Below are 57,272 nucleotides of genomic sequence, written 5' to 3'. Positions count from 1 at the left end.
CCGACTCTTCGACACCAAGGTCGAGGAGGAGGCCGAGGTGCCCGCACCGGGCCCCTGGCCCGGGGCGTACCCGGCCTGACCTGCGGGAACAAGAGGTCCCGCGATCTCTGTGACCAACGACACCCTGGTCTCGCCTGACGAGACAAGGGTGTCCACATGGTGGATTAAGCTGGACTGTGTCCAGATCGCCGTGACACGCTTCCGTCATGTCTGGAACTGGAATTGCCTTGGTGAGTCGGCGGCACGTCGACCTCGGCCGCATGTCCAGCGCCATCTGTCCGGTGCGCTGACGAGCCGCAGCGTCACCCGACACATCCTCTCGTTCTCCTCCCCGCGCAAAGCCGCGCATGCACGCCCATGCGCCCGTACACGCTGGTAAGAGCCGCTTTCCGCCTGTCCCGAAGGACGTAGAACCATGGCCGCCACCCCGCAGAACCCTGCTGCCGCAGCGCCCCGCCGCAAGGTGAGCCGTCACCGCGGTGAGGGTCAGTGGGCCGCGGGGCACCACACCCCGCTGAACGGCAACGAGCAGTTCAAGAAGGACGACGACGGTCTCAATGTGCGGACACGCATTGAGACGATCTACTCGAAGCGCGGCTTCGACTCGATCGACCCCAACGACCTGCGCGGCCGAATGCGCTGGTGGGGCCTGTACACCCAGCGCAAGCCCGGGATCGACGGCGGCAAGACCGCGATCCTGGAGCCGGAGGAGCTGGACGACAAGTACTTCATGCTGCGGGTGCGGATCGACGGCGGACGCCTCACCACCCAGCAGCTTCGCGTGATCGGCGAGATCTCCGAGGAGTTCGCGCGCGGCAGCGCGGACGTCACCGACCGGCAGAACATCCAGCTGCACTGGATCCGCATCGAGGACGTCCCGGAGATCTGGAACCGCCTGGAGGCGGTCGGTCTCTCCACCACGGAGGCCTGCGGCGACTGCCCGCGTGTCGTCATCGGCTCGCCGGTCGCCGGCATCGCCGAGGACGAGATCATCGACGGCTCCTGGGCGATCGAGGAGATCCACGAGCGGTACATCGGCAGCAAGGAGTTCTCCAACCTGCCCCGCAAGTTCAAGACGGCGATCTCCGGCTCCCCGCTCCTCGACGTGGTCCACGAGATCAACGACATCGCGTTCGTCGGTGTCGAGCACCCCGAGCACGGCCCCGGCTTCGACCTGTGGGTCGGCGGCGGGCTGTCCACCAACCCGAAGCTCGGCGTGCGGCTCGGCGCCTGGGTGCCGCTGGACGAAGTGCCCGAGGTGTGGGCCGGCGTGGTCGGCATCTTCCGGGACTGGGGCTACCGGCGGCTGCGCACGCGCGCCCGGCTGAAGTTCCTCGTCGCCGACTGGGGCCCGGAGAAGTTCCGCCAGGTCCTTGAGGACGACTACCTCAAGCGCAAGCTGGTCGACGGCCCCGCGCCCGCCGAGCCCTCGGGCCGCTGGCGCGACCACGTCGGCGTGCACCGCCAGAAGGACGGCCTGTTCTACGTCGGGTTCGCCCCGCGCGTCGGCCGTGTCGACGGCACCACGCTGACGAAGATCGCCGAGGTCGCGGAGGCCCACGGTTCGGGCCGGGTCCGGACCACCGTCGAGCAGAAGATGATCATCCTCGATGTCGAGGAGGCACAGGTCCAGCCGCTGGTCGAGGCCCTGGAGGCGCTGGACCTGACGGCGAAGCCCTCGTCCTTCCGGCGCGGCACCATGGCCTGCACCGGCATCGAGTACTGCAAGCTCGCCATCGTGGAGACCAAGGCGCGCGGCTCCCAGCTGATCGACGAACTAGAGCGCCGCATCCCGGACTTCGACGAGCCGCTCACCATCAACCTCAACGGCTGCCCGAACGCCTGCGCCCGGATCCAGGTGGCGGACATCGGTCTCAAGGGCCAGCTGGTCCTCAACGACAAGGGCGAGCAGGTCGAGGGCTACCAGGTGCACCTGGGCGGCGCCCTCGGTCTGGAGGCCGGGTTCGGCCGCAAGGTGCGCGGCCTGAAGGTCACCTCAGAGGAACTGCCGGACTACGTCGAGCGGGTCCTGAAGCGGTTCCAGGCCGAGCGCGAGGACGGCGAGCGCTTCGCCGCCTGGGCCTCGCGCGCCTCCGAGGAGGCACTGTCGTGAGCGAGCGGGCCGCCCCCTTCTACTGCCCCTACTGCGGCGACGAGGACCTGCGTCCGAGCGAAGCCCTGGAAGGCGCCCACGGCGCCTGGGAATGCGCGGCGTGCAACCGCGCATTCCAGTTGAAGTTCCTCGGGCTGCTCGCCCGGGGCCTTCGGCACACCGACGCAGGGGGAGATCAGATATGACCGCGATTCAGGAAGAACGCACGACCGACGATCTCAAGGCGCTCGCCGAGCGGGCGGGCCGTGATCTGGAGGACGCCTCCGCGCTGGAGATCCTCCAGTGGGCGGCCGACACCTTCGGCAAGCGTTTCTGCGTGACCTCGTCGATGGAGGACGCGGTGGTCGCCCACCTCGCCTCCCGCGCGAGGAAGGGCGTTGACGTCGTCTTCCTCGACACCGGCTACCACTTCGAGGAGACCATCGGCACCCGGGACGCGGTCGAGGCCGTGATGGACGTCAACGTCATCACGCTCACCCCGCGTCAGACCGTCGCCGAGCAGGACGCCGAGTTCGGCCCCAAGCTGCACGACCGCGACCCCGATCTCTGCTGCAGGATGCGCAAGGTCGAGCCCCTGGAACGGGGCCTGACGGACTACGTCGCCTGGGCGACCGGCCTGCGCCGCGACGAGTCCCCGACCCGGGCGAACACCCCGGTCGTCGGCTGGGACGAGAAGCGGCAGAAGGTCAAGGTCTCCCCCATCGCCCGCTGGACCCAGGACGACGTGGACGCGTACGTCCAGGAGCACGGCGTCCTCACCAACCCCCTGCTGATGGACGGCTACACGTCCGTCGGCTGCGCCCCCTGCACCCGCCGTGTCCTGGAGGGCGAGGACGCGCGCGCCGGCCGCTGGACCGGGCGTTCCAAGACCGAGTGCGGGCTGCACGGATGACGACATCTACCAAGGAGTTGCACGTGACGACCGGAGCCACCGTCTGGCTCACGGGTCTGCCGAGTGCCGGCAAGACCACCATCGCGTACGAGCTGGCCGGCCGGCTGCGCGAGGAGGGCCACCTCGTCGAGGTGCTCGACGGCGACGAGATCCGCGAGTTCATCTCGGCGGGTCTCGGCTTCAGCCGCGAGGACCGGCACACCAACGTGCAGCGCATCGGCTTCCTCGCCGAACTGCTCGCCCGCAACGGCGTCAAGACGCTGGTCCCGGTCATCGCGCCCTACGCCGACAGCCGTGACGCGGTGCGCAAGCGCCACCAGGAGAGCGGTGCCGCCTACCTGGAGATCCATGTGGCGACTCCGGTCGAGGTGTGCTCCGTACGCGATGTGAAGGGCCTGTACGCCAAGCAGGCCGCGGGCGAGCTGTCCGGGCTGACCGGGGTCGACGACCCCTACGAGGAGCCCGAGTCGCCCGATCTGCGGATCGAGTCGCAGAACCAGACCGTCCAGGAGTCCGCGGCCGCGGTCCACGCGCTGCTCACCGAGAGGGGACTGGCATGACGACGACCGTTGCCAAGGTGACGGGGGGCGACACGGACGCTCCGTACGCCCTGTCCCACCTGGACGCCCTCGAGTCCGAGGCCGTGCACATCTTCCGTGAGGTGGCGGGTGAGTTCGAGCGGCCGGTGATCCTTTTCTCCGGCGGCAAGGACTCCATCGTCATGCTGCACCTGGCGCTGAAGGCGTTCGCCCCCGCGGCGATCCCCTTCTCGCTGCTGCACGTGGACACCGGACACAACTTCCCCGAGGTCCTTGAGTACCGGGACCGTGTGGTCGCCGCCCATGGGCTGCGCCTCCATGTGGCCTCCGTCCAGGACTACATCGACCGCGGTGTGCTCAAGGAGCGTCCGGACGGCACTCGTAACCCGCTCCAGACGCTGCCGCTGACGGAGAAGATCCAGGCGGAGAAGTTCGACGCCGTCTTCGGCGGTGGCCGCCGGGACGAGGAGAAGGCCCGCGCAAAGGAGCGCGTGTTCTCGCTGCGCGACGAGTTCTCCCAGTGGGACCCGCGCCGCCAGCGCCCCGAGCTGTGGAACCTGTACAACGGCCGGCACGCTCCCGGTGAGCACGTCCGCGTCTTCCCGCTGTCCAACTGGACCGAGCTGGACGTGTGGCAGTACATCGCCCGCGAGAAGATCGAGCTGCCGGAGATCTACTTCGCCCACGAGCGTGAGGTCTTCTCGCGCAGCGGCATGTGGCTGACCGCCGGTGAGTGGGGCGGCCCCAAGGACGGCGAGACCGTCGAGAAGCGCCTGGTCCGGTACCGGACCGTCGGTGACATGTCCTGCACGGGTGCCGTCGACTCCGACGCCGACAGCATCGAGAAGGTCATCACCGAGATCGCCGCCTCCCGGCTCACCGAGCGGGGCGCCACCCGCGCCGACGACAAGATGTCCGAGGCCGCGATGGAAGACCGCAAGCGCGAGGGGTACTTCTAAGCATGAGCACCACCACGGAACTCACCGAGACGACCCTGCTGCGGTTCGCGACCGCCGGTTCGGTCGACGACGGCAAGTCGACCCTCGTCGGCCGGCTGCTGCACGACTCCAAGTCGATCCTCACGGATCAGCTGGAGGCAGTGGAGCGCGCGTCGGCCAGCCGGGGGGCCGAGGGCCCGGACCTCGCGCTGCTGACGGACGGTCTGCGCGCCGAGCGCGAGCAGGGCATCACCATCGACGTGGCCTACCGCTACTTCGCCACGCCCAGGCGCCGGTTCATCCTCGCCGACACCCCCGGCCATGTGCAGTACACCCGCAACATGGTGACGGGTGCCTCCACGGCCGAGCTCACGGTGATCCTCATCGACGCCCGCAACGGCGTCGTCGAGCAGACCCGCCGGCACGCGGCCCTCGCCGCGCTGCTGCGGGTGCCGCACGTGGTGCTGGCCGTGAACAAGATGGACCTCGTCGACTACGCCGAGCCCGTCTTCGCCGCGATCGCCGAGGAGTTCACGGCGTACGCCCTTGAGCTGGGCGTCCCCGAGGTCACCGCGATCCCGATCTCGGCGCTCGCGGGTGACAACGTGGTGGAGCCGTCCGCCCACATGGACTGGTACGGCGGCCCGACCGTCCTGGAGCACCTCGAGACGGTCCCGGTCACCCACGACCTGAGCCACTGCCACGCCCGCCTTCCCGTGCAGTACGTGATCCGGCCGCAGACCGCCGAGCACCCGGACTACCGGGGCTACGCCGGTCAGATCGCCGCCGGTTCCTTCCACGTCGGCGAGCAGATCACCGTGCTGCCCTCGGGCCGCTCCACGAAGATCGCCGGCATCGACCTGCTCGGTGAGCCGGTCGACGTGGCCTGGACGACTCAGTCGGTGACGATCCTCCTGGAGGACGACATCGACATCTCGCGCGGCGACCTGCTGGTGCCCAGCAAGGACGCCCCGCCGACCACCCAGGACATCGAGGCGACCGTCTGCCACGTGGCAGACGCCCCGCTGACCGTCGGCCACCGGGTGCTCCTCAAGCACGGCACCCGCACGGTCAAGGCGATCGTCAAGGACATCCCGTCCCGGCTCACGCTCGCCGACCTGTCCCTGCACCCGCACCCCGGTCAGCTCGTCGCCAACGACATCGGCCGCGTGAAGATCCGTACCGCGGAGCCGCTGCCCGTCGACTCCTACTCGGACTCGCGGCGCACCGGTTCGTTCATCCTCATCGACCCGAACGACGGCACCACGCTCACCGCGGGTATGGTCGGCGAGTCGTTCGCGTCCCCGGAACCCGTCAAGGACGAGTCCGAGGACGACGGGTGGGACTTCTGACATGACCCCCACCGACTACTGGTCCACGTTCGCGAAGGAGGGCGGCCGCGTAGGCAGCGGCGCGCTCGGCAGCGGGCAGGGCGGAGTGGCGCGATGTGTGCGCTGACGTACGCGCACCGCTTGCGCGCCCCGTCCCCCCACAGCCGTAGACGCAGACCTGCCGACCTCCCGGCCACGACCTGAGAGACCGTGACCGCCGGGCCTCCGAGAGGAACACCTCCCGTGCCTGCTACACCAGCTCTTCGCCGCACCCTCGCGGTCATCGCCGCGCTCCCGCTCCTCACCCTGGCCGCTTGCGGCTACGGCTCCGACTCCAAGGACACCGGCACCGCCAAGGTCGCCGCCGGGGCCAAGAAGATCGACGGGCTCGACTCCGTCAAGATCGGCTACTTCGGCAACCTGACCCACGGCACCGCGCTCGTCGGGGTGAACAAGGGCTTCTTCCAGAAGGAGCTCGGGGCCACCAAGGCCTCGTACGCGACCTTCAACGCCGGTCCTTCCGAGATCGAGGCGCTCAACTCCAAGTCGATCGACATCGGCTGGATCGGTCCCTCCCCGTCGATCAACGGCTACGTCAAGTCGGGCGGCAAGAGCCTGAAGATCATCGGTGGTTCGGCCTCCGGTGGTGTGAAGCTGGTCGTCAACCCGGACAAGATCAAGTCCCTGAAGGACGTCAAGGGCAAGAAGATCGCCACCCCGCAGCTCGGCAACACGCAGGACGTGGCGTTCCTCAACTGGATCGCCGAACAGGGCTGGAAGGTCGACGCGCAGAGCGGCAAGGGCGACGTCACCGTCGTCCGCACCGACAACAAGATCACGCCGGACGCCTACAAGGCCGGTTCCATCGACGGCGCCTGGGTGCCGGAGCCGACCGCGTCCAAGCTGGTCGCCGAGGGCGGCAAGGTGCTGCTCGACGAGTCGTCGCTGTGGCCGGACAAGAAGTTCGTGATCACGAACATCATCGTGCGCCAGGACTTCCTCAAGGAGCACCCGAAGGCGGTCGAGGCCGTCCTGAAGGCGTCGGTGGAGGCCAACAAGTGGATCAACGCCAACCCGGACGCGGCGAAGGCGGCGGCGAACAAGCAGCTTGAGGCGGACTCCGGCAAGGCGCTCAAGCCCGCGGTCCTGGACCCGGCCTGGAAGTCGATCCAGTTCACCAACGACCCGCTGGCCGCCACCCTCAACACCGAGGCGGAACACGCGGTCAAGGCCGGTCTGCTGAAGAAGCCCGACCTGAACGGGATCTACGACCTGACGATCCTCAACAAGGTCCTCAAGGCCGACGGCGAGTCCACGGTCGACGCCGCCGGTCTCGGCACCAGCTGACCCCGGTCCCCGAAGAGTTCCCAGGAGGTGACGACCATGGCCACGACCACGACGCTCGCCCAGGCCGACGAGTCCGTCGAGTACGCCGCACGCCTTGAGCACGTCTCGAAGTCGTTCGCGGGACCGGGCGGACAGCAGCTCGTCCTGGACGACGTCAGCATCGATGTCGCGCCGGGCGAGTTCGTCACCCTCCTGGGGGCCTCGGGCTGCGGCAAGTCCACGCTGCTCAACCTGGTGGCGGGTCTTGACCGGCCCAGCACGGGCGACATCATCACGGACGGCCGCCCCGCCCTGATGTTCCAGGAGCACGCCCTCTTCCCGTGGCTGACCGCGGGCAAGAACATCGAACTCGCCCTGAAACTCAGGGGAGTTCCCAAGCCCGACCGGCGCACCAAGGCCGAGGAACTGCTCGAACTGGTGCGGCTGAAGGGCGCGTACGGCAAGCGCGTGCACGAGCTGTCGGGCGGTATGCGCCAGCGGGTGGCACTGGCCCGCGCGCTCGCCCAGGAGAGCAATCTGCTGCTGATGGACGAGCCGTTCGCGGCTCTCGACGCCATCACGCGGGACGTGCTGCACGACGAGATCACCCGGATCTGGGCGGAGACCGGCGTGTCCGTCCTGTTCGTCACGCACAACGTGCGTGAGGCGGTACGGCTCGCGCAGCGCGTGATCCTGCTGTCCTCCCGCCCCGGCCGGATCGCGCGCGAGTGGACGGTCGACATCCCGCAGCCGCGCCGCATCGAGGACGCGCCCGTGGCCGAACTGGCCCGTGAGATCACCGAAGAACTGCGTGGGGAGATCCGCCGTCATGGCCAGCACTGACACGACACCGGCCCAGGACGCCGGGAGCGTAGAGGCGGGCCTCGACGCGCTGGAGACCCGGACCACCGGGCGCCCGACCCTCCGGCAGACCCTCGTCAACAAGATCCTGCCGCCGGTCATCGCGCTCGCGGTGGTCCTCGCGGTCTGGACGCTCCTCTACCCGATCGTCGACGACCCGTCGAAGCTGCCGTCGCCGGCGGCCGTCGGCTCCACGTTCAAGGAGGCCTGGCTCCAGGGCGATCTGCTCGGCTACATCTGGACCAGCGTCTCGCGCGGTCTGCTGGGCTTCTTCTTCGCCCTGCTGATCGGCACCCCGCTGGGCCTGATCGTGGCCCGGGTGAAGTTCGTCCGGGCTGCCATCGGCCCGATCCTGTCCGGCCTCCAGTCGCTGCCGTCGGTGGCGTGGGTGCCGCCGGCCGTGATCTGGCTGGGCCTGAACAACTCCATGATGTACGCGGTGATCCTGCTCGGCGCGGTCCCCTCCATCGCCAACGGCCTGGTGTCCGGCGTCGACCAGGTGCCGCCGCTGTTCCTGCGGGCCGGCCGCACGATGGGGGCGACGGGCGTCAAGGGCATCTGGCACGTCACGCTGCCGGCCGCGCTGCCCGGCTATGTGGCGGGTCTCAAGCAGGGCTGGGCGTTCTCCTGGCGCTCGCTGATGGCCGCGGAGATCATCGCCCAGTTCCCCGACCTGGGCGTGGGTCTCGGCCAGTTGCTGGAGAACGGCCGCACCAACAGCGACATGGCCATGGTGTTCGAGGCGATCCTGCTCATCCTGTTCGTCGGCATCGCGATCGACCTGCTGATCTTCAGCCCGCTGGAGCGGTGGGTGCTGCGCAGCCGCGGTCTGCTGGTGAAGGGCTGAGTCCCATGAAGCCGGTCCTCCTGGTCATCGCCCACGGCAGCCGCGACCCGCGGCACGCCGCGACGGTGCACGCTCTGGTACGCCGGGTGCGCTCGCTGCGCCCGGACGTACGGGTGGAGACGGGCTTCCTGGAGTTCAACCTCCCTTCCGTTCAGGGGGTGTTGGAGTCCCTGGCGGCGGAGGGTGTCCGAGACGTCGTAGCGCTGCCGCTGTTGCTGACGCGGGCGTTCCACGCGAAGTCGGACATCCCCGCGGTCCTCAGGGACGCACCGCCGCGGCTGCGGATCCGGCAGGCCGAGGTGCTCGGTCCGTCCCCGCTGCTGTTGTCGGCGCTCGAACGGCGGCTGTACGAGGCGGGGTTGACGCCCGCCGACAAGTCCTCGACCGGGGTCGTGCTGGCCTCGGCGGGGTCCACCGACCCGGAGGCGATCGCAGTGATCGCTGACATCGCGCGGGAGTGGCGGCACACCGGTTGGTGCGCCGTGCGGCCTGCGTTCGCCTCCGCGGCCCTGCCCCGCACCGAGGACGCGGTGCGCGAGCTCCGGGCGCTCGGCTGCGCCCGGGTCGCCGTGGCGCCGTACGTCCTTGCCCCGGGGTTCCTCCCCGACCGCATCGCGCGCGGTGCGGTCGAGGCGGACGTACTCGCCGACGTCCTTGGCCCCGCGCCGGAGGTGGCGCGGGTGCTGCTGCGGCGGTACGACGCGGCCTCGTCGGCGCGGGTGCTGCTGCCGGTGAGCGCCTGAGGCACCCCTGTGCGGCCATGGCGTCACGGCCACGCAGGCCGGCGCAGGCCGATGAGTGCCTGAGGCGTCCCCTACCCGCCTGTCGCGGCCCAGCCGCAGGCCGGTGAGCGCGTGAAGCGCCCCTGCGCGTCCACGGCGGCCACGGCCTCGTCGGCCCGCCGGACCAGCTCTGCCGGCGGCATCGAGCCGGCCTCCCGCCGCTCACGCGCGAAGGTGTTGGCGAGCCGCTGGAGGAGGTCGTTCAGCGGGGTCGGGACGCCGTGCAGGCGGCCGAGGAGGGCGATCTCGCCGTTGAGGTGGTCGGCCTCGATGGTGCCGGTGCCGCGGGTGAGGGACTGCCAGGAGGAACCGCCGCCGCGCGGGGCGTCCCCGAGCGGCAGCAGGGTGATCTTGTCGCCGCGCAGCGCGCGCTGTTCCTCGACGCTCGCGTAGGCGAGCCCGGCGGCGTCGAGGACGGCCATGCCCTCGGCCCGCACCCGGTCGACGAGCGCCAGGGCTTCCTCGCTCTCGACGGACCCGGAGACCGCCTCGACGGCGTTGGCGAGGTTGGACAGCAGTTTGGCGTACTGCCAGCGGGCGAGGTCCGGCACGACCGGTGCCTCGAACCTCGCCGTCTCCAGGTCGGCGGCGATCCGGCGGGCCGTCTCGTCCGTGCCGTGCGGATACACCCCCAGGTGCAGGATGCCGGTGAGCGGACTGCCCGCGGCGGAGACGGTGCCGGGTTCGACGAAGGTGGCCGGCAGCCAGACGCAGACGCCGTACACGTGCCGGAAGCGGCGCAGGGCCACGCGCTGCCCCTCCACGCCGTTCTGCGCGCACAGCAGGGGCAGCCGCTCGGCCGCCGTGCCGCCGCCCTCCACCGGGGCCGGGCCCCAGACGCTCAGGGCGCCTTCCGTGTCCTGGGTCTTCACGGCGAGGACGAGCACGTCGTCGGCGCGCAGGGCGCCGAGTCCGGCCGGTCCGTCCACCACCGGGAGCCGGTACGTGAACTCGCCGTCCGGCACTCTCAGCCGCAGTCCGCCGTCCCTGAGCGCCGCGTGGTGCGCGCCCCGCGCGACCAGGACGACCTCGTGTCCGGCTCCCGCGAGCCGCCCGCCGACGACCCCGCCGACCGCACCTGCCCCGATGATGACGTAGCGCATGGGAGGAGCCTCGCACACCGTCATCCGGTGAACGGCGTCGCCTGGTGGAAGTACAGCAGCCACCCGCTGGACGTGCGCCGCCACAGTGAACTGCGGTGTGCCCGGCTGCCGTTGCGCTCCGTGTCGAAGGTGAGGTGGACGAGGTCCGGCGCGAGCCGGACCCCCTTCATCCCGGACGCCGTGATCGGCCCGGCCTCCTGGTCCGTGACCCCGGCGAGGGCGGCGACGATCGACGCGCGGTCCCACTGCCGCCCGGACGCGCCGAACTCGTGGAACTCGGGGTGCAGCAGCGCGCCCACCAGCTCGGGCGAGGCCCGGACCTCGGGGTCGAGGAGCCGCAGCTCGCCCTGGACGGCGGCCTCCACGGCGGGGTCGTGGTCACTCACCGGTCATCTCCGCCAGCTTGACGACGGTGTTCCAGTTGCGGCTGGTGGCGATCACGCCCTTGTTCAGCCTCGGCCTGGACAGGTACTCGGCCAGCTTGGAGCGGCCGAGGCCGTTCGGGGCGTACAGGTACAGGGCGCGGTCGCCGAGACGGAACTCCTCGGGGAGGTGGGCGGCCTGGTCGATCTCCGCGAAGCGGTCCGCGTCGACGGGGGCGGAGAAGTAGGTGACGTGGAGCTGCTTGCCCTCCAGTTCGGCGGCCGGGAAGGGGCAGTCGTCGACGATCGCCTTCAGATAGGCGTGGTCGCGGACGATCACGTCGACCGGGAAGCCGAACCGCTTCTCGATCGCGGCCGTGAGCTCGGCGGCCAGGGACTGCTCGTCGCCGTGGTCGGCGGTGAACACGGCCTGGCCGCTCTGGAGGTAGCTGCGTACACCGTCGTGGCCGAGGCCTGCCATCAGCGTGCGCAGGTCGGCCATGGGGACCTTCCTGCTGCCGCCGACGTTGATCCCGCGCAGCAGCGCCGCGTATGTCGTGGTCATGCGCACACCCTAGGACGGTGCTCGCGCGGACCCCGATCACCGCCCCGCACAAGGGCCGTTAGATGTAAGGGTCACGATCCTCCGCAGTGCGGAGGGTGCGCGGTCCCTTGGGAGGAGCCGGTGGCGCCCGCACTTCACCGGACAGCACGACGAGACGGGTTTATCCAGCTCATACCTTCAATGTGAAAGGTGGCGGCAGGGGGCTGCCACCGCTCACAAGGGGGCAAGCCCGTCATGCGGAACGGAGACACAAGGGTGCGTGGCCTGGCCGCCCGGGCCGGCGGCTGGAGCGCACGGCACCGATGGGCTGCCGTCGGTATCTGGGTGCTGTTCGTCGTCCTGGCGATGGGCCTCGGTTCGGCAGCGGGCCGGGTCGACGTCAAGGAGAGCGACCAGCTCAAGGGGGAGACCCACATCGCCGCGAAGATCATCGAGGACGCCGGGATCGACGAGCCGGCCAGTGAGTCGGTGCTGATCCAGGCCAGGGACGCCGGTGGCAAGGCGACCGACGCCGACTTCAGGGCGGCCGTCTCCGCGGTCGTGAAGGCGGTCGAGGGCACCGGCAAGGCCACCGACGTGACCTCGCCGTACGAGACGAAGACGATCTCGAAGGACGGCCGCAGCGCGCTCGTGCAGTTCGACATGCGCGGCGAGACCGACACCGCAGGCGACCGGGTCGAGCCGGTACTGAAGGCCGTCGAGGGGGTGCAGAAGGAGCACGGGTCGCTGCGGATCGAGGAGATCGGCGGCGCCAGCATGGCGAAGACGTTCTCCGACGCGTTCGGCGACGACTTCGAGAAGGCCGAGCTCTCCGCCGTGCCGGTGGCCCTCGGCATCCTGCTGATCGCCTTCGGCGCGCTGGTCGCGGCCCTGCTGCCGGTGCTGCTGGCCGTGAGCGCCATCATGGCGACCATGGGGCTGATGGGCATCGTCAGCCATGTGATGCCGATGAGCGACACCGCCAACTCCGTGATGCTGCTGGTCGGTCTGGCCGTGGGCGTCGACTACTGCCTGTTCTATCTGCGCCGTGAGCGCGAGGAACGGCAGGCCGGGCGGGACTCGCAGACCGCCCTGCGGATCGCGGCCGCCACCAGTGGCCGCGCGATCATCGTCTCGGGTGTCACGGTGTGCGTGGCGATGGCGGGCATGCTGTTCACCGGGCTCGCCGAGTTCGAGGCGATGGGTCTGGCCTCGCTGATGGTCGTGGCGGTCGCCATGGTCGGTTCCGTGACCGTGCTGCCCGCGCTGCTCTCGCTGCTGGGCGAGCGGGTCGAGAAGGGCAAGATCCCCTTCCTGCACCCGGAGAGCCGGCTGCGCCGCAAGCGGGGCGGCAACCGGGAGAGCCGCTTCTGGACCGCCGTGCTGAAGGGCGTCCTCGCGAAGCCCCTCGTCGCGGTCGTGGTCGCGGCCGGCGCGCTGCTCGCCATCGCGGCGCCCGCGCTCGGCATGAAGACCCAGAACCTCACCCTGGACCAGGAGTTCGGCGACTCGCTGCCGATCGTGCAGACGTACAACCGGGTCAACGACGCCTTCCCCGGCGGCTCCGAGCCGGCCGAGGTGGTCGTCAAGGCTGCCGACATCAACGCGCCCGAAGTCACCTCCGCGCTGGCCGACTTCAAGGCGATGGCGATCTCCTCGGGCGCCTCGCGCGGCCCGGTCGAGATCAAGCTGCACGACGCGCAGAACCTCGCCTTCGTGTACGTCCCGCTGGTGGGCGGCTCCGACCTCGACAAGGCGGGCGCGAGCCTGGACAAGCTGCGCGACGAGGTGCGGCCTGCCACGCTCGGCAAGGTCGACGGCGTCGAGGCGCCGATCACCGGGCAGGTGGCCGGTTCCAAGGACTTCAACGACCAGTTGGCCGGAGCGGTCGTACCGGTGTTCGCGTTCGTCGTGGTCTTCGCCTTCGTGCTGATGCTGCTGTCGTTCCGCTCGCTGACGGTCGCGATCACCTCGATCGTGCTCAACCTGCTGTCGGTGGGTGCCGCCTACGGCATCCTCGTCGCGGTCTTCCAGCACGGCTGGGGCGCTTCGCTGGTGGGCGCGGAGGGCGTCGGCGCCATCATCACCTGGCTGCCGCTGTTCCTGTTCGTGATCCTGTTCGGCCTGTCGATGGACTACCACGTGTTCGTGGTCTCGCGGATCCGCGAGGCGCATCTGCGGGGCCGCAGCACCAAGGACGCGATCCAGCACGGCGTGGTCACCACGGCCGGTGTCGTCACCAGCGCCGCCGTCATCATGGTCGCGGTGTTCGCGATCTTCGGGACGCTGTCCTTGCAGTCCATGAAGCAGATGGGCGTGGGCCTCGCGGCCGCGGTGCTCATCGACGCGACGATCATCCGGGGCGTGCTGCTCCCGGCGGTCATGGCGCTGCTCGGCGAGCGCAACTGGTACCTGCCGAAGTGGCTGCACGGACTGCCGGACCTCACTCACGACGAGGCCGCGGACGCGGTGGCCGCGCCCGCGGCGCGGGACGACGAAGGTGAGCCGCTGAGGGTCTGAGCCCTCCGGGGCGAGGCTGAATCCCCTTGTACTGAGGGCCCGTTGGCGACCGGGGTGCCAACGGGCCCTCACTCATGCGCGCAGTTGCGCCTCGATGAGGTCGGCGGCCCTGCGCGTGCCGCCCTCCTGAGCCATCCCCGCCTGGACCTCCTTGAGCCTGCGGGCGGCCTCGGGGTCGTCGACGAGTGCGAGGGCGGCTTCTCGCAGCGCCTCGGCGGTGGCCTCCTCCGTGTCGATCCGGCGGGCGACCCCGAGGCCCTGGAGCATGTCGGCGTTGCCGAACTGGTCCACGGCCTGCGGTACGGCGATCATCGGTGTGGCGGTCGCCAGTCCCTCCTGGCTGCCGCCCGCGCCGGCGTGCGTGACGAACAGGTCGGCCTGCCTCAGGATCGCCAACTGCGGTACCCAGGGGCGCACTTCGACGTTCTCCGGTACGGCGCCCAGCTCGGCCGGGTCCACATGCTTGCCGATCTGGAGCACGAGATGCCAGCCCGGGAGGTCACCGAAGGCCCTGAGGCACTCCTGGTAGAAGTCGGGCCGCTTGGTGAAGGAGGAGCCGAGGGAGACGAGAGCCACCTTCCCGGCCCCGGCCGGCCGCCGCCACTCCCCCTGCGAGGCACGGTCCCCCTGGCAGGCGCCGACGAAGGTGTACACGCCCTCGTCGACCCGGTCGGCGTGCGGCTGGAGCACCCTGGGGATCAGGACCAGGGAGCGGTCGGGGCGGCCGACGAAGGAGTCGGGGTCCAGGTCGATCCCGTTCTCCCGCAGCCAGCCCTGGAAGCGGGCGTAGTAGGCCTGTCCCCGTTCGGTGCTCTTCGGCTCGGCCCACATCGGCTCGGCGACCTCCTCCTCGTAGCCCTGCCAGGCGACGAGGTTCGGCGAGAGCGAGATCGCGGGCACACCCCAGCGGTGGGCGAGGACACGGGCCGGGTAGGCGGTGATGTCGTGCAGGACGAGGTCCGGTGCGTCGCCGTCGTAGGCCTCGACCAGCTGCGGCAGCGCCTGCATCGCGTCGGCGAGGAAGAGCTCCACGTGGTCGAGCAGTTCGCTGCCCCAGGCCGCCGGGTCGTCGTCGGGACCGGGCAGCGTCGAGTTCCAGGGCTTCACCTCGGCCCCGGTCTCGGCGACCTTCTCGGCGAACAGGGGCGGAACGGCGTAGGTGACCCGGTGCCCGCGCGCCACGAGCTCGCGGATCACCTCAAGGCTGGGGTTCACGTGGCCGTGGGCGGCGATGGAGAACATGGCGATGTGTGAGGGGCTGGTCATGTCGGCGACCTTAGGCGAGACGATACGTATCGTGCAATGTCTTTTGGATCGCGCGAAGCACGAGGAGGGGCGCGGGAACTGCGCGACCCGCCACGACGGCGCGGCAGACAACGAACGACGTGTCGCTCACGGCACCAGCACCTCGCACAGCCGCACCCACGACTGCGGCGCGACCTCCCCCACCAGCACTCCCCGATCGAGCCCCGCGCGGCGAAACGCGAGGTCCACCCGCCGCCGAGGGCGGGCCCGGCACAGGGAGGCGTGCAACGACCCGCCGACCCCGGAGAACCCGAGCTCCACCAGGCGCCTCCAGCCCTGCTCGGCGGTGGCGGCGAGGAGCGGTGCGCAACGGCGCTCGATCCGGATGATCCCGGCCTCCACACGCGGCACGGGCGTGAAGCCGTACCGCCCGACCCGCCCCACCAGACGCCACTCGTACCGGGGCCAGCTCAGGACGGTCAGCAGGGTCCAGCTCCCGTAGTCCCCGTGCGCTTGCGGGCGTACTCCAGCTGCGTGAGAAGCGTCGCGTCGGTGAGGGCGGGGGCGCGCAGACACCAGTCGACGATCGCGGCCGTACGGGAGAAGGGCACATTCCCGGCGACCGAGAACGGCGTCCGGGGTGGGCGTGCGGCCAGGAAGTCCCCTGCGACGACCTGGACTTGGGGTACGGAACGAAAGCGGGCGTCGAGCGCCGGAACGAGGCGTTCGTCGATCTCGTAGGCGAGCAGCCGACGGCAGCGCGAGGCGAGCGGTGCGGTCAACGCGCCTTTGCCCGCGCCGACTTCGAGGACGAGCTCCGCCTTCGGGTGCGGCACGGCAAGCCTCGCGAGCCGAGCCGCTGCCTTGGGATCAGTGAGGAAGTTCTGCGAGAGCGCGCGGGAAACGCGTGAGGGGCGGGCCATGGCCTGCGGTCCTTGTCTTCCGGGAGCGGGAAAAGGGCAGACGAAGGCCCTGACCGGAAGACAGGAGAAGTGCGTACGGGATGAACCTGGCCGCGGGTGATCAGCGGCGGATGCGGCTCCCCGGGCCGGTCAGGGCTCCGGGGCCACGACGCATCCGTACGGAGTGCGTGAAGCCCCGGCCGAGACCGGTGAAGTGAATCGCGTTGTTCGCTGCCACGGACGGAACGCTAGGGCGGCCCCGCCGGCGGCGACAACCGGTTTTTTTCACCGCTGGTAGCGGGCCAGCACGAGGTTCCCGTCCCGCTCCAGCCGTTCCCGCAGCTCAGCGAGGCCGATGGCGCCGCTGTAGTACTCCTGGAAGGCGGGGGTGGCGACCTTGTCCTTCCACTCCGGGTAGCCCCGGACGGACTGCGCGGGCGCCGGGCTCAGCCGGGAGGCGAGAGCCGTACCCGTCGCCCAGCCGTCCTTGGTGGTGTGCAGAGCGGGATCCTTCAGCGCCTCGGTCCCGGTGGGCAGCATCCAGTCCCCGAGCGCCAGCCGGACCATGTTCTTCGGCCGGAGCAGGAAGTCGATGAACGCGGCGGCCTCCTTCTTGTGCGGGCAGTCCTCGGCGACGGACAGGGTCTGCGGGCTGACGCCCTGGGTGAGCCCGTCGGCGCCGGCCGGGGCGGGCAGCACCTGCCACGCGAAGCCCTTCGGCGCCTGCTGCGCGATCTGCTGACGGTAGGAGAACCCGAGCGGGACCATCGCGTACCTGCCGCCGAAAAAGCCGGGCAGGGTGTCGGAGCCGCCGCTGCCCAGCGTGGTCGGTGAGGCGCTGTGGTCGGTGTTCGCCTGGTCGTGGACGGTGCGGGGCACGGTCTCGTCGGCCTTCTCGAAGCGGATGGTGACCTTTCCGTCGGCGCCCCGGTGGAAGAGCTGCCCGCCCGCCGACAGCGACAGGTTGAGGGTCGCGGAGACGGGTTCCTTGAGCGGCCAGGCCACGCCGTACTTGCCGTCACCGCTGAGCTGCCGGGTGATGCGCCGGAACTCCGCCCAGCTCCACGGGTGTTCGGGGGTGGGGACGCGTACGCCGGACTCCTTCAGCCACTTCGCGTTGGCCACGAGGACCCGCGGCTCCTGGAGGAAGGGCACGCCGTAGACACCGTCGCCGAAGGTGGCGGTCCGCCAACTCCGTTGCGGGATGTCCGACTTCAGCCGCTCGGGCAGCAGGTCCCCGAGATCCGCGAGATAGCCGCCGTAGGCGAAATCCGCGAGGTCATCGGAGGCGTCGTGGATGATGTCGGGCGCCTCGCCGCCTTCGAAGGAGGTGAGCAACTGGTCGTGGACGCTGTCCCAACTCCCCTGCACGTACTCGACCTTGACGCCCGGGTGGGTCGCGTTCCACTCCTTCACGAGCTCCTGGTTGGCCGCCACGGACTCCTCCTGCCAGGCGAGCGACTGGAAGCGGAGGGTGATGCGGCCGTCCCCGGACGTGCCCGTGCCGGTGCACCCGGCCAGGAGCAGGAGGAGGACACCGGCGAACCATCGTGCGCGCATCAGCTCTTCACCGCCCCGGTCAACATGCCTCCCGTGATACGGCGTTGGATGATCGCGAAGATGACCAGCGAGGGCAGGGTGGCGAGGAAGGCGGCCGCCGCCAGCGGGCCGAGGTCGGCGACCCCCTCCGCGCCGATGAAGTGGGTGAGGACGACCGGCAGGGTCTGTTTGTCCGCGGTCTTCAGCAGCACCAGTGCGAAGAAGAACTCGTTCCACGCGGTGATGAACGCGAACAGTGCCGTCGCCACGATCCCGGGCGCGAGCAGCGGCGCCGTCACCGACACCAGGGTCCGCAGCCGCCCGGCCCCGTCCACGGCCGCCGCCTCCTCCAGTTCGGTCGGCACGGCACGGACGTAGCCGACGAGCATCCACAGCGCGAACGGCAGCGCCCACACGACGTACACCATGACCAGACCCGTCAGGGAGTTGATCAGCCGCAGGTTCTTCAGCACCAGGAACAGCGGGATGATCACCAGCACGAGCGGGAACGCCTGGCTGACCACCACCCAGCCCGTCGCGGCCTTCGCGAGCCGGGTGCGGTGGCGGGCCATGACGTAGGCCAGCGGGGTCGCGATCAGTACGGCGATCACGGCGGCGGCGAGCGCGGCGAGCAGGGAGTTCCCGGCGGCGCGCAGCAGGGGCTGTTCGTCGAAGGCCTGACGGAAGTTGTCGAGCGTGGGGTCCCGGGGGATCCAGGTGGGGTGCAGACTGCCCAGTTCCCGGGGGGACTTGAAGGCGGTGGAGACCAGCCAGAGGAAGGGGAAGGCGAGGAAGACGAGATAGGCGAGAAGGGCGGCGTACTGGCCGACGCGGCCGGAGGTGCTGGTCCTCATGCCGCCTCACCTCCCGTGCGGTCCTTGAGCCGGCCCACCAGGAACAGGGCCAGGAGGAGGGAGACCACCGCGACCATCACCAGACCCATCGCGGCCGCGTAGCCGAACTGGCCGTAGCGGAAGGCCTCTTCGTAGGCGAAGAGCATGGGGAGGCGGGTGCGGCCGCCGGGTCCTCCGCTGGTCAGCACGTACACCAGGGCGAACGAGTTGAAGTTCCAGATGAAGTTGAGCGCGGTGATCGCGAGGGCGACCGGTCTGAGAGCGGGCCAGGTGACCGTGCGGAATCTGCGCCAGGCACCCGCGCCGTCCATCGCGGCCGCCTCGTGGAGTTCGCGCGGGGTGTTCTGTAGGCCGGCGAGCAGGGTGACCGTCGTCTGGGGCATCCCGGCCCAGACGCCGACGACGATCACGGCGGGCAGGGCGGTGGACAGGCCACTGAGCCAGTCACGGCCGTCGCCGAGACCGAGGGTGCGCAGGGTCTCGTTGAGGACTCCGGCGTCCGGGTTGTAGACGAGCCGCCACATGACACCGACGACGACCTCGGGCATGGCCCAGGGGAGGATCGCGAGGGCACGGGCGAGCCAGCGCAGCTTGAGGTCCTGGTCGAGCAGCAGGGCCAGGCCGAGCGCCAGCAGGAACTGCGGCACGGTCACGCCGACCGCCCACCCCAGGCCGATCCGGAACGACTCCCAGAACAGGGTGTCGTGCAGCAGGTCCTGGAAGTTGAGGCCGCCGATCCACTGGGTGGCCCGGGTCCGGCCCGACTGGGCGTCGGTGAAGGCCAGCAGAATCCCGTACAGCAGGGGCCCCACGCTCAGGACCAGGATCGGGATCAGCGCGGGCAGCACCAGGAACCAGGCTCCGTGACCGGAAGGGCTCCGGTCCCCCTCGGCGCGCGGTGCGCCCCGTGCCGGCCGCTCCGTCGCGGTCACCAAGGTCACGTCATCGGCTCCTTCACGCGGCTCGTGACGATCCGGCCCTCCCGGCCTGGGCCTCCGTCATGGTCGTGAAGGGGGTATGCGCCGTCAAGGCAGCACGCACACCGGCCCACCTGTGGGAATGCGAGACTGGCCGGGCGATGGCGGGAACTCGACGCCGTGCGCGGAGGCACTGCACAGGCATGCGGGACATGTCAGGACCGGGAGGCCGGACGATGGACGAGGCACGGGCGCGGGACGTACTGGCCGCGGCGGGGCTGCCGGCGGGGACGGCGCGGCTGCTCGCCCTGGGCGAGAACGCCGTGTTCGCCGTCGGTGACCTGGTCGTCAAGGTGGGGCGTGACGCGGAGCTCCTCGACCGGGCGCGCCGGGAACTGGACATCGCCGGGTGGCTTGCGGAGGCGGGAGTGCCCGCGGTGCGGGCGGCCGAACCGAAGGCGCGGTCGGTCGAGGGACACCCGGTGACCCTGTGGCACCGGCTTCCCGAGGCCGTACGGCCCGCCGAGACGCGGGATTTGGCCGAACTCCTGCGGGTGGTGCACGCGCTGCCCGCGCCGCCCTTCGCCCTGCCTCCCCGTGAACTGCTGGGCGGTGTCGAGCGGTGGCTGCGGCTTGCGGGCGATGCGATCGACCCCGCTGACGCGGCGTACCTCCGTGAGCGGCGGGACGGTTTCGCGGCGGCCGCGGCAGCGGTGACGCCCCACCTGGAGCCGGGGCCGATCCACGGGGACGCGCTTCCCCGCAATGTCCATGTGGGTCCGGACGGGCCGGTTCTCGTCGATCTGGAGACGTTCTCCTCGGATCTGCGGGAACACGATCTGGTGGTCATGGCGCTGTCCCGGGACCGGTACGGGGTGCCCGCGGCGGCCTATGACTCCTTCACCGCCGCTTACGGATGGGACGTGCGGGAGTGGGAGGGCTGCTCGGTGCTTCGGGGGGCCCGGGAGACGGCCAGTTGTGCGTGGGTGGCCCAGCACGCGCCGTCGAATCCGAGGGCTCTCGCCGAGTTCGAGAGGCGGGTCGCGTCCTTGCGGGACGGCGATGAGACGGTGCGGTGGCATTCGTTCTGACCGGTGGCACCCCTAGGGAGTCGACTCGCCCCGAATCAGCACGGCCGCCGACCTCAGCTCCGTCAGAACCGTGCGGACCGCCCTTCTCGCCGTCCTCTCCGGGCGGTAAAGGGCGTCGATGTGGCGCCTCGCCTGTACGCCGCTCAAGGGTCTGAGCACCAGCGCAGGATGCCGGCGCGTCGTCCAGCGGGGCATCAATGCCAGGCCGCCGCCCGCCGCCACCGCCTCCGCCGCCACCGCGAACTCGTTGATGCGATGGGCCAGGTGGAGGCGGCGGCCCGCTGCCGCCCCGATGGCCTCGATGGTGGCCATGACCGGGAAGCCGTCGTGGACGGTGATCCAGGGCTCGTCGGCCACGTCCACCGGAGTCACCCGGCGTTTGGCCGCCAGCGGATGGCCGGCGGGCATGGCCACGTCCAGTGGCTCCCGCAGGAGCGTGGTGGCCGTCACCGTGGGCGGCCAGGCGGGGGCGTGGTCGAGGCGGTGGGCCAGGACGATGTCGTACGCGCGCGTCAGGCGCGGGAAGTCCTCTTGCGGCACGTCCTCGTCGGCCAGCCTCGGCACGGGGGCGCCGGGATCGGCGAGGGCGCGCAGCAGCAGGGGGAAGAAGGCCGCGCCCGCGCTGTGGAAGGCCGCCACCGAGACCTCGCCACTGGGCCGGTCCACGAACTCCTCGACCGTGTGCCGGGCGCGGGCCAGTGCCGTCTCCACCTCGATGGCCGCGCCCGCCAGTGCCTGACCGGCGTCCGTGAGCACCAGCCGTCGGCCGTCCCGTTCGGTCAGCGGCACCCTGACCGAGCGCTGCAACAGCCTGAGCTGCTGCGAGATCGCGGACGGGGTCACCAGCAGTGCCTCGGCCACCGCGGTGACGCTGCCCAGCTCGCCGAGTTCCCGCAGGATCCGCAGCTGTCGTTCGTCCACGCCCACAGTGTAGGAGTTCTAAAAGATCGTTGAAGAAGTTGGTTCTGGGCTGCAGAGATGGATGGGGGCAGGGTGGGCGCATGTCCGACGCCCGCCGTACCGACGTGGTACTCCTGCTGGTCGCGATCGTCTGGGGTTCGAGCTATCTCTCCGCCCAGACGGCGACGTCCGCCCTCCCTGTCCTGCTGGTGCTCCTCGTCCGCTACGCCCTGTCCGCGCTCGCCTGCCTGGGCGTCGTCGTCCTCCCCGGGCGCGGGCCGCGCCGGTGGACCCGCGAGGAGCTGCGGGCGGGGGTGCCCCTGGGCCTCACCCAGGCCGCCGTCCTGGCCGTCGAGACCTACGGCGTCGCCCACACCAGCGCCGCCAACGCGGGCCTCATCATCAGCCTGACCATCGTCCTCACGCCCCTCCTCGACCGAACCGGCCGGCGGGGCGGTCTGCCGCCCGTGTTCTACGCGGCCGCCGGTGTGTGCGTCCTGGCCGTCGGGCTCCTCATGGTGGGCAACGGCTTCCACGCGCCCCGCCTCGGAGACCTGCTGATGCTCGGCGCCGCGGTCGTACGGGCCGGCCATGTCGCCCTCGTCGGACGGCTCACCGCGGGCCGGGCGATACGGCCGCTGCACCTCACGACCGTGCAGACCCTCGTCGGCACGGTCCTGTTCCTCCCCCTGGCCGCGCACGAGCTTCCGGCCCTGGCCCACGCGGACCCGGCCACCTGGACACAACTGCTCTATCTCGCCCTGTTCTGCAGTGTGTTCGCCTTCCTCGCCCAGACCTGGGCGGTGCAGCGCACCTCGGCCAGCCGGGCCAGTCTGCTGCTCGGCACCGAGCCGATCTGGGCCGCGGCGGCGGGAGTCGCCCTGGGCGGCGAGCACTTCACCGCACTGACCGGGCTCGGCGCGGTCATGATGCTCGCCGGTACCTACTGGGGGCAGTCCGTGGAACGCGCCCATCGCACAACCACCCCGCCCCGCACCGCAGTTCATCCCACCGAAGAGGACACCCGATGGCCGGCGACGACACCTACGACCGGCTGATCTCCCTGCTCGACGCCTCCGCCGTCGACTACGAGCTGATCGACCACGCCCCGGAGGGCACCACGGACGCCGTGTGCGCGCTGCGCGGTCACCCCGCCTCCGAGGCGGCGAAGTGCATCGTGCTGCGGGTCAAGGTGGACCGCCGGACCACCCGGCATGTCCTCGCGGTCGTCCCCGGGGACCGGCGCGTGGACCTGGACGCGGTCCGGGCGCTGTTCGCCGCGCGCTATGTCGGGTTCAGCGATGCGGAGACCGCCGAGCGGCTGGCCCGCGCCATCCCCGGCACGGTGCTGCCGTTCAGCTTCGACCCCGAGCTGGAGGTCGTCGCCGATCCGGAGGTCGTGAAGCAGCCCCGGCTGTACTTCAACGCCGCCCGGCTGGACCGGTCGCTGTGCATGTCGGGGGCCGACAACGAGCGGTTGGCGAAGCCGCGGGTGGAGCCCGTCGCGAGTCCTCCGCTGTCGGATGCGCTGCCGGATGCGCTGCCGGATGCGCTGCCGGGGTGACGCCCTCTCACACGGTCTCGTCGGCCGGCTCGCGCAGCGGCCAGACGCCGTCGACCACGGCCGTCGCGTCGCCCTTGCGGCGCAGGAAGCTCTGGAAGTCCGCCGCCCATTCCGCGTACCACTCGATCTGGCGGTGGTGCAGCTCCGCCGGGCCGAGGGCCGCGACCTTCGGGTGGCGCACGGCTATCGCGCAGGCCAGCCGGGCCGCGGCGAGCGCGTCGGCACAGGCGTCGTGGGCGGTGTCGAGCGCGACGCCGTACTCCGTGCAGACCGCTTCGAGGTTGCGCTTGCCGCGGCGGTAGCGGTCCACCGAGCGGTCGATGGTGTACGGGTCGATGACCGGTGCGGGGTCGAGGCCGCCCAGGCGCTCCCGCAGGGACGGCAGGCCGTACCGGCGCAGTTCGGCGGAGAGGAGGCTCAGGTCGAAGGCGTTATCCACGCACGACCGTGTCTCACGTTCTCCGTCGTCGTTGATCGGCCAGGGGGTGCGATCAGATGGAGATCTTCTTCACCGACCCAGGAGCGCTGGAAGCGGCCGGGGTCACCGATGCGCAGATGACACTGGAAAGGCATGGGTTGCATGCCGGGGCGCCGTTCATCCTCAGCGATGACGGCAGCTACGACGTACATCTGAACCGCTTCCTGTGGTCCTTGCCGACCCTCGGGGTGAGGTCGGCGAACTCGTGGCGGGCGTACGCTCTCGATCTGCTGACGTGGGGACGGTTCCTCCACGAACATCGCGGCAAGACCGTCTGGCAAGCCGAGTGTGACGACGTGACGGCCTTCCACCGGGCCCGGCGGGTCTCTCCCGACCCGACACAGGTTGTCTCAGCCTCGACCTGGAACCGGGGCGTCGCCGCCTTGGACAAGTTCTACACATGGGCCGTGGACGAGGCCCTGATCGAGCGGACGCCGTTCAAGTACTACGAGAGCTCACGGCACACCGGCTCCGGACAGCAGGTGCGAGTCCGCAACAACCGTGCAGCAGAGAAGGCCGCCAAGCGCGGAAACGTGAAGTTCCTGTCTGTCGCCCGTTACGCGGCCTTCCGCGATGTCGGATTGCGCGGTCAACTGCCGGCTAACGCCGCCGATTTGTCCTTCCATGGCCGTAACTCGGAGCGGAACGTCGTCATGGCGGAGCTGCTGGTCACCACAGGCTTGCGTATCGAGGAGGCCGCGTCGCTCTGCTGGCCGGAACTCCCCACTCTGGACATCCAGAGGGGTATGAAGAGTGTGCCGTTCGACCTGGCGCCGCCGACCGCCAAACGGGACAAGGGACGCAGGGTCCTGCTGCCGAACCGTGTCCTCCGTGCGGTGGCCGACTACGTAGAGATCGAGCGTTCCCTGATGCTCGACCGCTGGCGCGCCCGAGGCTGCCCACTGCCGGCCGGTGCCGTGCTCGGAAGTCAAGCCGACCGGCGGGGTGTGCGGATGCCCTCGAAGAACGGCCGGCTCCGAAAAGTTCCCTGGTCACGTGTGCCGCCAGCGGTCCGCTCCCGGCTCTACCTCGTTGACGAGCAGGGCCATCCCGTCGGGCCGGCGTGCGTATGGCTGGGCCAGGAAGCTCGGCCTGTGTCCCTGTCGGCCTGGGAGTCCGTCTTCGTGCGGGCCTCGGAGAGATGCCGTACGTACGAGATCGATGTCGCCGCCACACCCCATGTGCTCAGGCACACCTTCGCCGTGCATCTACTGTCTGCGCTGATCCATGAACAGATCGGCTCGGTTGAGAGGCATGAGGTGGCCGACGGCGTGTACCGCCGGATCATTGGCGACCCGCTCGATCACTTGCGCCGCCTGCTGGGGCACTCCTCGATCACCACGACGTACATCTACCTCGACTGCACCGACCAGGCTCAGGCATTGATCGATGGTGCGGTGGACTCCTGGACGTCCGAGGTCGCGGACACGGCGACTCAGTTGTCGCAGACACAGGGAGCGAGCGCGTGGTAACCCGGGGACAACGTCGGGCTCGGTTGAACGCACCCGTGCTCCAGACCGTTGACCAGACTCCAACCACGCTCGGACTCCTGAAGATCGAGGTCACGTTCCCGGACGACCGGATGGCTGTCGTGGACTGGACCCACGAGCCGCAGCAGCGGTTGCTGCGCGCTCTGGGTGCCGAGCTGGCGGTGTCATGCACCGTAGGCCAGGGGACTGGATCCCCACATACTCTCCGGAATCGCGCACGCTCTTGCCTGGAATGGGCACGCTGGCTGGACTCCACGGAAGGCGTGGAACTGCGAGTGAATGCCCTCCTCCCGCGTCACCTCGACGGGTTCGAGAGCCACCTTCGAGAGAGGCATCCGGAGTCTTCCAGGACGCCGTACTCACGTATCGCCGACATCGTTTGGATCTTGCGCCGCCTCAGCGACAAGGAATCCGGCTTGTCTGCAGCCATGCTCCGGCGGCTCTCTCATACCTCTGCCGGTCCGGTGGGCTCGTACACACCTCGTGACGCCTATTCACCGCACATCGTCGAGCAGTTGCGCACTGCTGCACGTTGCGATGTCGACGATGCAGTTCGGCGCCTGACGCTTGACGGGCCGGCACTCCTGGCGCAGGGACAGGATCCACGGATGGCGGGTTGGAACTCCGACGCCAATGTGCTGTGGGAGATCTACCGGAGCCAAGGAACATTCACCCGGCAGCAGCTGGCCCAACTGGTCGGCACGGCGCTGGCTGATGCGCATACTCCCGGCCGTCTCGCACCGTTGGTGTATCCGACCAGCCGCGACCTGTTCGCCCTGCTCCTTCTGTTCTGCCTCGAAAGCGGCATGGAGGTGGAAGCGGCCAGAGAGTTGGCCTCCGACTGCTTGAAGAATCCCAACCGGGGCTACGTACAGGTCGAATACCTCAAGCGGCGTCGGCACGGCCAGGAGTGGAACACGATGCGGGTGCGGGACGGCTCGCCCAACTCGCCCGGCGGGCTGCTGCGCTTGGCCCTGCGGATCACTGCCCCTGTCAGAGAGGCCACGGGCTCGTCGGCGCTGTGGCAGTTCCGGACGAAGGACGGGATTCTGTCTGCCGGCTTCAGCGCTGGATCTGCGTCGAGCGTGGCGCGGAGCTTCGTGTCGACACACCGGCTCACTGACGGGGGGAAGCCCGTCGACTTGCGCCTTTCCCGGCTTCGCAAGACGTACAAGGCAGCTGTCTACAAGGTAACCGGCGGGAGGATGTCGGCGTTCGTGCAGGGGCATTCACCGGACATCGCCGCAGCGCACTACGCAGACATCCCCTCATTGCGCAATCTGCACGAACAGGCCGTGGCAGACGGCCTGCAGGACGCACTCGATGACGCCCAGACTCCCGTGGTGTTGACGCCAGATGAGGAAGAGAGGCTTACGCAAAATCCTGCGGACGCATGGGAGTCACTCGGCGTTTCCGCCGAGGAACTGCCGCCACTTCTGTCCGGCGAATCCGACCTGTGGTTGTCGTCCTGTCGCAGCTTCTTCGACTCGCCTTTCGGCATCAAGGGCAAGGCATGCCCCGTCTCCTTCTTCTCTTGTCTGGGGTGCAGCAACGCCGTGATCACCCGAAGGAAGCTCCCAGCCATCCTGGCCTTCCTCAACCACATTGAGGCTGAACGGGCCAAGACGCCCGCAGCGGAGTGGGCAGCGCGCTTTGGCAAGGTTCACCATCAGATTCTGCAACTGATCGTCCCGCGGTTCAGCAAGGGCGACGTGCTCAGCGCCAAGGCAATCGCCGAGTCTTCCGAGCCTCTGCTGTTCCTGCCCCACAACCTACTGGGAGGCCACTGATGCCCGCCCAGCCACTACCACTTGGCCATGGTGCCAAGCGCCCTGCCGACACAACACCGGTTCTGTCCGGACGTCCTCTCGCCGCCGATCCATCCCTCATGCCGCAATTCGGGGACCGTTTCTGGGATCTCGCGGTCGCCGGGCACGCGGGGAACCGCTACTCCAGCGAGTTCTTCATCGACTTCGAGTCACTCGGTGATGCCACCCGGCGCGAGGCCGCGCGCGAGTTTCTCTTCTGGAGACTCAACACACACCCGGTTCGTGGTGCGCTTCCTTCCATCTCGACAGTGACGGCGGAGTGGTGGAATCTGCGATGTTTCTTCCGGTTTCTCGACACCGAACACGCTGGGATTCGCCTGGACACCGTGACACAGCCGGTTCTCGATTCCTATCTGCTTCACTGCCACGGCGAAGAACTGATGCCGAGCAGTCTGCGCCATCGCCTCCAGGTCATCCCACGCCTCCACCTCGCGGCAGAGGGCATGCCATCCGACGCGTTGGAGATCAATCCGTGGAACGGCCGCCCCCTCTCCCGCATCATCGGCGGCCCGGCGGTGAGCAGACACGAAAACCAGACTCCCCGGATCCCGCCCAGGGTCATCGCCCCGCTGGTACAGGCCGCCCTGTTCTACGTACGTACCGCAGCACCGGACATCATCAGTGCGCGCGCCGAATTGACGGAACTACAGGACTCTGTCAGCGAGATCCACGGGCTGTCTCTCGCACGGCTGAACCGCTATCTCGACAGTCTTGCGGCAGGTGGGCGCGGGGTCCCGGTTCTGGACGGCACCGGTCTCCAACCGCACCTGGCCGGTTCACCCGCCTACACGTACATCATGCGCAAGTCGGGGGCGGGGCGGGATATAGCCGGCGGCTCCTACGATGACCACATCGTCAGGGCACTGGAGCGGCTTGGACCTGAGCCTGGCGGCATGGACACACCCATCACTCCACATCCGCAGACCGGGCGCCCCTGGCGGGACAGGTTCAGTCCTCCCGCGGTCCCCCATGAGGAACGGCTCCTGCGAGCCGCCTGCTACATCCTCATCGCCTATCTGTCCGGAATGCGCGACTCCGAGGTCAAGGAACTCCGAGACGGCTGTCACTTCACCGAACGGAGTACGGACGGCGTCGTCGTCAGGCACAAAGTGCGATCGCAACTCGTCAAGGGCGGGCGAGGGGCGCCGGAGAGCTGGGTGGTCATCGAGCCCGTCGCTCAGGCCATCGAAGTCCTGGAATGCCTGCCCCACCGTGACCTGCTGTTCTGCCGACCGGTCGCTGGTCGCCCGTACTCAACGATCTCCGCCAACCGGATGAATGAGAACCTCAACGCGTTCCGGGCACACTGCGCGGGCATCGGTTTTCCAGTACCCGATGTCGACGGAGAGCCGTGGAATCTCACAACGCGCCAGTTCCGCAGAACCGTGGCATGGCACATCGCTCACCGTCCGTACGGAACCGTCGCGGGGATGGTCCAGTACAAGCACCTCTCCGTAGCCATGTTCGAGGGCTACGCAGGGACTTCGCCCTCCGGTTTCCGCGCGGAAGTCGCCGCCGAAGAGGCCCTGGCCCGCTTGGCCGACATCGTGGAACGCTACGACGACTTCAAGGCCGGGGTGCGCTCAACCGCTCCAGGGGGTGCACGGACCGACAACGAGTTTGCCCGCGTACAGGAGGAATTGCAGGACTTTCCCGGCAGAGTGGTCGATGAGCGGCGCCTCCACGCCATGCTCAAGACCTCGGCGCAGACTCTGCACATCGGGACTCTCAACGACTGCTACTACCAACCCGAAACCGCCCTGTGCCGAACAGCAGGCACTGAGGACCGGCCCTTGCTCAACAATTGCCGTCCCGAGCGTTGTGCGAACTCGACCATCACGACACGTCATCGCCCAGCGTGGGAAGCGGCACGCAGCGACACCGAGCGTGCGTTGGCCTTCGTCGGGCTCTCCGATCTCCAGCGTACGGCTCTGCGCGGGCACACGAGCGACATCATCAGAGTGATCGAGGGAATCGACCGTGCCCACAGCTGAACCCATCGAAGCAGCCCTCAAGGCAGCGTCGGAGCGTCTGCTCCGCGGAGAGCCCACCCGTAGTGACGGTTCCCTCACCGTCGCCTCACTCGCCGTTGAAGCCGACGTCAGCAGAGCCAGCGCCTACCGCTACCCCCGTGTTCTGGCGGAGTTCCGAAACCTCGTAGCCGAACGAGAAGACGCAGCCGCACCCTCAGCGTCCCTCCGACAGGAGGTCCAGTCTCTGAAAGCAGCCGAGCGTGGGCTTCGCCAGGAGCACGCGCGCGAGGTGCGGGAGCTCCGGTCCTCCATCAACGTCCTCGCACAGCAGGTTCAGTTCCTCACGCTCGAGAACCAGCGCCTCTCTCAAGCCTCAAGCCGCCATGACCGGGTTACCCGCATCGACCAACGTTGAGCTGGCTCAGAAGCATCTACAGCACATGTTGTAAAGGAATCTTTCTAAAGATACCTTTACAACATGTCGAACAGTCAGAAGGACGAGCCACCAAGGGCCCCTGCTCGCACGACCCAGCTCACCGACCCTCACGCTCTGCGCGCCTACGCCCATCCCACCCGCATGCGCCTCGTCGGCCTGCTCCGTACCGAAGGCCCCTTCACGGCGACCCTCGCCGCCGAGCTCACTGGCGAATCCGTCGCCAGTTGCTCGTACCACCTGCGGATGCTCGCAAAGTACGGGCTGGTCGAGCTCGCGCCGGGTGGCCAGGGCCGTGAGAAACCCTGGCGGGCCACTGCGCGCTTCACTCAGTGGCCCAACTACTCCGAGGACCCTGCCGTTGCAGAGGCCAGCAGGGCACTGGAAACTGCGGTCGCCGAACGCTACTTCGAGCTGATCACCCGCGCCATCGAAGAGCGCCACGATCTACCACGCGAGTGGCAGGAAGCCGAGCACATCGGCGACCAAGTGCTCTACCTGACGGCAGAGGAGCTCGCCGACCTCGGCGAAAAACTCGACCGTCTACTGCGTCCCTACGAGGACCGGCAGGGCGACCCGGCCGCCCGCCCCCAGGGCGTACGGCTCGTCCAGATCGTCCGGGCCGCCTTTCCCTTGCCGCAACGGCCCGCAGGCAACGAGGAGACTTCCATCGCTCCGGACAGCACGGGCGGCCCACGATGACGGCCTTGGGCCTCTTATCCGCGAAGGTCCCCGACCTCCTGCGCAAGCGCTCCTTCCGCCGTTACTGGACCGGCCAGAGCATCTCCCTAGTCGGCGACCAGATATCCCAGATCGCCCTCCCTCTCGTCGCCGTCCTCGCCCTCCACGCCGACGCCGCCCACATGGGCTGGCTCGCGACGGCCCAGCTCATGCCCGCCCTGCTGTTCTCGCTTCCCGCGGGCGCCTGGGCCGACAGCAGAGCGCACCGTCGCCGCGTCATGATCGCCACGGACCTGGCGCGGGCCGTGCTCATCGCGTCGGTTCCCATCGCGTACGCCCTGGACGCACTCACCTTCACGCAGCTCTACGCGGTCGCCTTGGGGATCGGCGCGCTGACCGTCCTCTTCGATGTCTGCAACACCATCCTGTTCGTCTCGCTCATCCCCGCCGAGCGCTATATCGAGGGCAACTCCCTCGTCAACGGAAGCCGGGCCATGTCCTTCGTCGCGGGTCCTAGCGCCGGCGGTCTCCTCGTCCAGTTGCTCACCGCGCCGCTCGCGCTACTCGCTGACGCGGTGACCTATCTGGCCTCCGCCTGCTGTCTGGCCCGTATAACCCCCGTCGAACCGCCGGCCGTGCCACCCGCGAAAGGGCACTTCACCGCGGGCCTGCGGTGGATTTTCCGCTCGCGCGTCATGCGCGCCACGTTCGCCGGATCCGCTACGGTTCAGTTCTTCAATTTCATTTTTCACACGCTCTTCGTGCTCTACGCCACCACCGAACTCGGCCTGAGCGCGGGCGTGCTGGGGTCGGTCCTCGGAGTCGGCGCGATCGGCGGGCTGGTCGGTGCCGCCCTCACTGGCCGTCTCGTGCGCCGCGTCGGCGTCGGGCCCGCCGTCGTCATCGGCTTCGCGGCCTTCCCAGTCCCGCTGCTACTCGTACCCCTCGCGGACGGGCCGGACGCGCTCATCCTCAGCCTGCTCTTCCTCGCCGAATTTGGTTCGTGCGTGGGCGCGATGATCGTCGACATCTCGCTGGGCTCACTTCAAACGGCCCTCATCCCCCACGCCCTGCGCGCCCGCGTCAACGGGGCCTACCGCACCCTCACCCACGGCGTGCGCCCGCTGGGCGCGCTCGCGGGAGGAGCACTCGGCACGGCTGTCGGGCTACGCCCGACACTGTGGATCGCAACGGCCGGGGCCGTGATGTGCCTGGTCTGGGTGCTGCCTTCGCCGGTCCCACGTATCCGCGAATTGCCCGACACATCGCCGGAGCCAGCACCCGGCGCACCGTCGGCATCGGCTTCCGCATCCTCGCCCTCGTCCGGCTAGCCTCGCGTCAGAGGACCAAGTTCCTCGCGGCTGAACGGGATCACCGGCCATGCCGACTCGACGTAGGCGGTCGCATCCGACGTACGACGCAGATACCTCTGGAGAGAGGCAGCCTGCTCGGCCGCCGCACGGACTTGAAGATCATGCAGATCCGCGAGAGGCAGCGATCCTATGGACGAGTACTTCTCACCCAGTCTGCGTGCCGTCCGAGCGGCAGCCGCTGCGTCCGCTGCCGCGTTATGCGCATCATCCAGCGGCACCCCGTAGTGGGCACAGAGCGCCTGAAGATTGCGCCGCCCCTTCCGGTACTGGTCTGCGTGCTTGTCCAGCACCAAGGGATCAATGACCGGAGAAGGCATCGCTTCCAGCCGCTCTGTGAGCGGAGTGACGTTGTGCCGTCGGCACTCACGGTCCAGTAGGGAGAGGTCATACCGCGCGTTCATGACCACCAACGCCGTCCCAGAGCTGAGAACTTCGGTAATGGCCTGCGTGATCTCCGTGATTACGGAAGCAGTCGGGGCTCCATGCGTGCGGGCATGCTCAGTCGTGATGCCGTGAATCGCTATGGCTTGCGCAGGGATCAGAATTCCCGGGTCGACCAGCCACGTCCGCTCCTCCGCTGGGTTCCCGTCCGGATCCAGTCTGACGAGTGCTCCGGTGACGATGCGGTCGGTCTCAATGTCGGTGCCCGTGGTCTCCAGATCGAAGGCCACCATCGAACCGCTGGTCCAGCTCATCACAGCACTCCGGTGGGGCAGCTGGGCGCCAGCGCGCGGTCGACCGGTTCAAGGCGCAGCAGATCCCTGGCACACCCTGCGAGACGAGACACTTGAGACGCATGTGGAGTGCGTGGATAAAAGGCGGCGTTGTAGGCGACGACCGGGACGCCCGTCTTCCAGTAGGTCGTGAGGACGTCCGCGATGGCGTCGGCGACCTGGTCGGCGGGGCGGCCCTCGGCGGCCGCCCGCTCGTTGCTGATTCCGTGGACCGCCACGGCGTCCGCCGGGATCTCCATGCCCGGGTCCGCCAGCCACTCCCGGCGTCCCAGGGGCTGCCCGTCCCTGAGCTCGATCACGGCAGCCGTGCCGATGCGCGCCTCGCGCGGATCGGTGCCGGTGGTCTCCAGGTCGAAGCCGATCAGCAGCTCTCGGTGCCAGCCCATGGGCGGTCCCCCTTCTTGGTGGTGCTTTCCCCCAGTGGTCTCCACCTTCCCATGAGCCACTGACAATCAGAGGACCGCATTCCGCTTGGCATCGCCGACACACCGGAAAGCGGGGACACTTCAGGACACCGGACGCGAATCCGCCCAGTTCGTCTCGAACTCCTCGCGGTAGGTGGGGAAGAGGCCGCTGTCGTCCACGTCGCCCGGCTTGACGACCCGGTTTCCGTTGCGCAGCACGAGGACCGGCGCCTCCATGCCCCGCGAGCGGCGCAGATAGGACTGCACGACCGCGATGCCGTCCGAGCCGTCGCCGTCCACGAGGTAGGCCGTGAAGCGCGGGGTGTCGTCGTAGACCTGGATCTCGAAGGCGCCCGGGTCGCGCAGCCTGGACCGCACCCGGCGCATGTGCAGGATGTTCATCTCGACGGCCCGGCTCAACTCACCACGCTTCAGACCCAGTTCCCGCTCGCGCCGCTTGACCGCACTGGAGGCCGGGTTCAGGAACAGCAGCCGCACCCGGCAGCCGCCCTCGGCAAGGCGCACCAGACGGCGGCCGGAGAAGTTCTGCACGAGGAGGTTGAGGCCGATGCCGACGGCGTCCAGGCGCCGGGCACCGCCGAAGATGTCCTCGGCGGGGAACTGGCGCAGCAGCCGCACCCGGTCGGAATGTACGGCGACCACGTCGGCGTACCGGTCGCCCACCAGGTCCTCGACCGCGTCGACGGGCAGCCGGCGGGCGGACGGCACGTCGCCGCCGGCGCCGAGTATCTCCAGCAGCTTGGCGGCCGCTCGCTCGGCCTGGCCGAGGACCGCCTCGGACAGGGCCCGGTTGCGGGAGACGACGTTGCGCGTCACCTCCAGCTCGTCCAGGGCCAGTTCGACGTCCCGGCGGTCGTCGAAGTAGGGCTCGAAGCACGGCCAGTGCTGCACCATCAGCTCACGCAGCTGGGGCAGGGTGAGGAAGCTGAGGACGTTGTCGTCGGCGGGGTCGAGCAGATAGCCCTTGCGGCGGCTGACCTCGCGGACCGCGACCGCGCGCTGGACCCACTCCTGTCCGGCGGGTCCGGCGGCCGCGACCACCCAGTCGTCGTGGCCGTGGACGGGTTCGTAGATGGGGCGCAGAACAGCGGCCACGACAGCCCGTAGCCGCTGTTCGACGAGGTTCAGCCAGATGTAGGCACGGCCCGCCCGCTGGGCGCGCGTCCGTACCTCGCGCCAGGCGTCGGCGTCCCAGTCCAGCTCCGGTCCGATCGTCGCTCCCGCGTCCATCGGCCGTGCCAGGGACACCGTGCCGGGCGGGGCGTCTTGGGAGTTCCCCTCGTGACCCTCGTCACCAGGGGGCAACTCCAGCCCTCCCGAGCCCACCCGCGCACCGCCTTCCGCTCCCCCGAGCACTCCCGGGGGCATGGCCCCACCCAACGATCAAGGAAGGGTACTCCGGGAGCGGTAGGCGGTGCAGCCGGATGGACAGGGTCAATCTCAACTACCGGGCTCCCAGTGGCCGTTCTGCCCGGCGAGCTCCGCCGGAGTGAGCGGATTCATAGCCGTGACGTCCCTGGGGGCGATGGAGAATCCCTGCCAGTGAACCGGCATGGGCTGCTGGTCCTCGTCCCGGGCGATGTGGTGGAAGCCCACGTTCATCCAGACCACCGGGTGGGTGAGGGTCTGGCCGTTGACCCACTTGTCGACGGACGTGCCCGCCCCGGCACCGCAGTTGCCGGTGTTGTTGCTGGCGAACTGCTCGCACGGGTTGTACTCGGTGAAGTACACGTCGTGCTTGGTGAAGCTGCGCCCCGGGTACTTGGTGCTCGGGCCGGGGACGATCTCGTACGACCGCGGGTGCCAGTCCTTGTTCTTGCCGACCGCGCTGACCATGCGCCACCAGCGGTAGCTCTTGGCGTCGCCCGCGAGTTCCTTGGTGACCGGGGTGCGGGTGGTCTTGACGGTCGCGGTCTGCTGGCCCTGGGCGGCCGCGGTGACCGTGGAGTCGTACTGCTCGACCCGGTTCTTCGAGGAACTGTCGAGGGCGAAGTCCAGGCGCCAGAAGGCGTTGTGGCTGTGGCTGGTGGCCTGGGCGCGGGGGCCCTTGCCGATGGGCCAGCCGCGGCCGTCGCCGGCGTCGTAGTCCTCGTAGGAGAGGCTGCCGGTCGCGCCGAGGTTCATGGTGATGGTGCCGTCGTCCTGGAAGCGCCACTCGGTCATGTACTCGTACCAGCCGACCTGGTTGACCGAGTAGACGAGCAGGTCCTTGCCCTGCGCCTGGTAGACCTTGTTCGCGCTGTCGCCCTGCATGCGGTAGGCGTGTCCGCGTGAACGGGTCGTGGTGCACAGGCCGTTGACGTTCGCGTGGTCCGGGTCCCAGGAGTCCGGGACCTTGACGCTCTTGATGGTGCCGCCGGGGCACTCGCCCGGGTCCAGGTTCATCAGGCCCTGGGCGAAGCCGAAGCCCGTCAGGTCGTCGTACTCGACGCTGCCGTCGTCGTAGGGGACGTGGATCTGGCCGAGCCTGGCGCTGTTGAGGACCTTGATCGGCGCGGTCTCACCCTTGGGCTGGTAGGAGATGTCCTCCAGGACGAGCCCGGCCTTGCTGTCGTAGCGCCAGCACATCCGCCAGGTCGTGCCGCTGGAGAGCGTCTGCTCGATCTTGTAGGCGGTGCTGCACTCCGCCGCGGCCGCGGCGGCGGCAGCGGGCTGGGCGGCGGCCGGTCCCGCACCGGTCGTGACGCCGGCGGCCAGCGCGGCCACGGACACGCCGAGGGCCGCGTGCCTGCGCGCGCGGCTGATTCTGTTGACACGCATGAAGAAATGACTCCCTTGCGGAAGGAGCAGGTGGGAAAAGCGGACGGAGGGAGGCGGATCAGCTCTCGAGCTTGGCGACCTTGCGGGCGCTCAGATCGATCACGAAGGCCCTGGCGTCGATCCAGGGGCCGTTCTTCACCTTCGGGAACAGCCGCACGCAGCGGTGCTCGCCGCACTTGTCGAGCGCTGCGGGCTGGCCGCCCGGGACGGCCCGGTACACGGCGCCGGTGAGCAGCAGCTGGTTCGGGTCGGTGAGTACCTTGTCGGTGGCGTCCTTGTAGTCGGCCTTCAGGTCCGCACCGAGCGGGTCGGCGATCAGAAGGCTCGCGGCCTCCGCGTACTCGGCGCTGCTCAGCGGCGGCTGGACGCCGTGCTGGGTGCCGGTCGCGACGATCTTGCCGCTGTCGAGGTCGACGGTCCTGGTGACGAGGGTGTCGTCCCGGTAGTCGTAGAAGGTCACGTTCGCGCGACGGGGCGCGTTCGGGTCGTCCAGTTCGCCGACCTTGGGGTCGGCGAGGTCCACGGTGAGCCGTTCGGGTCCGCGGTCGCCCTCGACGTCCTCACTGGCGTTGAGCAGCTGCGGGTTCACGGCGATCTGCTCGACCCGCTTGATCTCGTCGTCGGTGAGCGGGTCGCGGCCCTTGCCCTTCTCACCCTCGGCGGCCGGCGCCTTTTCGACGACTCCGGGCGCGACGGCCCCGTCCGCGCCCTGTCCCGCCTGCGCCACGGACTGCCCCGAAGCCGTCTTGCCGCCTCCGGTGTCGTCCGCCCCCGCGGTGCCCGGCAGGGTGATCCCGACCATCACGGCGGTCCCGGCCACCGCGACGGCCGCACCTGCCACCACCTTCCCGAGGTGGCGGTGCACTATCTTGCGCACATCTTCCCCCTACTCCCCGGGCATGTCCGGGAGTATGTGTATGCCCCGATATTTCGGCAAAGAACAGTTCTGTGACCGCCCTGTGCACTGGTCGATCGGTAAGAGGGACGTAAGTCATAGGTGGTTCCATCACTTTCGGGGACACTCGGGGCCAAGGGGCCCCACGCGGCGCGGGACAGCTGAAAGAGTCGTTTGCATGCAGGTCTGGCCTGGAGAGGCGTATCCACTCGGTGCCACGTACGACGGCGCCGGTACCAACTTCGCGGTCTTCACCGAAGCCGCGAACCGAGTAGAGCTGTGTCTTTTGCACGACGACGGCTCGGAAACGGCGGTGGAACTGCGCGAGAGCGACGCGTTCGTCCGGCACGCGTATCTGCCCGGCGTGATGCCCGGACAGCGCTACGGCTTCCGTGCGCACGGCCCGTACGCTCCCGAGCGCGGCCTGCGCTGCAACTCCTCGAAGCTGCTGCTCGACCCGTACGCGCGCGCGATCAGCGGTTCGATCCACTGGGGCGAGGAGGTGTACGGCTACCACTTCGACTCGCCCGACAAGCGCAACGATCTCGACTCGGCGCCGCACACCATGACGTCCGTCGTGGTCAACCCGTACTTCGACTGGGGCGACGACCGGCGGCCGCGGATCGGATACCACGAGACGGTGATCTACGAGGCGCACGTCAAGGGCCTCACCATGCGGCACCCGGGGCTGCCCGAGGAGCTGCGCGGCACCTACGCCGCCCTCGCGCACCCGGCGATCATCGAGCACCTGGTGGAGCTCGGCGTCACCACGCTGGAGCTGATGCCGGTCCACCAGTTCGTGAACGACCACCGCCTGGTCGACATGGGCCTGAACAATTACTGGGGCTACAACACCATCGGCTTCTTCGCCCCGCACAACGCGTACGCCTCCTGGGGCGACCGCGGCCAGCAGGTCCTGGAGTTCAAGTCGGCGGTCAGGGCGCTGCACGAGGCCGGGATCGAGGTCATCCTGGACGTCGTCTACAACCACACCGCCGAGGGCAACCACCTGGGCCCGACGCTGTCCTTCAAGGGCCTGGACAACCCGCAGTACTACCGCCTGACCGACGACCAGCGGTACTACATGGACACCACGGGCACCGGGAACTCCCTGCTGATGCGGTCCCCGCACGTCCTCCAGCTGATCATGGACTCGCTCAGGTACTGGGTCACCGAGATGCACGTCGACGGCTTCCGCTTCGACCTCGCGGCCACCCTGGCCCGGCAGTTCCACGAGGTGGACCGGCTGTCGTCGTTCTTCGACCTGGTCCAGCAGGACCCGGTGGTCTCCCAGGTGAAGCTGATCGCCGAGCCGTGGGACGTCGGCGAGGGCGGCTACCAGGTGGGCAACTTCCCGCCGCTGTGGACCGAGTGGAACGGCAAGTACCGCGACACCGTACGGGACCTGTGGCGGGGCGAGCCGCGCGCGCTGGCGGAGTTCGCGTCCCGGCTGACCGGTTCCTCCGACCTCTACCAGGACGACGGCCGGCGTCCGCTGGCCTCCATCAACTTCGTCACCTGCCACGACGGGTTCACCCTGCACGACCTCGTCTCGTACAACGACAAGCACAACGAGGCCAACGGCGAGGACAACCGCGACGGCGAGAGCCACAACCGGTCCTGGAACTGCGGGACGGAGGGCGAGACCAACGATCCCGCGGTGCGGGAGCTGCGCGCCCGCCAGATGCGCAACTTCATCGCCACGCTGATGCTGTCCCAGGGCGTGCCGATGATCAGTCACGGCGACGAGGTCGCGCGCACCCAGCGCGGCAACAACAACGCCTACTGCCAGGACAGCGAGCTGGCCTGGGTGCGGTGGCCGGAGGGCACCGGGGACGGGGCGGCGGGGCTCGGCGCCGAGTTGCTGGCCTTCACGCGCGCGATGGTGTGGCTGCGCAAGGACCATCCGGTCTTCCGGCGCCGCCGCTTCTTCCACGGGCGGCCCGTGGAGGGGACCCACGACGAGCTGTCGGACATCGCCTGGTTCACGCCCGAGGGCAAGGAGATGACCCAGCGGGACTGGGACCGGGCGCAGGCCTCGGCGCTGACGGTCTTCCTCAACGGCAACGCGATCTCCGAGCCCGGCCCCCGTGGGGAGCGGATCAGCGACGACTCCTTCCTGCTGATGTTCAACGCCTCACCCAAGACGCTGGACTTCGTGGTGCCGGTCAACCACGGCCGGCAGTGGGAGGTCGTGGTCGACACCGCCCGCCCGGACGGGGTGCCCCCGGGCACGGGGGCGAAGGTGCAGGCCGGCGACCGGCTGACCCTGGTGGACCGCAGCATGGCGGTGCTGCGACGGCCCGTCTAACGGCAGGGGCCGGGGGCGCCGTCGACGTCGGAACGGGACGGTAGCGTCGTGTCGCTCGCGGTGACGTCGGGACGGTAGCGTCCCGACGTCCGCGTCCCGTGCACATGGAGCACGGGATGACACGAAAGGCCGTAGGGCGGGTACGTAGGTCTGCATGACACCTGAGCGACCCGACCCGTCGGCGCCGACGGCCACGTACCGGCTGCAGTTGCAGCCCGAGTTCCCGTTCGCGGCCGCGGCGGCGGCCGTGCCGTACCTGGCCTCGTTGGGCGTCTCGCATCTGCACCTGTCCCCCGTGCTGGAGTCCGTCCCCGGTTCGACGCACGGCTACGACGTCGTAAACCACGCGCGCGTGCGCGAGGAACTGGGCGGCGAGGACGGGCTGCGGGCGCTGTCGCGCACCGCGCGGGAGCACGGGCTCGGTCTGGTGGCGGACATCGTGCCGAACCACATGGCGATGGACCCGCGCCACAACCACGCCCTGTGGGAGGTGCTGCGGGAGGGCCCGAAGTCGCCGTACGCGCGCTGGTTCGACATCGACTGGGAGGCGCAGGGCGGCCAGGTGCTGCTGCCGGTACTGGGGCATCCGGTCGGCGAGGAGCTCGGCAACCTCACGGTGGACGGCGAGGTACTGCGCTACTACGACCACGTGTTCCCGCTCCGCGAGGGCACCGGGGAACTGCCTCTGCCGCAGCTCCTGGACGCACAGTGGTACCGGCCGGCGTGGTGGCGGCTGGCCCGTACGGAGCTCAACTACCGGCGTTTCTTCAGCATCTCGGAGCTGATCGGGGTGCGCGTCGAGGACCCCGAGGTGTTCGAGGCCACCCACGCCAAGATCCTCCAGCTGCTGCACGAGGGCGTGATCGACGGGCTGCGGGTCGACCACCCCGACGGCCTCGCCGACCCCGACACGTACCTCCAGCGGCTCCACCAGGCGACCGGCGGGCGCTGGACGGTCGTGGAGAAGATCCTGGCGGACGGGGAGCGGCTGCCGGCGGCCTGGCCCGTGGCGGGGACGACCGGGTACGACGCCCTGAGGCGGATCGACGGGCTGTTCACGGACCCGGCGGGGTTCGGGGAACTCCTCGGCCAGTACCGGCGGTTCGCCGCCCCGCAGACCGACCGCGGGGGCGACTGGGCCGCGACGGCACGGCGGGCGGCGTACAAGGTGATCACGCATGAGCTGGCCGCCGAGACGGACCGCCTGACCCGGGTGGCGGCACGCGTGTGTGCCACGTCCCCGGAGCCCTCGCTGCGCGACCGGGCGCCCTGGGCGCTGCGCACCGCGCTCCAGGAGCTGCTGGTGCGGATGGAGGTCTACCGGCCCTACGGCTCCTCGGACGCCGCCCTTGTCGTCACCGAGGAGGCCGCGGCCGAGGCCCGGCTCGCCTTCGTGGTCCCCGAGGAGGCGGGCGCCGTCGACGTCGTACGGGATCTGGTGCTGGGGCGGGCCGGGGACGGGCCGGACCAGGTGGAGTTCCGGACCCGGTTCGCGCAGACGGCCTCGGCGCTGCGGGCCAAGTCCGTGGAGGACACGGCGTTCTACCGTTATGTGCCGCTGCTGTCGGCGACGGAGGTGGGCGGAAACCCCGGGAGCCCTGCCGTCTCGCCCGAGGAGTTCCACGCCTACTCCACGCGCGTGCAGCGCGACTGGCCGTTGACGGGAACCGTGGTGTCGACGCACGACACCAAGCGCAGTGCCGATGTGCGGGCGGCCCTGGCCGTGCTCACCGAGTGCCCCGAGTGGTGGGCGGACACGCTGGCCGAGGTGACCCGCACCGGCGACGGCGTGCCGGACGCGCAGCTGGCCTGGGCGGCCTGGCAGTCGGTCTTCGGGCTCGGTCCCGCCGCCCCGGAGCGGGTGCGGGAGGCGCTGCTGAAGCATGTGCGCGAGGCGGGGCTGTACACGAGCTGGACGGAGCAGGAACCGGCGTACGAGGAGGCGGTGGCCCGGTTCGTCACGGCCGGCCCGTGCGGTCCGCAGGGCGAGCAGGTGGCCGCCTTGCGCGGACGGCTCGATCCGCACATCCGGGCGAACGAGCTGGGGGCGGCCCTGGTGCAGCTGACGATGCCCGGGGTGCCCGACGTGTACCAGGGCACGGAGGGCAGGTACCTGGCGCTGGTGGACCCGGACAACCGGCGGCCCGTGCGGTTCCCGCCGGAGGACTCCGGCGACAAGGGCGCGCTCACGGCCGCGGCACTGCGGCTGCGCAGGCGCCGACCGGATGTCTTCGGTGACGCGGCGACGTACACGCCGCTGGCCGCGGAGGGGCCCTCGGCGGCGCACTGCGTGGCGTTCGCGCGCTCCGGGGAGGTGGTCACCGCGGTGACCCGGCTGTCGCTGCGGCTGGCGGAGGCGGGCGGCTGGGGGGAGACGGTGCTGCCGCTGCCGCCGGGCGTCTGGCGCGATGTGCTGGTACCGGAGCGGGAGTTCTCCGGGCACGTGCGTGTGGCGGAGCTCCTGGGCGGGTCGCCGGTGGCGCTGCTGGAGCGGGTCGTCACGGACTGACCGGGCGCGGGTGAGCGCGGCCGGTGCGGCCTGACTGAGCGCGGATGGGCGAGGCCGGTGCGGACCGACCAGGCACGAATGAGCCAGGCCGGGGCGGCCGACTGCGGCCAGGTCTTCCGCAGCAGGTCCACGAAGGCCTCGGCCGCGCCGGTGAGCGGCACGCGCGCGAAGACGGTCATGGGGCTTCCACACCGGGTCACGCGAGAGGACCACGCAGTCCTCGCCGACCGCCGAGCGGACGATGTGCGAGGGCGCCGCGCACACGCCGACCCCGGGCGGCGCACATGCGCACCGCCGTCCAGATTGGCGACACCTGTCTGCACCGCGGCTGCATCCCGAGCAAGGCGATGCCGCACGCCGCCGAACTCGTCGACGGCATCGCCGAGGCACGCGAGCGCTGGGGCGTGAAGGCGACCCTGGACAGCGTCGACTGGCCGGCGCCGGTCGCCACCCGCGACGACATCGTCACGCGCGACGACCGGGGCGTGGAGGCGCACCTCGCGCATGCGGGCGTGCGGGTGGTGCGCGGCTCCGCGCGGCTGACGGGGCGGCGCACGGTGCAGGTGGAGGCCTCGGGACCGGAACGCCCCTCCGGCGCGTCCGGCCTCGTCGCGCGCCGTGGCATCGTCCTCGCGACCGGCTCACGCCCGCGCATGCTCCCGGGGCTCGTGCCGGACGGCCGGCGTGTGGTGACAAGTGACGACGCCTTGTTCGCGCCGGGTCTCCCCGCGTCCGTGCTGGTGCTCGGCGGGGGCGCGATCGGGGTGGAATACGCGTCGTTCCACCGGTCCACGGGGGCGGAGGTCACCGTCGTGGAGGCCGCCGACCGGCTCGTGCCGCTGGAGGACGGCGTACGCGCACGGGTGCGTACGGCCCGGGGAGATACGCGCACGGTCGAGGGTTTCGTCGTACCGCGGGACCGGGCGCGGCTGGAGACGGCGGTGCCCGGGATCCATGTCGTGGGTGATCTGCTGCCGCCGCCGTCGCTCGGGCTGGCGCACGCCTCGTTCGCGGAGGGCCTGCTGGTGGCCGAGACGCCGGCGGGGCTGCCGTCCGCGCCCGTGGACTACGCGACGGTGCCGCGGGTGACGTATTCGTCGCCGCAGACCCTTCCGTGGGGCTGAGCGAGGCCGAGGCACGCGCGCGTGGGCACGAGGTCGACGTGAACACCATGCCGTTGACCGCGGTGGCCAAGGGGATGGTGCACGGGCAGGGCGGGAGGGTGAAGGTCGTGGCGGAGGACGGTGGCGGCCGGGTTCTCGGGGTGCATCCGGTGGGCCCGCACGTGTCCGAGATGGTCGCCGAGAGCCAGCTGATCGTCGGCTGGGACGCCGAACCCGCCGATGTGGCCCGGCATGTGCACCCGCATCCGACGCTGGCCGGGCGCGGCCCGCACCAGCAGTGACACCGAGCCGCTACCGCGGGCGCGGGGGCACGGGCGACCCCGCTGGCACCTACGGCTTTACCGGCTGCCGGTAAATGCTTCTGGGCGCCCCCTGGCGGCTCCCCCATGGCGTGCTTGACAGCTCAACCAGACCGTGGGGTACTGCGGATTGCGAGGCCGGTCGGACATATCGGGGGTGAGTCTGCTGCCGGAGCTGCGCTACCCCACGGTGACCGAACTGGTCCGGTCCGCGCGGGCGTTGGCCGCACAGCGGCCCGGCGACTGCCGGCTGAGGCAGGTGGGTGCCTCGCGCGCGGGCAGACCCCTCCATGTGCTGTCGATCGGCCGGGCCCGGCGAGCCGTCCTGGTGGTCGCGGGCGCCCACGCCAACGAACCGGCCGGCGGCCCCGCGGCTCTGGCGGTGGCCCGGCGGGTGCTGGCCGAGCCGGAGTTGCGGGCGGACACGTCCTGGCACTTCCTGCTGTGCGCGGATCCCGACGGCGCGAGCCTGCATGTGACCCCGGCGCCGCGCAGCCTCCTCGACTACCACCTCGGCTTCTTCCGGCCGGCCGGGGCGGAGCAGCCGGAGTGGGCGCCCGCGATGCTGCCGCCGGACCGGCTGCCGCCCGAGACCCGTGCCCTGACCGGGGTGATCGACGCCCTGCGGCCCTACGTCCAGGTGACCCTGCACGGCACCGATCTGGGCGGCAGCTGGGTGCAGTTGACGAAGGACGTGCCGGGGATCGCCGAGCCGTTCGCCAAGTCCGCGGCGGAGCTGCACATTCCGGTGGAGACCGGTGCCTCGGACGCGGCGGGCTGGCCGGCGTCCGGACCGGGGGTGCATGTGATGCCGGCGCCGGGCGCCGGGGCTGCGTACCCGAGCATGCCGGACGACGCGCGGCTCAGCACCTGGTACCACGCGCACCGCTACGGCGGTCTGACCGCGGTGGTCGAGGTGCCGATGTGGGCGAGCGACCTGGTGGACGATCCGGCGCCGCACCCGGCGCCGGCGGCGGCGATGCGGCGGCTGGCGGGCCGGCTGCTGCGTCAGTCTCGGGCGGTGGACCAGGTACTGGCGGACGCGCTGCCGCGCCTCGACGGCGTCGGTGGCCCGCTGCTGCGGGCCGCCACCTGGGGCCTGGGGCTGGTGCCGGGGCTGGCCGCGGACTGGATCCACACACGGCCGGCCGACGACACGAAGGCGTACATCGGCAGTGTGGACGCGTTCTCCCGCCGGCTGCCGCTGCGGGCCGCGGCCATGCTGCTACGGGTCCTGCGGGAGACCGACGACCGCGCGGCTCCGCGCCTCGAACGGCTCGTAGAGGCGTGGAGCGATTCCTTCGCGGAACGGTTCGGGGCCCGCTGGGTGCCGTTGGAACACCAGATCGAGCACCAGGCCCGCACGATCGTGGCGGTGGCGCTGCGCGCGCGTGTGCGGGCGGACTGAGCCGGCCTCGCCCCACGCGCGTGGGCGTCAGTCGTCCAGTGCGAAGACCGCCCCGGTCCGCGCCCCCATCACACAGTCGTTCGAGAAGGTCTGCCGGTAGTCGACCGGTCGCCCGTTCCACTGTCCGCGGGCCTGGACGGTGACCGGCGCGTAGAGCATCGGGCAGTAGACGTCCGCGGCCGGAAGGGCGGCGATGTCACCGCCGACGGAGTCCAGCTGGGCGCAGGCCTCGGCGGCCCGGCTGTGGCCCTGGGGCGGGTCGCACAGCAGGAGGGTGCCGCGGGTGTCGCTGGAGCGGCCGTCGCCCGTGGTCACCAAGAGGTAGAGGTTGTCGCCGCCGGCCGAGGGCCCGGCCGTCGCGGGGGCCGCGGCGGCGAGCAGGAGGGCGGTCGCCGCTGTCAGGGCCAGGTGTGCCGCTCGCCGTACCGCTGTCGTTGTCGCTGTGATCGTGGACGTCATTCCCGATGCATCGGCACGGCGGGCTCGGATCCCCACCCCGGCTCACCCGAACGGGAGCACGCGGGCGCGTCCCGGACGGCGAGTTCGAAGGCGGCGAGCACGACCCGGGACTGGTACTCGATCTGGCGCGGCACCGGGATCCAGCGGGCACCGCAGCCGTCGCGGTAGTCGGCGCACCACAGGTCGATGAGCCGGTCCAGTTCCGGCAGCGCGCCGGCCTGGTCGGCGCCCGAGCGGATCACGAGCTGGTGCAGGAGCCCGGCCGTGCGCAGGGCGAGGCGCCGCCCGGCGATGCGCAGCGCGGCCAGGTGACCGCTGCTGAGCGGGGGCATCGGGCGGCCGCCGTCGGTGACGTCGGGGTCCCAGGCGTCGGCGAGTCCGGGGCAGACCAGTAAATAGTCCTCGACCGGGGCGAGCAGTCGCTCCGCGTCCGGGGCGGCCGAGACATGCGGGCGGATCCGCGCCAGGACGCCCTCCAGGAGCCGCGCGTCGCGGCGCAGCGTGTGGCTGACGGTACGCAGCACGGCGGCCGCGTCGGCGGGCGTGGTGCCGTCCTCGACTGCGGCCACGCCCCACATGGGCGACTCGACGACCGCGGTCACGGTGCCGTGCCGGTGCGGGTGGTACCAGGTCGACTCGACGGCGGCCTCGGTGATGGCGGCGGCCAGGTCGCCGCGGCGGGGCGGCGGGATCCGGTAGACGGCGGGGCCCAGGCACGGCCAGTACAGGGTGTCGTAGGGGCCGAGCTCGCGCGGGATGCGCAGCCGGGCCGCGGTGTGGGCGACGCGCCGGGCGAGGCCGGGCAGGTCGCGGGTGAGTTCGACGAAGCCGCCGCCGACGTCGACCCCGTGCAGGGAGCACTGGAGGAAGGGCCGCAGTTCGTCCTGGAGGGCGAGGAGGGTGCGGGTCTCCGGCAGGGCGGCGGCCTCCGCGCCGTCGGGGAGCCATTCCGGCTGTTCGCCGAAGCCGGGCCGGAAGAAGTTCCGGAAGTAGCGACCGAGGGAGTACGGGCCGCGCAGCCAGCCCTCGTTGCGGCGCAGGCCGTCGGGGTCGAGGCAGAGCAGCAGGTTCCAGGTGGCGTCGGCCCCGGCGGTGAGCCCTGGGTCGGCCAGGGCACGCTCGGCCAGTCTGAGGGCGGTGCCCCCGCCCACGGGCTCGTTGGCGTGCGGGCCGGCCACGACGAGGGCCTGACGGCTGCCGTGGCCGACGGAGAGCAGCCACAGGGGGTTTCCCGCGCGGGAGGTGCCGGCGCGGCGCAGCCGGGCGTCCGTGGGATGGCGGGCGACGAGCGCGGCGGCCCGTGCGCCGAGCTCGTCGGCGGTCGGGTATCTGAGGAGGGGCGGCAGGGCACACCTCCACAATGTGGTGCCGTCGGTTCACCTGGTGTGCACGGTGTACGCACAGTCAGTCACGACTTGAGGAGAACGTCAACACCGTGCGAAGGAAAGGGCGTTGGGCCGCGACCACCCGTAAAGCCCAGGCCAGAGGTGAGGTTGGGCTCAGTTGACCGCGAGCCGGAAGGCCATCCGGCCGAACCCGACCTGATCGCCCTCGCGGACGACGGCGGCACCGATGACCCGCCGGCCGTTGACCGTGGTGCCGTTGGTGGAGCCGAGATCGCGCAGGACCCACATACCGCCCTGACGGCTGAGTTCGGCGTGGACGCGGGAGACCGTCTCGTGGGTCAGCCGCAGCCCGTTCGCCGGGTCGCGGCCTATGCGCAGCGCGTGGCCGCCGCCCGGGTGCGGCAGCAGCAGCTTGGGCAGGCGCTCGGCCTGCCACGCCCTGCGCAGCCGCACGGTGAAGCCGGAGACGGCCTCGACGGTACCGAACACCAGTCGGGAGACGCGGCTCTCCTGGGACAGGTCCGCGGTGAGCACGGCGAGTTCGTCGGACCGGCGCGCGATCAGGGCCAGTTCCATGCGGCGCACGAACGTGTCGTGCGACAGGCGGCCCATGGCGACGCCGTCACGGAGCACCTTCAGCACCTTGTCGCGCTCCGCGTCGGACAGCCGCGCGGGGTACGTGTTGAACTCGAAGGACGACGTCACGTTGGTGATTGTCGGGCAGTGAACCCCGGGTGTCCAGAAAACGGGACAACGGCCGCTCCCCGCGCCCACCTGACGACACCTGCCGCAAAGGGAGGGATTCCCAGGCGGATTGATCTCGTTTGAAGCACCATGGACGGGCTACATCACGGTGAGCAGACGAAGGGGAACCGTCCGTGCAGTTCGAGGTGTGGGCACCGCAGGCCGGCCGTGTGACGCTCCATTGCGAGGGCGCCACGCGCGCGCTGGAGCGCGATCCGGAGCGCTCGGGATGGTGGTGGGGTGAGGCGGAGGCCGGGGACGGCACCCGGTACGGCTTCGCGCTGGACGACGGCCCCGTGCTGCCCGACCCCCGCTCGCGCCGTCAGCCGGACGGCCCGGACGGGCTCAGCGCCGTCGTCGAGCACGAGCGGTACACCTGGCGAACGCAGTGGGCGGGCCGTCCACTGCCGGGAGCGGCCCTCTACGAGCTGCACGTGGGCACCTACACTCCCGAGGGCACCCTGGACGCGGCCGCCGCCCGCCTCGACCACCTCGTCGAACTCGGCATCACCCACGTCGAGTTGATGCCGCTGTGCCCCTTCCCGGGGCGGCACGGATGGGGCTACGAGGGCGTCTCCCTGTGGGCCGTGCACGAGCCCTACGGCGGCCCCGAGGCCCTGAAGCGCTTCGTCGACCGGGCGCACGAACTGGGCCTCGGGGTGGTCCTGGACGTGGTCCACAACCACCTGGGCCCCTCGGGCAACTACCTGCCCGCCTTCGGACCGTACTTCACCGACACGCACCACACCCCCTGGGGTTCCGCGATCAACCTGGACGCCCCGGGCTCCGACGAGGTGCGCACGTATCTGCTGGGCAGCGCGCTGTCCTGGCTGCGGGACTACCGGATCGACGGGCTGCGCCTGGACGCCGTGCACGCGCTCGCCGACACGCGCGCGTGCCACTTCCTGGAGGAGCTGTCGACGGCTGTCGACGCGCTCGCCGCCGAACTGGGCCGGCCCCTGTTCCTCGTCGCCGAGTCCGACCTCAACGACCCGCGGCTCATCACACCCCGCGCCCAGGGCGGTCTCGGACTGCACGCGCAGTGGAACGACGACTTCCATCACGCCCTGCACACCGCGCTGACCGGCGAGTCCCAGGGCTACTACGCCGACTTCGCCCGCGCTCCCCTGGCCTCGCTCGCCAAGACCCTCACCGGCGGCTACTTCCACGACGGCACCTGGTCCAGCTTCCGCGGCCGCAGCCACGGGCGTCCGCTGGACCGCACGCGTGCCGCGGCGCACCGGCTGCTCGGCTACTCCCAGACCCACGACCAGGTCGGCAACCGCGCCCAGGGCGACCGGCTGGCGGCCTCCCTCTCCCCCGGCCTGGTGGCCTGTGCGGCGGCGCTCGTGCTGACCGCGCCCTTCACCCCCATGCTGTTCATGGGTGAGGAGTGGGCGGCGGGCACGCCCTGGCAGTTCTTCACCGACCACACCGACCCCGAGCTCGCCGAGGCCGTACGCCGGGGCAGGCGGCGGGAGTTCGCGGAGCACGGCTGGGCCGAGGAGGACGTACCCGACCCGCAGGACCCGGCGACCCGCGACCGCTCCTGCCTCGACTGGTCCGAGCTCGAACGCGAGCCCCACGCGCGGGTGCTGGCCTGGTACCGCCGGCTCCTCGCGCTGCGGCACGAGCAGCCGGACCTCACCGACCCCGACCTCGCCGACACCAAGGTCGCCTACGACGCGGACCAGCGCTGGCTCGCCTTCCGCCGCGGGGACGTCCGGGTGGCGGTGAACCTCGCGAAGTCGACGGCGGCCATTCCCCTGGGCCCCCGCGAGGCCCGTGTCCTGGCGGCCTGGGAGCCGGTGGAGGCGCCGGGCGCGGACGGGGTGCTGCAGGTGCCCGGGGAGTCGTGCGTGGTGCTGCTCCAGGCGTGACCTCACGGAACTCCTCCGGTTCACGGGGTGGCCGGCAGGGCGTTTCGCCCCTGCCGGCCGACTCGGGTCTGCAGGACGCGGCCGCGCACGACGATCAGCGCGAGTCGGACGACGACCTCGCCGAAGGCCATGAGGACCAGGGCGGCGACCCACGCCTGCTCGCCGGTGATGTCGTGGTCGACGGAGCAACGGGCCACGTGCTCGGCGCCGGAGGGGCGTGAGGACCAGACGGCGAAACCGAGGCGGAAGCCCATGCTGATCACCCACAGCGCCGCCGCGCCCAGGGTGGCCCTGACCCGTATGTGCCCGTCCGCGTACCGGACCCGGGTGATCAGGCCACCGGCCAGACCGAGGGCGACGCCGGTCCCGGCGAACGCGCCGATCAGCACGAGGTCGTTGCCCGCGGTGGGGATGTCGTGCAGGTAGGCGGTCGCCGCCCAGCCGATCAGCGCCAGTGGCAGCAGGATCGTGCGGAGCGTGAGCCTCTCCTCCCGCAGCTGCCGGAAGACCACGAGGACAAGCGCCACGTCGAGGAGCCGCCTACGACTCCGCGTCGTCCGTCTCCTCGTCCCGCAGCTCGGTGACGCGTTCCAGCAGGATCGCCTCCCAGGCCCGCCGCAGCCGGGTGCGCAGGAGGGGCAGGGGCTCGGCGGCCCGCCTGTCGAGGCCCGCGGCGAGGCGGATCACGGTGTCGCAGCGGGCCAGCCACAGTCCGCGCAGGCAGGGGCGGGCGCCGTACCCGGCGAGGGTGGCGGCGCGGACGGCGGCGGGCGAGCCGACGGCCAGCGCGAGGCTAGCGATGTCCTCGGCGGGGTCGCCGACGACCGTGCCGGTCCAGTCGAGGACACCGCGCACCCGGCCGTCGGCGCTGATCACGAGATGGTCGCCGGTCAGGGCGTGGTGCACCAGGACCGCGCTGCCGGGCTGCGCGGCGAGCTGGACCGCGGCCGGGGAGGTGAGCTGGTGGAGCCGGGCCGGGTCGAACTCGTCGGCCGCGTGGAGGAGTTCGGCGGCCCGGGCGGCCTCCCGGCGCAGCGCCTCCAGGGAGCGCGGGGCGACGCGTGGGACGCCGAGCGCCTCGGCCTGCCGTACCGGCACCTCGCGCAGCCCGGTGAGCAGGCCGGCCAGGTCGGCCTCGCCGACGGCGGACACGTCGTGCTCCTCGGCCGAGCCGCCGGGCACCTTGGTGTCGAGCGTGTAGGCCAGCCCTGGCGACCACTCGCCCTGTGCCACGCTCGTCGGCACCGCGACCGGCACGTGCGGGCGGACCAGGTCGCGCAGCCGCAGTTCACGGCGTCCGCGGAGGGATGCCTCCCGGTCGGCGGCGAGGCGCAGGACGTGGCGGGCGCCGATCCACCAGGTGAAGTGCCCGCCCTCGGCGACGGGCCGGACCTCGGGCCCGCCGGCGTCGGGCGTGCCGGCCTTGAGCAGGGAACGGACCAGTAGGCGGACCGTGTCCGCGGTGGGTGTCGGTGCCTGGGTCATGTCGCGCCGTAGTCGCTCGAGGGGTGGAGGGCTCCTGGGGGCTCGGTCAGTCCACTATGACCATCTCGCGGGTGGTGTCGTTGAGCCTGCGGCCGCCGTCCTCGGTGACCGTGACGATGTCCTCGATGCGTACCCCGAAACGGCCCGGCAGATAGACGCCGGGCTCCACGGAGAAGCACATGCCCGGCACGTGGGGCTGCTCCTCGCCCTCGATCATGTACGGCGGTTCGTGCGTGGTGACGCCGATGCCGTGCCCGGTGCGGTGGATGAAGTGCTCGCCGTACCCGGCGTCGGCGATGACCGCGCGGGCGGCCCGGTCGACCTCCTGGCAGGGCACGCCGGGCCGTACCGCCCGGAAGCCCGCCTCCTGCGCCGCGCGCACGAGGTCGTGCACCCGGCGTTCCTCCTCGGTGGGTTCGCCGACGTGGACCGTGCGGGAGGTGTCGGAGCCGTAGCCGTCCTTGAGGCCGCCGAAGTCGAGGACGACCATGTCGCCGCGCTCGATGACCCGGTCCCCCACCTCGTGGTGCGGGTTGGCGCCGTTCGGTCCCGAGGCCACGATGGTGAAGTCGACCTGGGCGTGGCCGAAGCGACGCAGCAGGCCGGCGAGGTCGGCGGCCACCTCCGACTCCCTGCGGCCGCCGAAGGGAACCTTCCGGATCTCCTCGAATGTCGCGTCGGCGGCGGCCCCCGCGGCCGCCAGCAGCTCCAGTTCCGCCGTGTCCTTGACGGCGCGGAGCATCGGCAGGGCCTCGGTGAGGGAGGCGTACGAGGTGCCGGGCAGGGCCTTCTGGAGGCCCAGCAGGTGCATGGCCCAGGCGTTGTCACTGATGCCGAACCGGCCGTCGGTGCCCAGCAGGGCGGCGGTGGCGGCGTAGGGGTCCTTGCCGTCGGTCCAGTCCCGCAGGGTCAGGGCGCTCGCGCCGGCGGCCTTGGCGGCGTCCGGGGCCTCCAGGGTGGGCACGACGAGGACGGGGTCCTGTCCGGGGGCTAGGACCAGCAGGGTGAGCCGTTCGGTGACGGCGGTGGGCGCGTAGCCGGTGAGCCACACCAGGTCCGGGCCGGGGGCCACGAGGAGTCCGGCCAGTCCGGCCTCTGCGGCCGACCGTGCCGCGCGCTCCATGCGGGCCCTGTAGTCGTCGGCGGCGAAGGGCGCTGCGGTGCCGGTCATCCGGGCCTCCCTGGGCGGTGATGGTCTTGGGCAGCATCCTGCCCGGACGGCGAGGGGCGCGCGAGCCGGTCGACACGTCTTTCGGACGGACCGGACGGGGCGCCGGGCATGTGTCAGCTCTCCAGGGCCATGCGGACGCCGAGAAGGAGGAGGACGCCCCCGGAGACCTGCTCCAGGCGTCGGCGCACGCCCGCGCGGGACAGCACGGCCCGCAACCGGCCCACGAACCACACGTAGAGGCCGTAGTAGCCGATCTCGTAGACCGCCCAGAGCGCGGCGAGCCCGACCATGGTGGGCAGGTGCGGGGCGCCCTCGGGCACGAACTGCGGCAGGAAGGACAGGGCGAAGACGGCCGCCTTGGGGTTGGCGAGGTTGAGCAGCAGTCCCGCGCGGTAGGCGGCCCAGCCGGTCCTGCCGGTGCTCTCCCAGCCGCTGTCGTCGGCGGCGCCCTCGGCACGGCGCGCCTGCCGCAGCGCCTGGACGCCGAAGCCGACGAGCACGACCGCGCCGCCGATCCGCATCACGTCGTAGGCGATCTCGGAGGCCGTCAGCAGGGCGGTCAGGCCGAGTGCGGCGACGACGCCCCAGACGAACACGCCGGTCTCGTTGCCGAGCACGGTCAGGAAGCCGGAGCGTCTGCTGTGCAGCGACTGCTTGATGATCAGCACGGTGCTCGGCCCGGGGGACGCGGCGATGAGGGTGCAGGCCCCCAGGAAGGCGATGAGCGTGGTCGGCATGCGCTCATCGTGGTGCCGCCGACCGGATTCGGACCAGTGGTTTTCCGCCCCGGCCGGCGAGAGCATCTTGATCGGACCTGAATTCCCATGCTGCGCTGGACGACGAGGGACGGCTCACCACGCACTTCCGGGTGGTCACGTGGGCACGGGCCCGGGCCCACCACTCAGGTGACGACTCCCGGTACGGCCGTCAGCTGCTGGTAGCCGCCGCTGCGGTGCCGGACCGTCAGCACGACCTCGCGGCCGGCCCGGGCCCTGGCGACGGCGCGCGCGAGGTCACCGGCCGTGTCGATGCGGGTCCGGCCGAAGGCGAGGAGTACGTCGCCGCGGACCAGGCCCGCCGTGTAGCCCGGGCCGGGGACGTGGACGCCGACCACCAGCGCGCCCGCCTTCTCGGCGTCCACGGCCTCCAGGCCGAGGGTCGCGACGACAGGCGCGGGCGAGGGGGCGGTCGGCGGCGCCGCGGACGACGAGGCGGTGCCCGGGTGCGCCGAGGCTGACGGGCCGCCCAGGTGAGGCAGTGCCTGCCGTCGGAGTTCGGCCAGTCTGCTCATGCCGACCACGGTGGCACCTACCGTCCCGAGACCCACCCCCGACAGCACCAGGACGACCGCGACGAACAGGCCGAACAGCAGGGTCGTGAGCCGGCGTCCGCGCCGGCGCGCGGCGTGCGGACGCCGGGCGGGTCCGGGCCTTCTGCCCCCGCCCGGCTCCTGACCGGGCATCGGCTTGGGACGCAACGCAGTCTGTTCCATGGATCGCCTCCGGCTGGATCACCACCGGCTGGTGTCTACCCGGCACAGCGGCGCGCGACGAGCCACGAACGAGTGAGACTGACGGAGGGTCAGGAGCGGCAGGGGGGGCCTGCCGGGTGGAGACCGGCACGGCGACTCCGTGCCCCGCAACACTCCGGTGGCCGGCGAGGAGGGACAGGTCTGGATCGCCGAACTCCCGGGACCCCGCTTCTTCCCGGCCGCGCCGTATCAGCCCGAACTCTCCGGCGACGGCTTGCGCCCTCACCTGGTCGTCCGGGCGCCGGCGCAGGCCCGCGGCCGTGGAGCACGCCGGGAGCGGGGCGCGTCAGGGCGTGTGACGCACCGCGCGACGGAGAGCATCAGCCGGTGTGGTCCTCTCCGCGACCGCCGCGCGGGCGGCCACGAGCCCGCGAACGGGCCGACCACGGCGGGCCGCCGCCGCGGGCCGACGCGGACGACGGGCCGCCCTGCGCGGACCGCGGCGCGGCCGTGTGGAACCGACCGTCCCCGTCGCACCGCGGCGAGGCCGCGCAGAGCGCGACCGCCTCGCCGGGCGGCCGTTCCGTGGGCGCCGGGTCAGCCCGCCATGGGGAGCGCGGGCGGGCGGTCCGGGAGGAAGCCGTGGGTGCGGCGGGCCAGGTGCTCGGCCTTGTAGCGGTCGACCGTGCGGTGCCAGTGCAGGATGCCGGCCATCCAGTGCTGGAGGTCGGTCACATAGCCCCGCATGACCTCGCGCGCCTCTTCCGAGAGCTCGAAGTCGTCGTAGACGACGGGCAGTTCGTGGGCGGCGACATGCTCGAACTGCTGCATGCGCTGAGTCATCAGGTCGTGGACGACACGCAGCGCGGTCGGGTAGTCGATGCCGAAGAAGTTCTGCACGACGAGGATCGAGTTGTGGACCTCGCCCTCGTACTCGATCTCCTTCTGGTAGGAGAAGACGTCGTTGAGCAGGCACGCGTAGTCGACGGCGGCGTTCTCCAGGGAGCGCACGGGTCCGCTGCGGTAGACCTCCGGCGGTACGGCGGGGCCGTGGCCCATCCGGCACATGCTCATGGTGAGGTCGGAGCCGAAGGTGGCGCGCCGCATCTCCAGGTAGTCGACCGGGTCGGGGACGCGGTGCTGGATCTGGTTGGCGAGCTCCCAGAGCCAGCTCTCGGTCATCACGTTCACCGAGTCCTTGAGAATGCGCCGCTGGTCGGGGGTCATCTCGGCCGTGGTGCGGGCCCACAGGTCGATCAGGCCGCGCTCCATGGCGTTGGCGGGGACGAGGGTCTGCTCGCCGTCCAGGGGCATGCAGTCCGAAAGGCGCTGCGTGGTGAGCCGGGCGGCGGCGAGATCGCGGCGGCCGCCGTAGACGAGGGGGTAGTAGTCGTCGCCGTAGGTCCCCCAGGCCAGCCAGTGCGAGCTCAGGTCCAGGGCCTCGGGGCTCGCGTCCGGGTCGATGCCCGCCGAGCACAGGGGGAGGTCGGCCGCGGCGAGCTTGTCCTCGTCCCAGACGCCCTCCTGGAGCATGCCCATGCGGTGCGCCCACTCGGCGAGGCGGGGGCGGGCGCCGGGCAGATGCGGGCTGTGCTCGACCTGGAACGGCATGTAGAAGTCGGGCAGCAGGGACGGGCCGACCTTCTGGAACGGCACATGCGCGTGGGCGCGCAGCCGCTCGGCGCCGGCCGCGGCGAGCAGGGCGCCGACGTCGGCGGCCGAGGTGCCGCGGCCGGTCAGGGCCTGCCAGGGGGAGGTGGTGTCGGCCCGGGCGTTCATGTAGCGGCTGGAGCGCATGTGCCATTCGTGGCCGCCGGACTGCCAGTCCTGGAGGCCCTGCGTGTACCGGGCGACGGCGGTCACCTCGGCCGGCGAGAGACCGTTCTCCAGGGCGACCGCGGGGACCTCGGTGAGGGCGGTGTGCTCGAACTGGTGCAGGCGGGAGGTGAGGACGTCGTTGACGGTGTCGGCGGCCTCCTGCGTGGTGCAGCCGAAGAAGGTCTCCAGGACCAGGACGCCATTGCTGAGTTCGCCCTCGTCCTCGACCTCGCGCTGGTAGGAGAACAGGTCGTTGCGCAGGTGGACGGCGTCGGAGAAGGTCTCCATCAGGACGCGCAGGGGGCGTGATCCGGCGACCGCCGCCGGCACTTCGGCCGTCGCGTACTCCACCAGACCGGCCGACCAGGGGGCACCGCCGACCTTGCGGCGCATCTCGATGTACTCGACGGGGTTGGCGATCCGCCCCTCGTTGATGTTCGACAGCTCCCACAGGGACTCGTTGAGCAGATGCTCGGTGGCGACGGCGAAGCGGCGGCGCCAGTCGGCGGACATCGACGGCACGGTCCGCTTCCACAGGTCGGCGAGGCCGGCCTCGACCGGGTTCTCCGGCTCCGGCATCGGGGTCGACAGGTCCATCGGCATGAACAGGGGCAACCGGTCGAGATAGGCCTTGCCCCCGGCGCGGTCCTGCGTGCGCTTGAAGGTCTCCAGGAAGTGGTCGTCGAAGAAGAACACCCACACGTACCAGTCGGTGATGAGCGAGAGGGCGGGGCCGTCGCAGTCGGGGTGTGTGTAGGCGCAGAGCAGGCCGTAGTCGTGCGCGTCGAGGTCGGACTGCTCCCAGATCCCGGACCCCTCCAGCATGCCCATCTCGCGCGCCCACACGGTCGAGTGGGCGCGGGCCTCGTCGACGTGCGGGTTGAGCCGCGCGGGATACGGCATGTAGAAGTGCGGGAGTTCGAAGGGCTGCTGCGTCATGAGCCGGGCCCTACCCAGGGCCCGGCGCAGGCATCCGTCACGGCACACATGATCACACCATCGCGTGAAATCCGGGCTGAACTCGGGAGTCCACGGGGGGACTTGTGGCGTCCGGGTGCTGGGGGCAGGAGTTCAGGCTCCCTGGACGCCTCTGCCGTTGTCCTGGACGCTCTGGTTGCGGACCGCCCGCCCCACCTCCGCCCGCAGCGCGACGAACTCCGGCAGTCCCCGGGTGGCGATCTGGTTCCGTCGCGCGGGGAGCCGGACCGGAAGGTCCAGGACGATCGTGGAGCCGGGGCCCGGGGAGAGGACGACGACGCGGTCGCCGACGTAGACGCTCTCGTCGATGTCGTGGGTGACGAACACGATGGTCGTGCCGTCGGTGCGGTGGACCTCCAGGAGCAGGTCCTCCAGGTCCTCACGGGTCTGGGCGTCGAGGGAGCCGAAGGGCTCGTCCATCAGGAGGAGGGTGGGGCGGCAGACCAGGGCGCGGGCGATGGCGACGCGCTGCTGCATACCCCCGGAAAGCTGCCAGGGGTGGCGGCGGGCGGCGCCGTTCAGTCCGACGCGGTCGAGGATGCGCTCGGCTTCGGCACGCCGTTCGGTCCGGGCGAGGCCGCGGCGGCGCAGCGGCAGGGCGACGTTGTCGCGGACCGTGAGCCAGGGGAAGAGGGAGCGGCCGTAGTCCTGGAAGACGACGGCCAGGCTGTCGGGAACGCCGTTGACCGGGGCACCGTCGACGGTGATCGTGCCCTCGCGGGCGGGGAGCAGACCGGCGACGGTCCGCAGCAGGGTGGACTTGCCGCAGCCGGACGGTCCTACGACGCAGAGGAGTTGGCCCGCGGGGACGGTGAGGGTGATGTCGTGCAGGACCTGGTGGTCGCCGTAGTGCTGGCCGACCGCGGAGAGTTGGAGCATGCGGTCGGTCCCCTGTTCCTGGGTGCGGGTCGCGTGGCTCGTGTGGCTCATGTGGCCCTCTCCTTGCCGATCAGCCGTTTCTCGACGGCCAGCAGGCCGGTGTTGAGCAGATAGCCGAGGGTGCCGAGCAGGACCAGGGCCGCCCATACGGTGAGCAGGTCCGAGCGGGTCTGGGCCTCGGTGAGCGTGAAACCGATGCCGTTCGCGGTGCCCGGCAGCAGTTCCGAGAACACCATGAGGATGAGGGAGAGCGAAAGGCTCAGGCGCAGCCCGGCGAAGATGCGGGGCAGGGCGGAGGGCAGGACGAGGAACCAGAGGCGTTCGGCGGTGTTCAGGCGCAGGACGGCGGCGACGTCGAGGCGCAGCGGGTCGGTGTTGCGGACGCCGGCGGCGGTGTTGATCAGCACCGGCCATACGGCGCTGAAGGTGATCGAGGCGATCTGCATCGGGGTGCCGAAGGCGAACACCACGACGAAGACGGGGACCAGGGCGGGAGGCGGCACGGCCCGGGCGAACTGGAGGACGGGGTTGGCCAGCGCGTACGCCCGCCGTGACCGGCCCACGGCGACACCCAGCACGATCCCGGCGACGGCCGCCAGCGCGAACCCGGCCGTCATCCGGCCGAGGCTGGGCAGGATGTCGTCCACGGCGGCCGGGCTGAGGAAGAGGTGCCGGACGGGCCCGTCGAACCACAGCTCGTGGACATGGCGCGCGATGCGGTCCGGGGGTGGGAAGTAGACGCTGCGGCGGGCCCGGGTGGCCACCTCCCACACCCCGACGGCGAGGACGAGGACCAGCCAGCGCAGGAGGACGGGGTGGGCGGTGACGGCCTGGAAGCGGGGTGCCTTCGGCGGCAGCGGGGGTGGGGGGAGGTGGAGGTCGGGTGACTGGCGCGTCGACGGCAGGGCCGGGGGCGGCGGTTCGGGTGACTCCTGCGACGGCCGGGAGGGAGCACGCGGGTCAGTCGGCTCCCCCGCCGACTGACCCGCCGACTGCCACAACGGCACATCCGGACCGGACGACTCCCCCGGCGACGAGGAAGCAGGACGAGGGCCGGAGGGCTCCCCCTCCGACAGCGGCAACGACCCACCCGAACGGGACGACTCGCGCGACGACAAGGACAGAGAACACGGGCCAGGCGGCTCCTCC

The 57,272-nt window shown here is 70.7% G+C and carries 48 protein-coding genes and 5 pseudogenes (1 of these 53 running past the window's edge); 27 read left to right on the top strand and 26 right to left on the bottom strand.

The genetic code is table 11. The features are described 5' to 3' along the window. From H293_RS0116170 to H293_RS0116120, 12 genes are all read left to right on the top strand, one after another. Positions 1-79, top strand: partial view of a GNAT family N-acetyltransferase gene (locus H293_RS0116170; protein ID WP_020118901.1) — the final stretch only. Its footprint begins 494 nt before the window's first position; only the last 79 of its 573 coding nucleotides appear in the window; the start codon falls outside the window, past its left edge; it ends in the stop codon at positions 77-79. A gap of 127 nt (positions 80-206) precedes the next feature. After that, positions 207-290 carry a putative leader peptide gene (locus H293_RS61655; protein WP_349817346.1) on the top strand — a complete coding sequence of 28 codons (84 nt, stop codon included), beginning with the start codon at positions 207-209 and terminating at the stop codon, positions 288-290. A gap of 125 nt (positions 291-415) precedes the next feature. Next, positions 416-2,113: a nitrite/sulfite reductase gene (locus H293_RS0116165; RefSeq protein WP_020118900.1), complete on the top strand. Its 1,698-nt coding sequence runs from the start codon at positions 416-418 to the stop codon at positions 2,111-2,113. After that, positions 2,110-2,298 carry a hypothetical protein gene (locus H293_RS0116160; RefSeq protein WP_020118899.1) on the top strand — a complete coding sequence of 63 codons (189 nt, stop codon included), beginning with the start codon at positions 2,110-2,112 and terminating at the stop codon, positions 2,296-2,298. Before H293_RS0116165 ends, H293_RS0116160 begins: the two co-directional genes overlap by 4 nt. Further along, a complete protein-coding gene (locus tag H293_RS0116155) occupies positions 2,295-3,005 on the top strand; it encodes a phosphoadenylyl-sulfate reductase (RefSeq protein ID WP_020118898.1) in 711 nt (236 codons plus the stop codon). Before H293_RS0116160 ends, H293_RS0116155 begins: the two co-directional genes overlap by 4 nt. Then, entirely contained in the window at positions 3,002-3,565 is a 564-nt protein-coding gene (cysC, locus tag H293_RS0116150) for an adenylyl-sulfate kinase (protein WP_078612599.1), read from the top strand. The genes H293_RS0116155 and cysC overlap by 4 nt, the downstream gene beginning before the upstream one ends. Next, on the top strand, positions 3,562-4,503 hold the full coding sequence (gene cysD / locus H293_RS0116145; protein ID WP_020118896.1) for a sulfate adenylyltransferase subunit CysD: 942 nt from the start codon (positions 3,562-3,564) through the stop codon (positions 4,501-4,503). Before cysC ends, cysD begins: the two co-directional genes overlap by 4 nt. A gap of 2 nt (positions 4,504-4,505) precedes the next feature. Then, positions 4,506-5,834, top strand: coding sequence for a sulfate adenylyltransferase subunit 1 (locus H293_RS0116140; RefSeq protein ID WP_020118895.1), 1,329 nt, complete (start codon positions 4,506-4,508; stop codon positions 5,832-5,834). 222 nt (positions 5,835-6,056) lie between these two features. Next, positions 6,057-7,160, top strand: a complete 1,104-nt coding sequence (locus H293_RS0116135) for an ABC transporter substrate-binding protein (RefSeq protein WP_020118894.1) — start codon at positions 6,057-6,059, stop codon at positions 7,158-7,160. Positions 7,161-7,196: 36 nt separating this feature from the next. Next, positions 7,197-7,982, top strand: coding sequence for an ABC transporter ATP-binding protein (locus H293_RS0116130; RefSeq protein ID WP_020118893.1), 786 nt, complete (start codon positions 7,197-7,199; stop codon positions 7,980-7,982). After that, entirely contained in the window at positions 7,969-8,847 is an 879-nt protein-coding gene (locus H293_RS0116125) for an ABC transporter permease (RefSeq protein ID WP_020118892.1), read from the top strand. Before H293_RS0116130 ends, H293_RS0116125 begins: the two co-directional genes overlap by 14 nt. 5 nt (positions 8,848-8,852) lie before the next feature. Next, complete coding sequence (locus H293_RS0116120) at positions 8,853-9,590, top strand: sirohydrochlorin chelatase (protein WP_020118891.1); 738 nt, start codon at positions 8,853-8,855, stop codon at positions 9,588-9,590. A gap of 71 nt (positions 9,591-9,661) precedes the next feature. Here H293_RS0116120 and H293_RS0116115 read toward each other — a convergent pair whose 3' ends face one another. Genes H293_RS0116115 through H293_RS0116105 form a run of 3 tightly spaced genes read right to left on the bottom strand, consistent with a single transcriptional unit; the run spans position 9,662 to position 11,659 of the window. Further along, the gene (locus tag H293_RS0116115; protein WP_020118890.1) at positions 9,662-10,732 is read right to left on the bottom strand and encodes a ketopantoate reductase family protein; all 1,071 of its coding nucleotides are present in this window, start codon (positions 10,730-10,732) and stop codon (positions 9,662-9,664) included. Positions 10,733-10,752: 20 nt separating this feature from the next. Next, positions 10,753-11,118 carry a nuclear transport factor 2 family protein gene (locus tag H293_RS0116110; RefSeq protein WP_020118889.1) on the bottom strand — a complete coding sequence of 122 codons (366 nt, stop codon included), beginning with the start codon at positions 11,116-11,118 and terminating at the stop codon, positions 10,753-10,755. Further along, a complete protein-coding gene (locus tag H293_RS0116105) occupies positions 11,111-11,659 on the bottom strand; it encodes a DUF1697 domain-containing protein (protein WP_020118888.1) in 549 nt (182 codons plus the stop codon). The genes H293_RS0116110 and H293_RS0116105 overlap by 8 nt, the downstream gene beginning before the upstream one ends. A gap of 234 nt (positions 11,660-11,893) precedes the next feature. Here H293_RS0116105 and H293_RS0116100 point away from each other — a divergent pair, with 234 nt between their 5' ends. Then, positions 11,894-14,158 carry an MMPL family transporter gene (locus H293_RS0116100; RefSeq protein WP_028807890.1) on the top strand — a complete coding sequence of 755 codons (2,265 nt, stop codon included), beginning with the start codon at positions 11,894-11,896 and terminating at the stop codon, positions 14,156-14,158. Between the two features lie 72 nt (positions 14,159-14,230). Here the strand turns inward: H293_RS0116100 and mgt are convergent. The 5 genes and pseudogenes from mgt to H293_RS0116075 all read right to left on the bottom strand — a co-directional run bounded on the left by mgt (position 14,231) and on the right by H293_RS0116075 (position 19,639). Next, a pseudogene (gene mgt, locus H293_RS0116095) lies at positions 14,231-15,473 on the bottom strand (macrolide-inactivating glycosyltransferase). 77 nt (positions 15,474-15,550) lie between these two features. Continuing rightward, positions 15,551-16,326 (bottom strand): annotated as a pseudogene (erm, locus tag H293_RS52725) (ErmE/ErmH/ErmO/ErmR family 23S rRNA (adenine(2058)-N(6))-methyltransferase). A gap of 264 nt (positions 16,327-16,590) precedes the next feature. After that, complete coding sequence (locus H293_RS0116085; protein WP_020118885.1) at positions 16,591-17,865, bottom strand: ABC transporter substrate-binding protein; 1,275 nt, start codon at positions 17,863-17,865, stop codon at positions 16,591-16,593. Then, positions 17,865-18,698, bottom strand: a complete 834-nt coding sequence (locus H293_RS0116080; protein WP_020118884.1) for a carbohydrate ABC transporter permease — start codon at positions 18,696-18,698, stop codon at positions 17,865-17,867. Before H293_RS0116080 ends, H293_RS0116085 begins: the two co-directional genes overlap by 1 nt. After that, positions 18,695-19,639, bottom strand: a complete 945-nt coding sequence (locus H293_RS0116075; protein ID WP_020118883.1) for a carbohydrate ABC transporter permease — start codon at positions 19,637-19,639, stop codon at positions 18,695-18,697. The genes H293_RS0116080 and H293_RS0116075 overlap by 4 nt, the downstream gene beginning before the upstream one ends. 212 nt (positions 19,640-19,851) lie before the next feature. On the opposite strand from H293_RS0116075, the gene H293_RS0116070 reads away from it, so the two are divergent. Continuing rightward, a complete protein-coding gene (locus H293_RS0116070) occupies positions 19,852-20,706 on the top strand; it encodes a phosphotransferase enzyme family protein (RefSeq protein ID WP_020118882.1) in 855 nt (284 codons plus the stop codon). A gap of 12 nt (positions 20,707-20,718) precedes the next feature. On the opposite strand, the gene H293_RS0116065 is transcribed toward H293_RS0116070, so the two are convergent. Continuing rightward, on the bottom strand, positions 20,719-21,627 hold the full coding sequence (locus H293_RS0116065; protein WP_020118881.1) for a LysR family transcriptional regulator: 909 nt from the start codon (positions 21,625-21,627) through the stop codon (positions 20,719-20,721). Between the two features lie 80 nt (positions 21,628-21,707). Between H293_RS0116065 and H293_RS0116060 the strand changes: the two genes are divergently transcribed. After that, positions 21,708-22,664, top strand: a complete 957-nt coding sequence (locus tag H293_RS0116060) for a DMT family transporter (protein WP_020118880.1) — start codon at positions 21,708-21,710, stop codon at positions 22,662-22,664. Beyond that, positions 22,634-23,170: a YbaK/EbsC family protein gene (locus H293_RS0116055; RefSeq protein ID WP_020118879.1), complete on the top strand. Its 537-nt coding sequence runs from the start codon at positions 22,634-22,636 to the stop codon at positions 23,168-23,170. The genes H293_RS0116060 and H293_RS0116055 overlap by 31 nt, the downstream gene beginning before the upstream one ends. A 7-nt stretch (positions 23,171-23,177) precedes the next feature. Here H293_RS0116055 and H293_RS49605 read toward each other — a convergent pair. After that, a pseudogene (locus tag H293_RS49605) lies at positions 23,178-23,600 on the bottom strand (3'-5' exonuclease family protein); the annotation flags it as partial. A gap of 65 nt (positions 23,601-23,665) precedes the next feature. Here H293_RS49605 and H293_RS49600 point away from each other — a divergent pair. The 6 genes from H293_RS49600 (at position 23,666) to H293_RS0116020 (ending at position 31,385) form a co-directional block, all read left to right on the top strand. After that, on the top strand, positions 23,666-25,120 hold the full coding sequence (locus H293_RS49600) for a tyrosine-type recombinase/integrase (protein ID WP_020118877.1): 1,455 nt from the start codon (positions 23,666-23,668) through the stop codon (positions 25,118-25,120). Positions 25,121-25,155: 35 nt separating this feature from the next. After that, complete coding sequence (locus H293_RS49595) at positions 25,156-26,928, top strand: hypothetical protein (protein ID WP_158694424.1); 1,773 nt, start codon at positions 25,156-25,158, stop codon at positions 26,926-26,928. Continuing rightward, a complete protein-coding gene (locus tag H293_RS49590; RefSeq protein WP_158694423.1) occupies positions 26,928-28,961 on the top strand; it encodes a hypothetical protein in 2,034 nt (677 codons plus the stop codon). The genes H293_RS49595 and H293_RS49590 overlap by 1 nt, the downstream gene beginning before the upstream one ends. After that, complete coding sequence (locus H293_RS54875) at positions 28,948-29,355, top strand: hypothetical protein (RefSeq protein ID WP_078612598.1); 408 nt, start codon at positions 28,948-28,950, stop codon at positions 29,353-29,355. Before H293_RS49590 ends, H293_RS54875 begins: the two co-directional genes overlap by 14 nt. 63 nt (positions 29,356-29,418) lie before the next feature. After that, positions 29,419-30,075 (top strand): winged helix-turn-helix domain-containing protein, encoded by a 657-nt coding sequence (locus H293_RS0116025; RefSeq protein WP_020118873.1) that lies wholly within the window; start codon positions 29,419-29,421, stop codon positions 30,073-30,075. Further along, positions 30,072-31,385 (top strand): MFS transporter, encoded by a 1,314-nt coding sequence (locus H293_RS0116020; protein ID WP_020118872.1) that lies wholly within the window; start codon positions 30,072-30,074, stop codon positions 31,383-31,385. Before H293_RS0116025 ends, H293_RS0116020 begins: the two co-directional genes overlap by 4 nt. Here the strand turns inward: H293_RS0116020 and H293_RS0116015 are convergent. The 5 genes and pseudogenes from H293_RS0116015 to H293_RS0115995 all read right to left on the bottom strand — a co-directional run bounded on the left by H293_RS0116015 (position 31,382) and on the right by H293_RS0115995 (position 36,223). Next, positions 31,382-32,122, bottom strand: coding sequence for a 3'-5' exonuclease (locus H293_RS0116015; RefSeq protein ID WP_020118871.1), 741 nt, complete (start codon positions 32,120-32,122; stop codon positions 31,382-31,384). The two genes, H293_RS0116020 and H293_RS0116015, sit on opposite strands and share 4 nt — an antisense overlap. A gap of 119 nt (positions 32,123-32,241) precedes the next feature. Further along, positions 32,242-32,547, bottom strand: a pseudogene (locus H293_RS49585) (exonuclease domain-containing protein); the annotation flags it as partial. Positions 32,548-32,667: 120 nt separating this feature from the next. Then, positions 32,668-33,954 (bottom strand): SAV2148 family HEPN domain-containing protein, encoded by a 1,287-nt coding sequence (locus H293_RS0116005; RefSeq protein ID WP_199790168.1) that lies wholly within the window; start codon positions 33,952-33,954, stop codon positions 32,668-32,670. 72 nt (positions 33,955-34,026) lie between these two features. Further along, positions 34,027-35,346, bottom strand: a complete 1,320-nt coding sequence (locus H293_RS0116000; RefSeq protein WP_020118868.1) for a copper amine oxidase — start codon at positions 35,344-35,346, stop codon at positions 34,027-34,029. A 58-nt stretch (positions 35,347-35,404) separates the two neighbouring features. Next, positions 35,405-36,223 (bottom strand): hypothetical protein, encoded by an 819-nt coding sequence (locus tag H293_RS0115995; RefSeq protein WP_020118867.1) that lies wholly within the window; start codon positions 36,221-36,223, stop codon positions 35,405-35,407. A gap of 196 nt (positions 36,224-36,419) precedes the next feature. Here H293_RS0115995 and glgX point away from each other — a divergent pair, with 196 nt between their 5' ends. The 4 genes and pseudogenes from glgX to H293_RS0115975 all read left to right on the top strand — a co-directional run bounded on the left by glgX (position 36,420) and on the right by H293_RS0115975 (position 43,892). After that, on the top strand, positions 36,420-38,552 hold the full coding sequence (gene glgX, locus H293_RS0115990) for a glycogen debranching protein GlgX (protein ID WP_020118866.1): 2,133 nt from the start codon (positions 36,420-36,422) through the stop codon (positions 38,550-38,552). 154 nt (positions 38,553-38,706) lie between these two features. Further along, positions 38,707-41,061 (top strand): malto-oligosyltrehalose synthase, encoded by a 2,355-nt coding sequence (gene treY / locus H293_RS0115985; RefSeq protein WP_020118865.1) that lies wholly within the window; start codon positions 38,707-38,709, stop codon positions 41,059-41,061. A 299-nt stretch (positions 41,062-41,360) separates the two neighbouring features. After that, positions 41,361-42,466: pseudogene (locus H293_RS52720) on the top strand (FAD-dependent oxidoreductase); the annotation flags it as partial. A 175-nt stretch (positions 42,467-42,641) separates the two neighbouring features. Beyond that, the gene (locus H293_RS0115975; RefSeq protein ID WP_020118864.1) at positions 42,642-43,892 is read left to right on the top strand and encodes a M14 family zinc carboxypeptidase; all 1,251 of its coding nucleotides are present in this window, start codon (positions 42,642-42,644) and stop codon (positions 43,890-43,892) included. 27 nt (positions 43,893-43,919) lie between these two features. On the opposite strand, the gene H293_RS0115970 is transcribed toward H293_RS0115975, so the two are convergent. The 3 genes from H293_RS0115970 to H293_RS0115960 form a co-directional block, all read right to left on the bottom strand. Continuing rightward, positions 43,920-44,351, bottom strand: a complete 432-nt coding sequence (locus H293_RS0115970) for an SSI family serine proteinase inhibitor (protein WP_020118863.1) — start codon at positions 44,349-44,351, stop codon at positions 43,920-43,922. Beyond that, a complete protein-coding gene (locus H293_RS0115965; RefSeq protein WP_020118862.1) occupies positions 44,348-45,712 on the bottom strand; it encodes a M14 family zinc carboxypeptidase in 1,365 nt (454 codons plus the stop codon). The genes H293_RS0115970 and H293_RS0115965 overlap by 4 nt, the downstream gene beginning before the upstream one ends. A gap of 138 nt (positions 45,713-45,850) precedes the next feature. Then, entirely contained in the window at positions 45,851-46,402 is a 552-nt protein-coding gene (locus H293_RS0115960; RefSeq protein WP_020118861.1) for a DUF1707 and FHA domain-containing protein, read from the bottom strand. 173 nt (positions 46,403-46,575) lie between these two features. Between H293_RS0115960 and treZ the strand changes: the two genes are divergently transcribed. Then, a complete protein-coding gene (gene treZ, locus H293_RS0115955; RefSeq protein WP_020118860.1) occupies positions 46,576-48,321 on the top strand; it encodes a malto-oligosyltrehalose trehalohydrolase in 1,746 nt (581 codons plus the stop codon). A 20-nt stretch (positions 48,322-48,341) separates the two neighbouring features. Here treZ and H293_RS0115950 read toward each other — a convergent pair whose 3' ends face one another. From H293_RS0115950 to H293_RS0115915, 8 genes are all read right to left on the bottom strand, one after another. Further along, a complete protein-coding gene (locus H293_RS0115950) occupies positions 48,342-48,848 on the bottom strand; it encodes a hypothetical protein (protein ID WP_020118859.1) in 507 nt (168 codons plus the stop codon). Between the two features lie 13 nt (positions 48,849-48,861). After that, positions 48,862-49,806: an aminoglycoside phosphotransferase family protein gene (locus H293_RS0115945; RefSeq protein ID WP_020118858.1), complete on the bottom strand. Its 945-nt coding sequence runs from the start codon at positions 49,804-49,806 to the stop codon at positions 48,862-48,864. Positions 49,807-49,852: 46 nt separating this feature from the next. Then, positions 49,853-50,977: an aminopeptidase P family protein gene (locus tag H293_RS0115940; protein WP_020118857.1), complete on the bottom strand. Its 1,125-nt coding sequence runs from the start codon at positions 50,975-50,977 to the stop codon at positions 49,853-49,855. 113 nt (positions 50,978-51,090) lie between these two features. After that, positions 51,091-51,714 carry a LysE family translocator gene (locus tag H293_RS0115935; RefSeq protein WP_020118856.1) on the bottom strand — a complete coding sequence of 208 codons (624 nt, stop codon included), beginning with the start codon at positions 51,712-51,714 and terminating at the stop codon, positions 51,091-51,093. A 164-nt stretch (positions 51,715-51,878) separates the two neighbouring features. After that, on the bottom strand, positions 51,879-52,469 hold the full coding sequence (locus H293_RS0115930) for a PDZ domain-containing protein (protein ID WP_028807888.1): 591 nt from the start codon (positions 52,467-52,469) through the stop codon (positions 51,879-51,881). Between the two features lie 576 nt (positions 52,470-53,045). Next, complete coding sequence (gene cyc2, locus H293_RS0115925) at positions 53,046-55,205, bottom strand: germacradienol/geosmin synthase Cyc2 (protein WP_020118854.1); 2,160 nt, start codon at positions 55,203-55,205, stop codon at positions 53,046-53,048. A gap of 132 nt (positions 55,206-55,337) precedes the next feature. After that, entirely contained in the window at positions 55,338-56,123 is a 786-nt protein-coding gene (locus H293_RS49575; protein ID WP_051138119.1) for an ABC transporter ATP-binding protein, read from the bottom strand. Between the two features lie 47 nt (positions 56,124-56,170). Continuing rightward, positions 56,171-57,124, bottom strand: coding sequence for an ABC transporter permease (locus H293_RS0115915; protein WP_020118852.1), 954 nt, complete (start codon positions 57,122-57,124; stop codon positions 56,171-56,173). Positions 57,125-57,272: the final 148 nt, after the last annotated feature.

It is taken from the genome of Streptomyces canus 299MFChir4.1, from assembly GCF_000383615.1.
Classification (GTDB): domain Bacteria; phylum Actinomycetota; class Actinomycetes; order Streptomycetales; family Streptomycetaceae; genus Streptomyces; species Streptomyces canus_C.
The sequence above is the reverse complement of the archived record's forward strand: the minus strand, read 5'-3'. Positions and strand labels throughout refer to the sequence as shown.

What these genes read in the sequence shown, in the direction of transcription:
- H293_RS61655 (WP_349817346.1), top strand. Translation starts at nt 207, where the DNA reads ATGTCTGGAACTGGAATTGCCTTGGTGAGTCGGCGGCACGTCGACCTC.
- H293_RS0116165 (WP_020118900.1), top strand. Translation starts at nt 416, where the DNA reads ATGGCCGCCACCCCGCAGAACCCTGCTGCCGCAGCGCCCCGCCGCAAG.
- H293_RS0116155 (WP_020118898.1), top strand. Translation starts at nt 2,295, where the DNA reads ATGACCGCGATTCAGGAAGAACGCACGACCGACGATCTCAAGGCGCTC.
- cysC (WP_078612599.1), top strand. Translation starts at nt 3,002, where the DNA reads ATGACGACATCTACCAAGGAGTTGCACGTGACGACCGGAGCCACCGTC.
- cysD (WP_020118896.1), top strand. Translation starts at nt 3,562, where the DNA reads ATGACGACGACCGTTGCCAAGGTGACGGGGGGCGACACGGACGCTCCG.
- H293_RS0116140 (WP_020118895.1), top strand. Translation starts at nt 4,506, where the DNA reads ATGAGCACCACCACGGAACTCACCGAGACGACCCTGCTGCGGTTCGCG.
- H293_RS0116130 (WP_020118893.1), top strand. Translation starts at nt 7,197, where the DNA reads ATGGCCACGACCACGACGCTCGCCCAGGCCGACGAGTCCGTCGAGTAC.
- H293_RS0116125 (WP_020118892.1), top strand. Translation starts at nt 7,969, where the DNA reads ATGGCCAGCACTGACACGACACCGGCCCAGGACGCCGGGAGCGTAGAG.
- H293_RS0116120 (WP_020118891.1), top strand. Translation starts at nt 8,853, where the DNA reads ATGAAGCCGGTCCTCCTGGTCATCGCCCACGGCAGCCGCGACCCGCGG.
- H293_RS0116115 (WP_020118890.1), bottom strand. Translation starts at nt 10,732, where the DNA reads ATGCGCTACGTCATCATCGGGGCAGGTGCGGTCGGCGGGGTCGTCGGC.
- H293_RS0116105 (WP_020118888.1), bottom strand. Translation starts at nt 11,659, where the DNA reads ATGACCACGACATACGCGGCGCTGCTGCGCGGGATCAACGTCGGCGGC.
- H293_RS0116100 (WP_028807890.1), top strand. Translation starts at nt 11,894, where the DNA reads ATGCGGAACGGAGACACAAGGGTGCGTGGCCTGGCCGCCCGGGCCGGC.
- H293_RS0116085 (WP_020118885.1), bottom strand. Translation starts at nt 17,865, where the DNA reads ATGCGCGCACGATGGTTCGCCGGTGTCCTCCTCCTGCTCCTGGCCGGG.
- H293_RS0116080 (WP_020118884.1), bottom strand. Translation starts at nt 18,698, where the DNA reads ATGAGGACCAGCACCTCCGGCCGCGTCGGCCAGTACGCCGCCCTTCTC.
- H293_RS0116070 (WP_020118882.1), top strand. Translation starts at nt 19,852, where the DNA reads ATGGACGAGGCACGGGCGCGGGACGTACTGGCCGCGGCGGGGCTGCCG.
- H293_RS0116060 (WP_020118880.1), top strand. Translation starts at nt 21,708, where the DNA reads ATGTCCGACGCCCGCCGTACCGACGTGGTACTCCTGCTGGTCGCGATC.
- H293_RS0116055 (WP_020118879.1), top strand. Translation starts at nt 22,634, where the DNA reads ATGGCCGGCGACGACACCTACGACCGGCTGATCTCCCTGCTCGACGCC.
- H293_RS49600 (WP_020118877.1), top strand. Translation starts at nt 23,666, where the DNA reads ATGGAGATCTTCTTCACCGACCCAGGAGCGCTGGAAGCGGCCGGGGTC.
- H293_RS49590 (WP_158694423.1), top strand. Translation starts at nt 26,928, where the DNA reads ATGCCCGCCCAGCCACTACCACTTGGCCATGGTGCCAAGCGCCCTGCC.
- H293_RS0116025 (WP_020118873.1), top strand. Translation starts at nt 29,419, where the DNA reads ATGTCGAACAGTCAGAAGGACGAGCCACCAAGGGCCCCTGCTCGCACG.
- H293_RS0116020 (WP_020118872.1), top strand. Translation starts at nt 30,072, where the DNA reads ATGACGGCCTTGGGCCTCTTATCCGCGAAGGTCCCCGACCTCCTGCGC.
- H293_RS0116015 (WP_020118871.1), bottom strand. Translation starts at nt 32,122, where the DNA reads ATGAGCTGGACCAGCGGTTCGATGGTGGCCTTCGATCTGGAGACCACG.
- H293_RS0116005 (WP_199790168.1), bottom strand. Translation starts at nt 33,954, where the DNA reads ATGCCCCCGGGAGTGCTCGGGGGAGCGGAAGGCGGTGCGCGGGTGGGC.
- H293_RS0116000 (WP_020118868.1), bottom strand. Translation starts at nt 35,346, where the DNA reads ATGCGTGTCAACAGAATCAGCCGCGCGCGCAGGCACGCGGCCCTCGGC.
- glgX (WP_020118866.1), top strand. Translation starts at nt 36,420, where the DNA reads ATGCAGGTCTGGCCTGGAGAGGCGTATCCACTCGGTGCCACGTACGAC.
- treY (WP_020118865.1), top strand. Translation starts at nt 38,707, where the DNA reads ATGACACCTGAGCGACCCGACCCGTCGGCGCCGACGGCCACGTACCGG.
- H293_RS0115970 (WP_020118863.1), bottom strand. Translation starts at nt 44,351, where the DNA reads ATGACGTCCACGATCACAGCGACAACGACAGCGGTACGGCGAGCGGCA.
- H293_RS0115945 (WP_020118858.1), bottom strand. Translation starts at nt 49,806, where the DNA reads ATGACCCAGGCACCGACACCCACCGCGGACACGGTCCGCCTACTGGTC.
- H293_RS0115940 (WP_020118857.1), bottom strand. Translation starts at nt 50,977, where the DNA reads ATGACCGGCACCGCAGCGCCCTTCGCCGCCGACGACTACAGGGCCCGC.
- H293_RS0115935 (WP_020118856.1), bottom strand. Translation starts at nt 51,714, where the DNA reads ATGCCGACCACGCTCATCGCCTTCCTGGGGGCCTGCACCCTCATCGCC.
- H293_RS0115930 (WP_028807888.1), bottom strand. Translation starts at nt 52,469, where the DNA reads ATGGAACAGACTGCGTTGCGTCCCAAGCCGATGCCCGGTCAGGAGCCG.
- cyc2 (WP_020118854.1), bottom strand. Translation starts at nt 55,205, where the DNA reads ATGACGCAGCAGCCCTTCGAACTCCCGCACTTCTACATGCCGTATCCC.
- H293_RS49575 (WP_051138119.1), bottom strand. Translation starts at nt 56,123, where the DNA reads ATGCTCCAACTCTCCGCGGTCGGCCAGCACTACGGCGACCACCAGGTC.